At 56.2% G+C, this 44853-nt stretch carries 37 protein-coding genes and 1 tRNA gene; 19 read left to right on the forward strand and 19 right to left on the reverse strand.

Features of this window, described 5'->3' with window-relative positions; genetic code table 11:
• The first annotated feature begins 763 nt into the window (after positions 1-763).
• Both GOW93_RS20700 and GOW93_RS10210 read left to right on the forward strand, forming a co-directional pair.
• Complete coding sequence (locus GOW93_RS20700) at positions 764-1111, forward strand: hypothetical protein (RefSeq protein ID WP_170501891.1); 348 nt, start codon at positions 764-766, stop codon at positions 1109-1111.
• Between the two features lie 1503 nt (positions 1112-2614).
• Positions 2615-3016, forward strand: coding sequence for a hypothetical protein (locus tag GOW93_RS10210; protein WP_170383722.1), 402 nt, complete (start codon positions 2615-2617; stop codon positions 3014-3016).
• Positions 3017-3134: 118 nt separating this feature from the next.
• Here the strand turns inward: GOW93_RS10210 and GOW93_RS10215 are convergent, their stop codons facing one another.
• The 4 genes from GOW93_RS10215 to GOW93_RS10230 all read right to left on the reverse strand — a co-directional run bounded on the left by GOW93_RS10215 (position 3135) and on the right by GOW93_RS10230 (position 8561).
• Entirely contained in the window at positions 3135-4391 is a 1257-nt protein-coding gene (locus GOW93_RS10215; protein WP_170383724.1) for a hypothetical protein, read from the reverse strand.
• A gap of 186 nt (positions 4392-4577) precedes the next feature.
• Positions 4578-4955: a hypothetical protein gene (locus GOW93_RS10220; RefSeq protein WP_170383726.1), complete on the reverse strand. Its 378-nt coding sequence runs from the start codon at positions 4953-4955 to the stop codon at positions 4578-4580.
• A 750-nt stretch (positions 4956-5705) separates the two neighbouring features.
• The gene (locus tag GOW93_RS10225) at positions 5706-5918 is read right to left on the reverse strand and encodes a hypothetical protein (protein WP_170383728.1); all 213 of its coding nucleotides are present in this window, start codon (positions 5916-5918) and stop codon (positions 5706-5708) included.
• Positions 5919-6278: 360 nt separating this feature from the next.
• Positions 6279-8561, reverse strand: coding sequence for an adenosylcobalamin-dependent ribonucleoside-diphosphate reductase (locus tag GOW93_RS10230; protein WP_170383730.1), 2283 nt, complete (start codon positions 8559-8561; stop codon positions 6279-6281).
• Positions 8562-8690: 129 nt separating this feature from the next.
• On the opposite strand from GOW93_RS10230, the gene GOW93_RS10235 reads away from it, so the two are divergent.
• Positions 8691-9122, forward strand: a complete 432-nt coding sequence (locus GOW93_RS10235) for a DUF1489 family protein (RefSeq protein WP_170383732.1) — start codon at positions 8691-8693, stop codon at positions 9120-9122.
• Here the strand turns inward: GOW93_RS10235 and hisG are convergent.
• From hisG to hisS, 3 genes are read right to left on the reverse strand one after another with little or no spacing between them, the layout of a single operon-like run.
• Positions 9119-9808 carry an ATP phosphoribosyltransferase gene (gene hisG, locus GOW93_RS10240; protein WP_170383734.1) on the reverse strand — a complete coding sequence of 230 codons (690 nt, stop codon included), beginning with the start codon at positions 9806-9808 and terminating at the stop codon, positions 9119-9121. The two genes, GOW93_RS10235 and hisG, sit on opposite strands and share 4 nt — an antisense overlap.
• Positions 9805-10893: an ATP phosphoribosyltransferase regulatory subunit gene (locus GOW93_RS10245; protein WP_170383736.1), complete on the reverse strand. Its 1089-nt coding sequence runs from the start codon at positions 10891-10893 to the stop codon at positions 9805-9807. The genes hisG and GOW93_RS10245 overlap by 4 nt, the downstream gene beginning before the upstream one ends.
• A 3-nt stretch (positions 10894-10896) precedes the next feature.
• A complete protein-coding gene (gene hisS / locus GOW93_RS10250; protein ID WP_170383738.1) occupies positions 10897-12450 on the reverse strand; it encodes a histidine--tRNA ligase in 1554 nt (517 codons plus the stop codon).
• A 129-nt stretch (positions 12451-12579) separates the two neighbouring features.
• On the opposite strand from hisS, the gene GOW93_RS10255 reads away from it, so the two are divergent.
• Positions 12580-12774, forward strand: coding sequence for a SlyX family protein (locus tag GOW93_RS10255; protein WP_170383740.1), 195 nt, complete (start codon positions 12580-12582; stop codon positions 12772-12774).
• 4 nt (positions 12775-12778) lie between these two features.
• Here GOW93_RS10255 and GOW93_RS10260 read toward each other — a convergent pair whose 3' ends face one another.
• From GOW93_RS10260 to dnaE, 3 genes are all read right to left on the reverse strand, one after another.
• Positions 12779-13090 (reverse strand): hypothetical protein, encoded by a 312-nt coding sequence (locus tag GOW93_RS10260; protein WP_368039657.1) that lies wholly within the window; start codon positions 13088-13090, stop codon positions 12779-12781.
• A 62-nt stretch (positions 13091-13152) separates the two neighbouring features.
• Entirely contained in the window at positions 13153-13374 is a 222-nt protein-coding gene (locus GOW93_RS10265) for a YMGG-like glycine zipper-containing protein (protein WP_170383744.1), read from the reverse strand.
• Positions 13375-13459: 85 nt separating this feature from the next.
• Complete coding sequence (dnaE, locus tag GOW93_RS10270; protein ID WP_170383746.1) at positions 13460-16960, reverse strand: DNA polymerase III subunit alpha; 3501 nt, start codon at positions 16958-16960, stop codon at positions 13460-13462.
• A gap of 344 nt (positions 16961-17304) precedes the next feature.
• Between dnaE and xdhA the strand changes: the two genes are divergently transcribed.
• The 9 genes from xdhA to GOW93_RS10315 all read left to right on the forward strand — a co-directional run bounded on the left by xdhA (position 17305) and on the right by GOW93_RS10315 (position 29024).
• The gene (gene xdhA, locus GOW93_RS10275) at positions 17305-18666 is read left to right on the forward strand and encodes a xanthine dehydrogenase small subunit (RefSeq protein ID WP_170383748.1); all 1362 of its coding nucleotides are present in this window, start codon (positions 17305-17307) and stop codon (positions 18664-18666) included.
• Positions 18663-21077, forward strand: a complete 2415-nt coding sequence (gene xdhB / locus GOW93_RS10280; protein WP_170383750.1) for a xanthine dehydrogenase molybdopterin binding subunit — start codon at positions 18663-18665, stop codon at positions 21075-21077. Before xdhA ends, xdhB begins: the two co-directional genes overlap by 4 nt.
• Positions 21077-22012, forward strand: coding sequence for a xanthine dehydrogenase accessory protein XdhC (gene xdhC, locus GOW93_RS10285; protein WP_170383751.1), 936 nt, complete (start codon positions 21077-21079; stop codon positions 22010-22012). Before xdhB ends, xdhC begins: the two co-directional genes overlap by 1 nt.
• Positions 22009-23526, forward strand: a complete 1518-nt coding sequence (locus GOW93_RS10290) for an ABC transporter ATP-binding protein (protein WP_170383753.1) — start codon at positions 22009-22011, stop codon at positions 23524-23526. Before xdhC ends, GOW93_RS10290 begins: the two co-directional genes overlap by 4 nt.
• 63 nt (positions 23527-23589) lie before the next feature.
• Positions 23590-24672, forward strand: a complete 1083-nt coding sequence (locus GOW93_RS10295; protein ID WP_170383755.1) for an ABC transporter permease — start codon at positions 23590-23592, stop codon at positions 24670-24672.
• Between the two features lies 1 nt (position 24673).
• Entirely contained in the window at positions 24674-25594 is a 921-nt protein-coding gene (locus GOW93_RS10300; RefSeq protein WP_170383757.1) for an ABC transporter permease, read from the forward strand.
• 35 nt (positions 25595-25629) lie between these two features.
• Positions 25630-26703 carry a BMP family ABC transporter substrate-binding protein gene (locus GOW93_RS10305; protein WP_170383759.1) on the forward strand — a complete coding sequence of 358 codons (1074 nt, stop codon included), beginning with the start codon at positions 25630-25632 and terminating at the stop codon, positions 26701-26703.
• Between the two features lie 297 nt (positions 26704-27000).
• Complete coding sequence (locus tag GOW93_RS10310; RefSeq protein ID WP_170383761.1) at positions 27001-27720, forward strand: hypothetical protein; 720 nt, start codon at positions 27001-27003, stop codon at positions 27718-27720.
• On the forward strand, positions 27717-29024 hold the full coding sequence (locus tag GOW93_RS10315) for a carbohydrate porin (protein WP_170383763.1): 1308 nt from the start codon (positions 27717-27719) through the stop codon (positions 29022-29024). Before GOW93_RS10310 ends, GOW93_RS10315 begins: the two co-directional genes overlap by 4 nt.
• 247 nt (positions 29025-29271) lie before the next feature.
• Here the strand turns inward: GOW93_RS10315 and GOW93_RS10320 are convergent, their stop codons facing one another.
• Both GOW93_RS10320 and GOW93_RS10325 read right to left on the reverse strand, forming a co-directional pair.
• Complete coding sequence (locus GOW93_RS10320; protein ID WP_170383765.1) at positions 29272-30504, reverse strand: HlyD family secretion protein; 1233 nt, start codon at positions 30502-30504, stop codon at positions 29272-29274.
• A gap of 3 nt (positions 30505-30507) precedes the next feature.
• Positions 30508-30888, reverse strand: coding sequence for a hypothetical protein (locus GOW93_RS10325; protein WP_170383812.1), 381 nt, complete (start codon positions 30886-30888; stop codon positions 30508-30510).
• A 163-nt stretch (positions 30889-31051) separates the two neighbouring features.
• On the opposite strand from GOW93_RS10325, the gene GOW93_RS10330 reads away from it, so the two are divergent.
• The 4 genes from GOW93_RS10330 (at position 31052) to GOW93_RS10345 (ending at position 33916) form a co-directional block, all read left to right on the forward strand.
• On the forward strand, positions 31052-32125 hold the full coding sequence (locus tag GOW93_RS10330) for an NAD(P)/FAD-dependent oxidoreductase (RefSeq protein ID WP_170383767.1): 1074 nt from the start codon (positions 31052-31054) through the stop codon (positions 32123-32125).
• Entirely contained in the window at positions 32122-32775 is a 654-nt protein-coding gene (locus tag GOW93_RS10335) for a DUF938 domain-containing protein (RefSeq protein ID WP_170383769.1), read from the forward strand. The genes GOW93_RS10330 and GOW93_RS10335 overlap by 4 nt, the downstream gene beginning before the upstream one ends.
• Positions 32776-32844: 69 nt before the next feature.
• The gene (locus GOW93_RS10340; RefSeq protein ID WP_170383771.1) at positions 32845-33180 is read left to right on the forward strand and encodes a carboxymuconolactone decarboxylase family protein; all 336 of its coding nucleotides are present in this window, start codon (positions 32845-32847) and stop codon (positions 33178-33180) included.
• A gap of 199 nt (positions 33181-33379) precedes the next feature.
• On the forward strand, positions 33380-33916 hold the full coding sequence (locus GOW93_RS10345) for a hypothetical protein (protein WP_170383773.1): 537 nt from the start codon (positions 33380-33382) through the stop codon (positions 33914-33916).
• An 82-nt stretch (positions 33917-33998) separates the two neighbouring features.
• Here GOW93_RS10345 and GOW93_RS10350 read toward each other — a convergent pair whose 3' ends face one another.
• From GOW93_RS10350 to GOW93_RS10365, 4 genes are all read right to left on the reverse strand, one after another.
• On the reverse strand, positions 33999-36506 hold the full coding sequence (locus tag GOW93_RS10350) for a GcvT family protein (RefSeq protein WP_170383775.1): 2508 nt from the start codon (positions 36504-36506) through the stop codon (positions 33999-34001).
• Positions 36507-36726: 220 nt separating this feature from the next.
• Positions 36727-38124: an FAD-binding oxidoreductase gene (locus GOW93_RS10355; protein ID WP_170383777.1), complete on the reverse strand. Its 1398-nt coding sequence runs from the start codon at positions 38122-38124 to the stop codon at positions 36727-36729.
• A 12-nt stretch (positions 38125-38136) separates the two neighbouring features.
• Positions 38137-39930 (reverse strand): gamma-glutamyltransferase, encoded by a 1794-nt coding sequence (ggt, locus tag GOW93_RS10360; protein WP_170383779.1) that lies wholly within the window; start codon positions 39928-39930, stop codon positions 38137-38139.
• A 38-nt stretch (positions 39931-39968) separates the two neighbouring features.
• Positions 39969-40955, reverse strand: coding sequence for a 2-hydroxyacid dehydrogenase (locus GOW93_RS10365; protein WP_170383814.1), 987 nt, complete (start codon positions 40953-40955; stop codon positions 39969-39971).
• A gap of 195 nt (positions 40956-41150) precedes the next feature.
• Here GOW93_RS10365 and GOW93_RS10370 point away from each other — a divergent pair, with 195 nt between their 5' ends.
• A complete protein-coding gene (locus tag GOW93_RS10370) occupies positions 41151-41615 on the forward strand; it encodes an SH3 domain-containing protein (RefSeq protein ID WP_170383816.1) in 465 nt (154 codons plus the stop codon).
• A 343-nt stretch (positions 41616-41958) separates the two neighbouring features.
• Positions 41959-42033, forward strand: a tRNA-Gln gene (locus GOW93_RS10375).
• 139 nt (positions 42034-42172) lie between these two features.
• Here the strand turns inward: GOW93_RS10375 and GOW93_RS10380 are convergent.
• From GOW93_RS10380 to GOW93_RS10390, 3 genes are all read right to left on the reverse strand, one after another.
• Entirely contained in the window at positions 42173-42550 is a 378-nt protein-coding gene (locus tag GOW93_RS10380; protein ID WP_170383781.1) for an HNH endonuclease, read from the reverse strand.
• Positions 42547-43941: a primase-helicase family protein gene (locus GOW93_RS10385; protein WP_170383782.1), complete on the reverse strand. Its 1395-nt coding sequence runs from the start codon at positions 43939-43941 to the stop codon at positions 42547-42549. The genes GOW93_RS10380 and GOW93_RS10385 overlap by 4 nt, the downstream gene beginning before the upstream one ends.
• Positions 43942-44198: 257 nt before the next feature.
• Complete coding sequence (locus GOW93_RS10390) at positions 44199-44756, reverse strand: hypothetical protein (protein WP_170383784.1); 558 nt, start codon at positions 44754-44756, stop codon at positions 44199-44201.
• Positions 44757-44853 lie beyond the last annotated feature (97 nt).

The following is a 44853-nucleotide window of genomic DNA, read 5'->3' on the forward strand; positions in this document are numbered from 1 at the left end:
GCCTCCATCAGATGCCTCGGACCCAAGACAAATACCAGTTTTGATTTCCCAGGGAGAAAAAATCATGCGTATCTTCGCAGTGTTCGCCGGGCTTTGTGCATTTTTGATCAGCCCCGCCTTTGTCTCATCTGTCGCCGCGTATAATGGTGTATGTGCGGAAGGCTCATGCAGTTATACCGAATATTGTTCGTCGGGCACGTGCGAGTATCAGTACGAAGTAAATGGCGATGCCGAAATTAACGTTTCTGTTGGCTGCGGCTCGGCCAATAGTTTTCACCCACCAAAGAGCCAGAAGTGTTCATCTCCCGACGTATGGCAAAGCTCTTGCAAAAACCATGACGACGGAAGCTACCTGAAGTGCAGTTGCGGCTCCACGGGCCAAGGATTCATCCTTAATGTGCATCCACATTGCTAGGCTATACATTTCTCCGCATTTTTGCGTTTTACGCTTCTTATCAAGACTAGCCGGCCGTAGTTAGCAAGGTTTATGCTCAGCGGCGATTGTTGTATTGATGATTGGTTATGATGACCGGATCGGGTGCTCAAAGCCCGCTTTCTGATTGCTTTTTTGCTGCCCTTGGTACGCTAGATCAGGTGTCCACGTCCACTTTTGCAACCGTGGCTCTTTAATCGTTTTTGCCTTGGGGACTACCTAGCGAGCGTAGCCTGGCACGGTGTTCCATAACTACGCCAGATGAATGAATCCGGCTTATCTGATAAGTATAAGGAACATGGAGTACGGAGAGGGAGGCTAGATTCTAATATGACCAGACTAAGTCTAAACATTCCGGACATTGTTTTGATTGTCACATTATTTGCAGCACCTGCGATTTCCGGGGAGACAGAAAATGTAACTAAATACTGCGACTTAAACCCCAGTTGCGCCTATGAAATTAACGTTGGCAAACATACGGAGTACATCGTTACCGGATATTGTGGAAAGTCATCCACCGATCACACAATGCCCCATGAAATGTCCTGCTCGACAAAAGAGGTTTGGATCACATGCAATGTGCAATCCGACGCCAGCAAAGGTGCGTGGAACTGCCTGTGCAACGCGGAACAACAACCTGAAGAATACAAACTGAATGTGGGGATTGTTTGCAAGTAATCCATTCAACTTTGTCGCGAACTCTAAAAAAGCATGAATGCGGCTTGGAAACTGCCTCAGGTTAGTCTTCGTGGAAAGGGTTCTCAATGAGGCTTTACTGCGCCGTTATGGCGGTCGTCGCAATGATACAAGGACCAATTGCCTTCGCAGCGGAAATACCGAAGGCTCCTGCCACTACGCATCATGATATCTCCGTCGATGTGGAATGCGGGCCCAGCAAATGCCAAACCGATTTTACCTTGCAGCCGGGATACACGAATGTTCATGTGACCTGCTATGGTCAGGACCCAATTAGTATAGGGGCGCTCATGAGTTGTGGTTCACCAAACGTGGTGGTTTCTTGTGTACCTACGGAAATTGAACTCAAAACTCCAGTGAAAGAATGTGACTGCCAATTTCCTGGCCCTGGGAAGGCTAAGGCACATGTAAGTATGACCAGGTGTCAGCCTTCCTCAAACTGATTAGTTCTTTTTGTCGATGGCCACCCATTTTCTTCCCGGCCAATCAAACCAAACAGCATGCTGGCCAAATGAAAAAGACGGCCTTTTGGTCACCACCCCGGTAGTTGTGATATTGTCTTTCCTGAAACACTAAAGCGAGGGGTGAAACGATGATAAACTTGATCAAGATGATGATTGTGGGCGGCGCCCTTACGCTAACGGCAAGTGCCGTAGTGGGCAAAACCACCGTGGATTTAAAATGCAATACGACAAGCTGCAATTATACGGAAGAAATCGGGCCGTCAGGGACTAAAGATTTTCAAGGTTTTTGCACCGGAGCACAGAACATGAGCCCCAAGAATTCGAGTATGATTTGTCACAAAACAAACGGTACGACATGCACGAAGGCGGAATATAGCTATACCAACCCTCCGCAATGGGGTTGCATCTGCACAAACTGGAACGACAAACATGAAGAGCATCCGTCGATAGATATTACGTGCCCCGCCGCGAACTAAGCGAGATAGTGAAGGCGCGGACGCGCGGAGTGTGCCGGATACGATACGCTCCTGAATCCATCGCCACATATTTCCCAGAACTGTTTCTACGTCGTAAATTTATCTTGGAGGTCTTGCAATGAAGCTCACACTATACAGATTTGCCCGTCACGTTGGCTTCGCGGTTGCGATTGTCCTGATATTTGGCTCAATCTCAGTGCGCGCCGACACGCAGAACCACAACGCAACTTGTGACAGCAAGGATTGCTACGACATTTACGCGGTAAACACGAAAGGTACGAAGTTCGAATTAACCGAAAGCTGCAAGGGAACAAAATCCGCTTATGGGTTTTCCTGCTCCTCACCCAGTGTACCGGTTACTTGCTCGCACACTGAAGTCAACGACGCGACATTTACATGTACATGCAATGCAAAAGAGCAAAAGGTGAAATATAGCGTCCATGCCTCAATGGATTGTCGGTGAAAAGTCTAAACCTAAAAGAAACGCATTTGCTCAAAAAAATAGATGAAAATTCAACGTATTGGAGATGAAAGCGGGTCATAAAATGTTCTATCAACTGAAGATCTTTGGCTTCGTACTGACTGCTTGCTTCCTTGCATCAGGTGCCGTGGCTGAAAAACCGAAACCGCCGGACGAAGAAGCTAGAAAGCGAGTTGGTGAGGCACCAGCCTCCTCGGGAACAACCGTTAAAGACTGCTTACCTGGAAACACCTGTACGAGCGACAAAGCGACGGTGAAGGGAAGCCATACACATACATTCTCGGCATCTTGTGAATCAAACAAGGCACCCAGCGACAGCCAAGTGACTACGCACTTTAGTAACAGCAAAGCCTTTACCTGCGCAAAAGTACCGAACGGTCAGGTCGGCAACTGGGTATACTATAACTTTCAATGCACTAACTGGTACACGAAGGAAGAGCAGGCTTGGTTTACTGTCACCTGTTAAGACGGCAATAAGCGTGTTTCTTTGCGTCTTCCAATCCGCCCACCAGTTCTGGAAACTGTCAATCTGAAAGACTGTAGACTGATTTTCTGATCTCGCCCAAATATCCCCGGCAGAGTTCTTATTGAGTGGTTCCCACGAAAATCGCGGTGTTCTGCGGGATCTGCGTCTGAAGCGTGTTGAGTGCGATAAGATCCTTGACGAGCGTTAAAGAACGGTGGCTGAAATCGTTCGTCTGCGCGCCAAGCTTCTGGGGTAACAATCGATATTTTTCGCCATCGACAACGGTGCTGACAGTGGCTTCACCAGGTCCAACTTCGACATGAAAAATGGGCGCGATCCCACCGTGTCTCGTGCTGATGCTCAGGCGATCCTGATCAACGCCGGAATAGGTCTCGTTTATCAACTGGCCCAGATAAAATACGACCTGACTGGGTGATCGCAGACGATACCCGGTGCCGCTGGCCGTAAAAATTCGCCGCGCGGGATCTGCAGAATCCCCCAAGTACAAAAGCCTGCCAGAGGCGCCTGCATCATCGGATTCCGGCAGACTGACACCAAGATGCGGTTGAAGAACAGCAACGGCTTCCATCAAGGTGCGAAACCGTTCGAATTGGCATAACGCCGTCGGATCGTTCACAAACCTGACGAGCCTTGGCTTTGATGATGCAGCAAATTTTGGACACCGATTTGTCGCTTCAACCGCTATCATTCCGCGGCAAATACCTCTTTGGCTGGCTGGTAGGTCGGCAGCCCGACTTCCACAAATCGCCTGTGCCGAGTTGATAATGCCATTATAGGTCTCTTGCCGAAGTACAATCGTCTGAATCAACAGCATAAAAGTCAGGTGAAGATGCGCTTCGTCTCGGCTTTCCGCTAGTTTTACTAGCAGATCGGATGACACTTGCGTGTGCATCGCTTCTGTGAATTCTGAAGTTTCGAGAGATGAAGCGGTCGCAGAACTGGAAGTTGATGCAGAGGGCGCCAAACCCACACTTAGATCAGCTGTTCCACCATCGATCCCAAAATCATAGTTCAAGCTTGGAGAGCTTTGGAGTTGCGTGCTTTGCTGAAAGTCCCCGGCAACCGTGAAATATGTTGGATAACCCTTTGCTGACCGAACGATGTTGGCAAGAATAGTGCTGGCCTGCCCCTCGGAAATTCCTGAGTTAAAGTTCCGATTGCTCGTCTCGACAACGTTGCCACATGCCGTCGCCATCAGCGCAAGTGCGGTTCCGGTCAGAATTCGTGTGAATGCAGGTAATCGGCTTGGCAGAAACCTCGGCAACAAACGGAGGTTCTTGAGCTTTCGGCGGGCGCAATTTTCAAACGGCTTCCGAGGCTGCGGTCGACTGGTTTTATTCTCGATCCGGCTCATTGAAGTATATCTACAGAAAAAGTTGAAACTCTGATTGCCAACCCAACATTTGGACAGTTTTCCCACATATAGTATGGTTAAACGATGGGATTGAGGCAAGTCAATCTGGAGTCACCAAGGATTGAAACAGGGCTGACAAGGTGTGTCGAAACTTGAACAATGATTGGTGAAGGCGGGATGAGCAAACTATAACGCCAATTCCGCCTGGGCAAAGCCGTGGTTCAGAACAATGGTATGACGTTTTGACACTGCTGGGCAGGCGAAGAGAATGTGGAGGTCCGAACGTTCTCGTGCAAATTTGGTGGAACGCGATATCAGTCCAGCTTTTTTAACTCGGCTGGTTTCGAAAAAATCGGCTCGCCGCGGGTCGTCATCATCGACTTGCTGAACAGCTATGCAAAACGGATCTGCCATTTTGCAAGCGACGCGGACCACTGGAAGCGCCTTCGTGACTGGATCAAGCACTTGCGAAAGGAAGATTGCCAGCTGGGCGTGGTACAACATGTCAGATACGAAAGAAGTGATGCCGACGTTACCAAAGTCATCTTTGACGGCAGGATCCAAATGGCACAAGAACCTTTCGGCGGCTGTTAATATAAACGCTGTCCGCGTGTATCGACGTTATTGTACTGGTCCGAACCTACTGCTTGAATGGCGGGCATTTGATCGAATAGTCTACTTTTGGCCAATTCCCCGATGTATTGCCGCAATGGCAATTCCAGTAACTTCCTTCAAAGGTCGGGGTGTCACAATACATATCCTTTTTGTTTCCTGGAACAAGATTGCAACTGGCCTTTGCCTTTGATTGATCAGCAAGCTTCGTACAAGACATGTGGATATTAACCGCCATGTGGTCGTGCATTTCCTTGGTTGTTGCACATTCAATTTGGCCACAGGCGTATGTCCATGTTTGCGTACCCTGCAATTCTTGACTCTGTGCACTTGCCGATGCGACTTGGAATGTCACGAGCGAGGCAACAAAGAACGATTTCGTTTCCCCCAAATACCGGGTGTAAAAAGTTGTTAATCTTACCATCCGATTTTCTCCTATTCGCATATGCGAACGCCGTTGAAGACTTGCCAACCACGCCGGTTTCAAACAATCAGCTATCTGTAAATCATACTCCATTTTGGTTTTTTTGCACACATTCACCAGACCGCGACTAACAGTTCCGGGCGTATCCTACCTACTGCGCGGCCCTTTTTAATCGTGATGACGCTGAACACGTAAGTGTTGCAGTTGGCAGCTTTTGACATCAGTGACTGGGTGCAGCCAGAAGCAAACCTTCATATCCGAACTGTGCAATTCCAGCTTTACGGATAAAGTAACGAGTTGATGCCAAAGGCGCTTAGCGACCGAGACTCATGCACGGTCCGTTCAACGCAGTCAGCATGTAGAGGAATCGTCTTGATGATCTCATCCGGGTCAGTCGAGCACTCACCCTCGAAAACGCGCGTGCCATCCTCTTGCAGAACACACACTGCGCAATTAGTCAGGGACACGTCTAAGCCAACATAGTTATTCATGGCTGTCTCCCCTTCAGCTCAAGGTTTCCGAGATACGACAATAGCAGCTCTCAATGCCCTTAAAGCCGAATGCTCAGCAGAAACGCCATGTCCGCTTTCTGCGCAACTCGGACATTGACGGCACTCGCGGTAGCCATCGCTTCCTGACGCTTGTCCCCATCAATTCTCGCAAGACTTCTGCGTACACTTCCAATCTCGCACTAAAAAACAAGGCGCCGTTGATCAACGATCCGGCGCCCTGTTTCCCTGTTAACCCTTAGATTTGCGAACTGTAGGCGCCAATGACCTTATTTATGGGCGCCAAAACCGCCGAAATGGGTTCGTATTGCCTGGCGGTTCATGAAGATGTGCTCATAGCACTTATCCACACTTGGAATGGCCACAGCTACGGCAGGTCATGCACCCTTCGATCATCACCATGTCAAACTGGCCGCACGACGGGCACGCCTTGCCGCGAGGCGCATCCATGTTGACCACTTGCGCCTGCGGATCGGACTTCAGCCCCATGCCCTCACCTTCGAGAAAACCGATATTAATCAGGTGCTGCTCAATCACACCGCCAATCGCAGCCAAAATCGAAGGGATATACTTGCCTTGCACCCACGCCCCGCCACGCGGATCGAACACGGCCTTCAGTTCCTCGACAACAAACGACACATCGCCGCCCCGACGGAATACCGCCGAAATCATTCGCGTCAGCGCCAGCGTCCAAGCGTAATGTTCCATGTTCTTCGAATTAATGAACACTTCAAACGGACGGCGGCGGCCACCAATAACGATATCGTTGATGGTCAGATAAATGGCGTGCTCGCTATCGGGCCATTTCAATTTGTAAGTCGAACCTTCAAGCGACTGTGGCCGATCAAGCGGTTCGGACATGTAGACGACCTCACCTCCATCCACCTCATGCGGAGCACTGGCGCTTTCACCGGGTGCTTTATCGTCGCTTTCTGAAACGGTCAGGACTGATCCGGTCACATCATTTGGACGGTACGTGGTACAGCCCTTACAACCCTGATCCCAGGCCTGCATGTAGACGTCCTTGAAAGCATCAAAGCTGATATCTTCAGGGCAATTGATCGTTTTGGAAATCGAACTGTCTATCCATTTTTGGGCTGCCGCCTGCATCTTGACGTGATCAGACGGAGACAAAGTCTGCGCGTTCACGAAATAGTCGGGCAATTCCGCATCCCCGAACTTGTCGCGCCACATTTGCACAGCGTAGTCCACGACCTCTTCTTCAGTTCGCGAACCATCCTTTTGCAGAACTTTGCGGGTATACGCATAGGCGAAGACAGGCTCGATCCCAGAAGAAACATTCCCAGCGTACAGCGAAATCGTCCCCGTCGGCGCGATCGAGGTCAGCAGCGCATTGCGGATGCCATGTTCGCGGATTGCGTCCCGCACATCCTCATCCATCTGCTGCATGGTGCCGCTGGCAAGATACTTCTCGGCGTCGAACAGGGGGAAAGCCCCCTTTTCCTTCGCCAAGTCCACCGACGCCAGATACGCGGCGCGAGCGATCGCATGCAACCAGCGCTCAGTCTGACGCGCCGCCTCGTCCGAGCCATAGCGCAGGCCCAGCATTAGCAAAGCATCCGCCAGACCAGTCACGCCCAGCCCGATGCGGCGTTTGTCCTGCGCTTCGGCCTCTTGTTCCACCAGCGGGAATTTTGACGCGTCGACGACGTTGTCCATCATCCGTACCGATGTGGCGACAAGCTTTTGCAGGGCCTCTTCGTCCAGATGCGCTGCGTCCTCGAACGGGTCAGCCACCAGCCGGGCAAGATTGATCGAGCCCAGCAAGCACGCCCCATAGGGCGGCAATGGCTGCTCACCACAGGGATTGGTCGCAGCAATGGTCTCGACATAGCTCAGGTTGTTGGCCTGATTGATCCGGTCAATGAAAATCACACCTGGTTCGGCATAGTCATAGGTGGCCTGCATGATCTTATTCCACAGATCACGCGCCTGAACGGTGTGATAAACCTTGTCACCGAACACTAGTTCCCACGGTCCGTCTGCTTTGACGGCTTCCATGAAAGGATCCGTCACCAGCACCGACATGTTGAACATGCGCAGGCGGGCCGGGTCGGATTTCGCGGTAATGAATTGTTCGATATCAGGATGATCACAGCGCATGGTCGCCATCATTGCCCCACGACGCGAACCAGCGGACATGATCGTCCGACACATCGCATCCCACACGTCCATAAAGCTCAGCGGGCCAGAGGCGTCCGCCGCTACACCATGCACATCCGCGCCACGCGGACGGATGGTCGAGAAATCATAGCCGATACCCCCACCCTGCTGCATGGTCAGCGCGGCCTCTTTCAACATGTCAAAGATGCCACCCATACTGTCTGGCACGGTGCCCATCACAAAACAGTTGAACAGGGTCACCTGACGCGCTGTCCCCGCCCCTGCGGTGATACGCCCAGCAGGTAGGTATTTGAAATCCTCCAGCGCCTCGTAGAATTCCTCTTCCCAATGCGCAGGGTCTTCCTCGACCCGCGCCAAATCGCGGGCGATACGCCGCCAGCTGTCTTCGACCGTCTGGTCGATGGGCGTGCCATCCGCCTTTTTAAAGCGGTATTTCATGTCCCAGATCTGCTCGGCGATGGGGGCGGCAAAGCGGCTCATTGGTGATTCCCTGTACTGAAAGAGGTATTCAGAGTACCCTAAATCACACGCTCACCACAACACCTTGATGACAATCGCCATCGGGCTACAATATAAAGGTGGGCCTTGGGACGACTCTGTGGGAAAGCTGTGGATAAGTACGTAAACCTCATAAAACTTTCGGTTGGTTCCGAAAGCGTCGACACACTGATCGCGTGGCAGGACAGCCGCAAGCCGCTATACGAAGACGGATGCCCGCGCCATGTCACCCGCATGTGGCCCAAACGCGAGGCCGAGATTCTGAACGGCGGATCAATCTATTGGGTGATCAAAGGCGTGATCCAATGCCGTCAACGTATCCTGCGGCTGGATGAGGTACGTGGCGAAGACGGCATCCGCCGCTGTGCCATCGTGCTGGACCCCGAAGTTCATCGCACCCAGACCGCTCTGAAGCGCCCGTTTCAAGGATGGCGTTATCTGAAACCCGAAGATACACCAGCCGACCTACCCAAAGGCCGAGAGCAGGACGACGCCCTGCCCGACGACCTGAACCGCGCGTTGGCGGAAATCGGGGTGCTTTAACTCAAGCGATCCAACAGTTCAGACAGAACCGCTTTGTCATTCGGCCCGTACTTGGGCACCCGGCTCCGCCACAGTGTGGCCTGTGATTGCAGGATCAACCCGTCCGAAAGAATCTTCAGGTGATTGGCGCGCAGAGTTTCCCCGGTCGAGGTTATATCCGCAATCGCTTCGGCCGTTTCGTTCATCACAGTGCCTTCGGTGGCGCCCTGACTGTCGACCAGCGTGTAGTCGGCCACGCCCGCGTCGGTCAGGAACTCGCGTACCAGCCGGTGATACTTGGTGGCGATCCGCAAACGGTGGCCGTGGGTCTTACGAAAGGCGGCGGCGGCTGCATCCAGATCGTCTAGCGTGTCAACATCCACCCAGCAGGCGGGTGTGGCTATGATCAGATCAGCCTTGCCGAAACCAAGTTGCGAGATCTCTTCAACCTGCTGCTCCCAGCGTGGCAGTTTTTCCTGCACCAGGTCGATACCAGTGACGCCCAGGTGAATGCGCCCAGCGGCCAGCTCGCGCGGGATTTCACCGGCAGAGAGCAGGATCAGGGAAACCCCATCGATTCCTTCGACCTTACCCGCATATTCCCGGTCCGATCCGCTGCGCGACAGGGTGATGCCGCGTTTTTCGAACCACGAGAAGGTCTTTTCCATCAACCGGCCCTTTGAGGGCACGCCCAGTTTCAGGCTCATTGTACGGCCTCCTCGACTTCCAGCATCAGGTCGGGGCGCAGAACGCCGCCCACCGCCGGGATTTCAGCCCCGTTACCCAGTTGCCGTGTCAGCGCGTCGTAGCGCCCGCCAGTGGCAATGGGTGGCAAGTCAGGGCGGCCTTCGGCATAGAAGCCAAACACGAACCCGTCGTAATACTCCATCGAGGTCCGGCCATATGCGGCCTCAAAATCCAGCCGTTCAACATCGACGCCGCGCGCCTGCAGCGCCGCAATTCGCGCCTCGAGCCGGTCCAGCGCCGGGGTGATCTGCGGCAAATCCACCGCCACGTCGCGCAGCTGTTCCAGCGCAAAGGGCATGGTTTCGCGAACGTTCAAAAGGGTCTCCAGACCGGCCAATTCATTGTCAGAGATTGGCGGCGTATCGCGGTCCTCGCGTAAAGCGTCAATCCGAGCCTCGATTTCGGTAGCACGGCGCTTGCCGATCATGGGCACGCCAGCCGCTAACGGGTCTTCGGCATCAAGCAACGCATCACGCCCTTCAGGCCCCGGCTTCCGACCCGCAAAACGATCCAGCAGAACTCGGAACCTACGCGGACGCCACAGGTGGCGCATCAACGCCGATTTGCGCCGGTCCGTGGTGCGCAGGCCTTGAACTGCCGCGGTCAGAATGCCGATATCCCCGGTCGCCGCCCGCAGCGGCAAGCCGCGCAGTTGCAAGGCAAACAGTGAGAACACCTCGGCATCCGCGCCAGAGGGGTCGTCACGGTCAAAAACCTCATAGCCGACCTGAATGTATTCATTGGACCGGTCCGGGTCATGCTCCTGACGGCGGAAAACCTCGCCAGAATAGGTGTAGCGCGCGGGCTCGGCCCCTTCGGTCATGTGCATCTGCACGACAGGCAAGGTGAAGTCCGGGCGCAGCATCTGTTCGCCCCGCAACGCATCCGACGTTACATAGGCGCGGGCACGGATATCTTCGCCATAAAGGTCCAACAGCGTTTCGGCCGGTTGCAGCAGTGGCGTATCGACAACCTGAGCGCCTGCGGCCTCAAACCGGACGCGCATCATCGCGGCGCGGGCTTGTATCTGGGAACGGTTGGCCATGGCTCAGTCCTGACTGTCCAGAATTTCGCGCACCTTGGCGACCAGATCACCGCGCGGCACTTCAAACTGGCTGGGGCGTTCCTTCCATTCCTCAAGCGTGGCGCTTTCGGCGATCTTTGCGCCAAGGATCAGGTCCTTGATCTGCACGATCCCATTGGCCTTTTCGTCGCCGCCCTCAATCACCGCGATGGGCGAGTTCCGCTTATCCGCATATTTAAGCTGATTGCCGAAATTCTTGGGGTTGCCCAGATAAACCTCAGCCCGAACACCAGCATTACGCAGTTCGGCCACCATCGCTTGGTAATCGGCCATCCGATCCCGATCCATGACGGTCACAACCACGGGGCCGGTGGCCTGTGCCGCGATCCGACCCTTTTCGCGCAGAGCGGCCAGCAAGCGGTCCACGCCAATCGACACACCAGTCGCAGGCACTTCCTGTCCGGTAAAGCGCTTGACCAGATCGTCGTAGCGACCACCGCCCGAGACCGAGCCGAACTGCCGCTTGCGGCCCTTCTCGTCGAAAATCTCGAAGGTCAGTTCGGCCTCATATACCGGTCCGGTGTAGTAGCCCAGACCGCGTACAACCGAGGGGTCAAGAGTTATTCTATCGGTATTGTAGCCCTGCCTCTCAAGTAGCTCTGCAATCTGCTCCAGCTCCTGAACACCTTCGAGCCCCACAGCCGAATTCTGCACCAACCGTCGAAGATTTTCAGTCACCGCTGAATTGATGGCATTTGGCGTTCCTGCTTTGCCTGCCTTTATCACATCCTGTTGGAATTCTACAGCATTCGCTAGCATTGCTTTCGTCGTCAGAAACTGAATACAAATCTCCGCCTGATCCTCGCTGAGGCCCACACCGTCGATAAACGCCCCCGAGGCATCCAGACGGCCCTTGGTCAGCAGCTCGCGCACCCCGGCCTCGCCCACCTTGTCAAACTTATCGATGGTGCGCAGGACGTTGTCGCGCGCGGTGGCGTCTTCGCCCAGACCCATCGCCTCAAGCACCCCATTCAGAACCTTCCGGTTATTCACCCGCACCAGATAATCGCCGCGCGGGATTCCCACGGTCTCCAGCGTGTCTGACAGCATCGCGCAAATCTCGGCATCGGCGGCCATCGAGGCCGTACCCACCGTATCTGCATCACACTGATAGAACTGACGATAGCGTCCCGGTCCCGGCTTTTCGTTCCGCCAAACCGGCCCCATCGCATAACGGCGATAGGGCGTCGGCAGGTCATTGCGGTGCTGCGCGTAGACACGGGCCAAAGGCGCGGTCAGGTCATAACGCAGGGCCATCCAGTCGCCCTTGTCATTCTCGTCCACTTCCTGCCACGCAAACACGCCCTCGTTCGGGCGGTCGACGTCGGGCAGGAACTTGCCCAGTGCCTCGACCGTTTCAACCGCGCTGCTCTCCAAGGCATCAAACCCGTACCGATGATAAACATCCGCGATAGCCCGCAGCATCTCGGTGCGCTGCGTGACTTCCTGGCCGAAATAGTCGCGGAACCCTTTGGGCGTAATTGCCTTGGGGCGGGGCTGTTTCTTGGGCTTGGCCATGTGGGGCGTCCTTGGGATTTTCATGTTCCGCGCGCGGTCTATCCCATGGTCCGCATCGGGGCAAGGCGGGGTTTCTCTGGCCACGGCGTCACAGGGTCGCTATGACCAGCGCAGGAACAGGAGCCCACAATGCAGCAGCTGGAAGAACAGATCGCCCATCTGACCCGTACAGTCGAAGAGCTGAACACAGTCGTCACCCGCCAACAGGGTGAGATCGACCGCCTGACCCGCCGCGTCGAGATGCTGTTACAGCGCGAGGCCGAACGGGCACAGGAAGGATCAGGCGGGGTTATCTTCGGAGACGAGCGTCCCCCGCATTATTGATCGATCACTGCCCCAGCGAAGTCTTCACTGCATTGTCGACCACTCCGCCCAAGAGGGCATGCTTGTCCGCAGCACATCCTTCCGACAGCGCGGCTATAAAGGCTTCGCGCAGTTGGGCCTTTTCTTCGTCGGTCGTCGCATGATCTTCAATGTTGATCTGGCGATTGTAGAGCGATAGAGCCGTCATCTTTTCGACTACAGACACGACAAAGGCTTCGTCGCCATCCGCCTCCTCGGCAATCGAGGCGCAAGTATAGTGCATCACGGGCAATGCATCCTGAACCATCTGATCAGCCGCATCATCTGCATTAGCCACACACGGGGCCACAAGGATTGCGGCGCAAACGGACGTTCTGAGACTAAAAAACCGCATCGTACTCACTTCCAGTTATGTCCGATAATTGCCCCGGCGACGCCGCCGATTGCCGCGCCCTTACCGTCTCCGATCAACGCGCCCACGCCAGCACCAATCAAAGCACCCTCGATCGTTTGCTTTTTCTTTTTGTCGTCCTTGTCATCCGCCCATCCGGCCGACGCCAAAGTCAGCGACGTCGCTGTCGCGACGAATAGCGTTCTCAATCCAATAGCTGAAATTGCCATAGCTGTGCCCTCCCGTGACACGCCCCGAAACGGGGCATGCCCTCAGCCTAGCGGTGCAAAAACGCTGTGGCAACAAATGGCTGGCTCAGATTTCCTCTACCGACATCACGCCATCCAGCGATTTAATCGCGCCCTTGATCTGCGGGTTGATCGGAAAATCCTGCCCCAGGTCCATCTCCACATCACCCGGCAAACCCGGGTCCAGCAAACAGATAGAGATCGGTCCCTTGGCCGCCCGTTTGGCTGCACCGGCGGCCTCTTCAAGGACCTTGGCAACCGTTGGTAACACCTCCGGCACATCCACAAAAATCCGCAATCCTGTTGCTCCGGCCTCAGCAACAACCGCGTCCACGGGCCCGACAGAATTCGCAAGCAGCTTGAGTTGATCAGATTCCATTTCGGCTTTGACGGTCAGCGCCACTTGCGACCCACTCTCCAGAAACTCACGCGATTTCTCCAGCGTTTCCGAGAACAACGTGACCTCGTACGCCCCCGACGGGTCGGACAATTGCGCAAAAGCAAAGCGGTTGCCCTTGGCTGACTTCCGCTCCTGCCGCCCGGAAACCACACCGGCCATCTTCGCGATGAAAGGCCCCGAGCGCGCCTGTTCCGTCACCTCGTCTAACGTCATGACTTTCTTGCGTTTCAGCGCGGGCATGTAGTCGTCCAACGGGTGGCCGGACAAATAGAACCCGATTGCCTTGAATTCTTCGCTCAGACGTTCCGCCGGCAACCAGTCGGGTGTGGGCGACAGCCGGGGTTCGGGCAGGTCGTCACCCGCCTCACCAAACAGCGACACTTGGTTCGAATTCTTCTGATCGTGGATGGCCGCGGAATACTGCACCAGCGGATCAAGACTCTCGAAGACCCTGCGGCGATTTTTGTCGAGCTGATCAAACGCCCCAGCACGGGCCAGCATCTCCAATGGGCGTTTACCGACTTTTTTTAGGTCAACCCGACGAGCGAAGTCGAACAGGTTGACGAAAGGTTTATCCCCGCGCCCATCAACCACGAGGTTCATCGCCTCTACACCGACATTTTTCAACGCGCCCAGCGCGTAGACCAGTTCGCCATTCACCACGTCAAACGTCGACAAAGAACGGTTTACGCATGGCGGGACATAGGGCAATTCCAGCCCCTTGCGGACCTCTTCAAAATAGACGGCCAGCTTGTCGGTCAGATGGATATCGCAGTTCATAACGCCAGCCATGAACTCGACCGGGTGGTTCGCCTTCAACCAACCAGTTTGATAGCTGACCACCGCATAGGCGGCGGCGTGGGATTTATTGAACCCGTAGTTGGCGAATTTCTCAAGCAGGTCGAAGACTTCGCTAGCCTTTTTGGCATCCACGCCATTCTCACCCGCGCCCTTTTCAAATTTCGGGCGCTCGGCGTCCATCGCCTCTTTGATCTTTTTACCCATCGCGCGGCGCAACAGGTCAGCGCCGCCAAGGCTGTAGCCAGCCATCACCTGCGCGATCTGCATCACCTGTTCCTGATAGACGATGATGCCCTGCGTTTCCTCAAGGATATGGTCGATCAGCGGGTGAACCGAGGTGATCTCGCGCAGCCCGTTCTTGACCTCGCAATAGGTTGGAATGTTCTCCATCGGACCCGGACGATAGAGTGCCACGAGGGCCACGATATCCTCGATACAGGTCGGTTTCATGCGCTTGAGCGCATCCATCATGCCCGAGGATTCAACCTGGAACACCGCAACGGTCTTGGCCGCCGAATAGAGCTTATACGTCGCCTCATCATCCAATGGGATCGCGTTGATCTGGTTCTCGGCCCCCTCGGCAGGTTCATAGAGTTCCGTGCCATCCGCCGCGATATGCAGGGGTCGCCCGGACTTAAAGATGATGTCCATCGCGTTCTGGATCACCGTCAGCGTTTTCAGACCGAGAAAGTCGAACTTCACCAGCCCGGCCTGTTCCACCCATTTCATGTTGAACTGGGTCGCCGGCATGTCGGACCTGGGGTCCTGATAGAGCGGCACAAGCGCGTCCAAGGGACGGTCCCCGATCACCACACCCGCCGCGTGGGTCGAAGCGTTCCGCAACAACCCCTCGACCTGCTGGCCGTAAGTGAGCAACCGATCGACGACTTCTTCGCTCCGCGCCTCTTCCCGCAGGCGGGGTTCGTCTTTCAGCGCCTTTTCGATAGAAACAGGTTTTACGCCCTCGACCGGGATCATCTTGGACAAGCGATCCACCTGCCCGTAAGGCATCTGCAGAACCCGCCCGATATCGCGCACGGCAGCTTTCGACAACAAGGCACCGAAGGTGATGATCTGCCCGACTTTGTCGCGCCCATATTTCTGCTGCACGTAGCGGATCACCTCTTCTCGGCGATCCATGCAGAAGTCGATATCGAAGTCGGGCATCGAGACCCGCTCGGGGTTCAGGAACCGTTCGAACAGCAGCGAATAGCGTAGCGGATCAAGGTCGGTAATCGTCAGCGCATAAGCCACTAGCGAACCCGCACCCGAGCCCCGCCCTGGCCCCACCGGGATGTCTTCGTCCTTCGCCCACTGGATGAAATCGGCGACGATCAGGAAGTAGCCGGGGAACCCCATACCTTCGATGATATCGAGTTCGAAATCCAACCGTTCCTGATATTCCTCGGGCGTCACCGCATGGGGGATCACAGCCAAACGTTTTTGCAGGCCCTCATTGGCGATGCGGCGCAGCTCCGCAACTTCGTCATCGGCAAATTTCGGCAGTATCGGATCACGGCGATAGGCCATGAAAGCGCAGCGCTTGGCGATCTCGACTGTGTTCTCGATAGCCTCAGGCAGGTCCGCGAACAGGGTCGCCATCTCTTGCTGCGACTTGAAGTAATGCTGCGCGGTCAGGCGGCGGCGGCCCTCCTGCTGGTCGACATAGGCGCCCTCGGCGATACAAATCAGCGCGTCGTGAGCCTCATACATATCTGATGTGGGGAAATAGACGTCATTGGTGGCGACCAGCGGCAGGTTCTTGACATAGGCCATCTCGACATGGCCGCGTTCGGTCAGGCGTTCCGCCTCAGGCTGGCCGCCTTCGCCGGGATGGCGTTGCAGTTCGACGTAGAGGCGGTCTGGGAACATCCCAGCCAACCGATCTACCAGAGCCTCCGCCGCCGGGCGTTGCCCCTGCTGCAAAAGCATCCCAACCGGCCCATCCGGCCCGCCGGTCAGGCAGATCAGGCCGTCCGATCGGTCCGCGAGTTCTTCCAGTGTGACCTGCGGTAGCTGCCCACCTTTATCGACGTAAAGGCAGGAACTCAGCTTCATCAGGTTCTCGTACCCCTCTTCGGACTGCGCCAGCAAAACAAGCGGCGCGGGTATTTTGGGCTTTTCCCCCGGTTGCGCCTTCACATAGGTCAGGTCGACCTGACAGCCCATAATCGGCTGCACCCCTGCCCCGCTGGCAGTCACGGAAAACTCCAAGGCCGAGAACATGCTGTTGGTGTCGGTAACGGCGACGGCGGGCATCTCCATCTTCTCGCACAGCGCTGGCAATTTTTTCAGCCGCACGGCACCTTCCAGCAGAGAATACTCGGTGTGAACGCGGAGGTGAATGAATCGAGGGGAACTGCTCATACCGCCTACGCTATCCCACCCAGCTGCGCTGCAAAAGCGGGAACCGACGCTTTTGGATGCTTAAAATATCGACTTGGATTATTCGGCTTTTTTAGAAGGTGCTTCGGGAGCGTTTACAGCACCCCGCAGGAAAACACTTTAATTTCAGAAGCATGGTCGCTACACAATTACTGCATATTCGCGCAGATCAGGGGTAATGATACATCATATAGGCAGTTTTTCTTGCCAGAGAAGCCGTCGTGTTTCTAACATCTGAAAGCAAGCTATCCGCCCGCTACTCTTTCTACGTCGCATCGAAGGAGGGCACCGAAGGGCGCAACCGGGTAAGGCGACGGGTTTCTCGTATGAAAATCACGTTTCTTCTGAACGGAGAGACCGTGGAACTGGCGGATGTCGATCCGACAGCAACCCTGCTGGATTGGTTGCGCGAGGATCGCGGTCTGACCGGCACCAAGGAAGGCTGCAACGAAGGCGATTGCGGTGCCTGCACTGTCATGGTGACGGATGAGGGCGGTGCCAAGGCGCTGAACTCCTGCATCCTGTTTCTGCCGCAGTTGCATGGTAAAGCTGTGCGCACTGTCGAAGGTGCCAGCGGCCCGAATGGCGAGGCCCACCCAGTGCAACAGACGATGGTGGACCTCCATGGTTCGCAATGCGGATTCTGCACCCCCGGATTCATCATGTCGATGGTGGCCAGCCATGCCAATGGTGCAACCGACCACGACACGCAGCTTGCGGGCAATCTGTGCCGCTGCACTGGCTATGCGCCGATCATCCGCGCCGCGAAAGCGGCCGAAGAGCAACCCGTACCTGTGTGGGTCAAAGACAAACCAATCGCGACACCAGCCGCATCACCCATGCTGCCCGGCTCGTCCGATGAGTTGGCGGTGGTTTACGCAGAGAACCCGAATGCAACTCTGGTTGCCGGGGCGACCGACGTTGGCCTGTGGGTCACCAAGCAACTGCGCGATCTGGATCCGGTTATCTTCCTCAATCGCTGCGAAGATCTGAAACAAATCACGATTACCGATGAAGAAATCCGTTTTGGCGCCATGGTCGACATGAACCGTATGGGCGAGGCGCTGGCCGACCACCACCCATCCTATGCCGAGATGATCCGCCGCTACGCCAGCGTTCAGGTGCGTCATGCGGCCACCGTCGGCGGCAACATCGCAAACGGTTCACCTATCGGAGACAACCCGCCAGCCCTGATTGCTCTGGGCGCGACCCTACATCTACGCAAAGGCGATGAGCGGCGCTCGATCCCGTTGGAGGAGTTCTTCCTCGACTACGGGAAACAAGACCGCGCCCCCGGCGAATTTGTCGAGGCCGTCAGCTTCCCGCGTCAGGTCGATCGGTTGAAGACGTACAAACTCAGCAAGCGGTTCGATCAAGATATCTCGGCCGTTTGTGGCTGTTTCAATATCACCGTTACGAACGGCAATGTCACACAAGCACGGATCGCGTTTGGGGGCATGGCTGGCACTCCGAAACGGGCCACCCATGTCGAGGCCGCTCTGATCGGAAAGCTATGGACGCGCGAAACCATTGACGCCGCGCTACCTGCCTTTGGCAAGGACTATTCACCACTCACGGACATGCGCGCTTCGGCCACCTATCGTCTGGAAACCGCCAAGGCGATGCTTGAGAGGTATTACCTTGAGGATCAGGGCGAAGTGACCAATGTGCTGGAGGTGTCGGCATGAGCGTGACCAAGCCCCTTCCCCATGACGCAGCACCGTTGCATGTGTCCGGTTCGGCCCGTTACGTGGATGACATCCCCACGCCAAAGGGCAGCTTGCACTTAGCCTTTGGCCTGAGCCCAATTGCCAAGGGCAAGATCGCAGCAATGGACCTGTCGGCAGTAAAGGCCGCCGAGGGTGTCGTAATGGTCATGACCGCTGAGGATTTACCCTTTGCCAATGACGTCTCGCCCTCGATCCATGATGAACCGTTGCTTTCGGACGGCACCGTTCACTATATCGGTCAGCCGGTGTTCCTGGTCGTCGCCAGCAGCCATCTGGCCGCGCGCAAGGCCGCCCGTTTGGGCAAGGTAGACTATACTGAGGAAACACCGATCCTGACCATTGAGGAGGCACTGGCCGCTGATAGCCGGTTTGAGGACGGTCCCCGCATCTATGCCAAGGGTGACGCGGATGCGGCCATCGCAAGCGCGGCCCATGTGATCGAAGGGTCCTTTGAACTCGGCGGGCAGGAGCATTTTTATTTGGAAGGTCAGGCTGCTTTGGCCGTGCCGAATGAGGGTAGGGATATGCTGGTCTATAGCTCAACCCAGCACCCAACCGAGATCCAGCACAAGGTAGCTGATGCTCTGGGTGTTCCCATGCACACGGTCCGGGTTGAGACCCGCCGTATGGGTGGCGGCTTTGGCGGCAAAGAAAGCCAAGGCAATGCTTTGGCCGTTGCTTGCGCCATCGCTGCGCGTGCGACCGGCAAGGCCTGCAAGATGCGCTATGACCGTGACGATGACATGATCATCACCGGCAAGCGCCATGCGTTCCGGATTTCGTACAAAGCCGGGTTTGATGAGGACGGGCACGTTCAAGGCGTGTCCTTCCACCAATACGCCATCTGCGGTTGGGCGCAGGACCTATCCCTACCCGTCGCGGACCGCGCGATGCTGCATTCGGATAACGCTTATCTGTTGCCGAACGCTCGGATCGAAAGCCACCGGCTGAAGACTAACACCCAATCCGCCACCGCCTATCGCGGCTTCGGAGGACCGCAGGGCATGGTCGGGATTGAAAGGGTCATGGACCACGCCGCCCATGAACTTGGGCTGGACCCGGTCGAGCTGCGCCGCCGGAACTATTACGAGCCCGCCCATACGCCAACCATGGAACCTGAGCATCTGGCAAAGCGCCCATTGGTACGTGTCGATCCACGTGAGGATCTAACGAGCCTGGGCGCTGTCGAGCAGGTAGAGACGGCACCGCTTGTCCGTCCGGTGCCGGCAGGCGGCAACACAACGCCTTATGGTATGGAAGTCACCGATTTCGAATTGCATGGCATGACCGAAGCCCTGCTGAAGTCCAGCGACTATGCCACGCGCAAAGTCGCGATCGAGAAATGGAACGCCGAAAACAGCGTGATCAAAAAGGGCATCGCTTTTTCACCAGTCAAGTTCGGCATTTCTTTCACGCTGACGCACCTGAACCAGGCCGGGGCACTGGTGCATGTGTATCAGGATGGCTCGGTCCACCTGAACCATGGCGGTACCGAAATGGGTCAGGGTCTTTTTCAGAAGGTTGCGCAGGTGGCCGCGTCGCGCTTTGGCATCCCGCTGGAGATGGTCAAGATCACTGCCACCGATACGGCCAAGGTTCCCAACACGTCGGCCACGGCGGCGTCCTCGGGCAGTGACTTGAATGGTATGGCGGTGAAAGCTGCCTGTGATACGATCCGCACCCGGATGGCAGACTATTTGGCCGAACGGCACCAGGCTGATCCATCGACGGTCGTCTTCTCGGATGGCCACGTATCGGTTGGCGACGAACGCTATACCTTTGCAGAAGCTGCGGCACTGACCTATCAAGGCCGGGTCAGTCTGTCGGCGACCGGATACTACAAAACGCCGAGAATCGAATGGGACCGGATCAAAGGCCGCGGTCGTCCGTTCTTCTACTTCGCTTATGGCGCATCAATAACCGAGGTTGCTGTCGATACTCTGACCGGCGAGAACCGCATCCTGCGCACGGATATCTTGCATGACGCGGGCGCATCTCTGAACCCGGCGCTGGACATCGGACAAGTCGAAGGCGGTTACGTACAAGGCGCGGGCTGGCTGACGACCGAAGAACTGGTCTGGGACGGCAAGGGCAATCTGCGGACCCACGCGCCCTCGACCTACAAGATTCCGGCCTGCTCGGACCGGCCTGATATCTTCAACGTCGCGCTTTGGGATGGTGAGAACCGCGAAGACACGATCTATCGCTCAAAAGCGGTGGGTGAACCGCCCTTTATGCTTGGCATATCGGCATGGCTGGCGCTGTCCAATGCGGTGGCGGCCTGCGGTGACAGCTACCCTGCATTGGATGCGCCTGCAACTGCCGAGGAAATCTGGCGCGGCGTCCAAAGGATGAAGGGAGGCATCTGATGGGATTTGATCGAGAGGCTTTGAGGGAGGCGGTCAAAACCCACGGGAAAGTCACTCGGGTGGTCATCGCTGCCATCAGGGGATCATCCCCGCGCGAAGTCGGCGCCGCCATGCTGGTTTGGGAGAACGGGCAAAGCGGCACGATCGGAGGCGGCACGCTGGAATACCAAGCGACAGAGGCTGCACGATCCCAAACCGCGCCAGCCAAGCTGACGCAACATGCGCTTGGGCCAGATATGGGGCAGTGCTGCGGCGGCGCGGTTTCACTGCTGAGTGAGGTTTATGACCTAGAGGCCGTTGATGCGCTGGATAATATAGTTATCGCGCGGTCTCCGGCATGCAAAGACATGCCCCTGTCGGTTAAACGCCTGCAGGCAGCGGCACGAGGTCAGGGCATCGCGCCGGAACCGCAACTGGTGGACGGTTGGATGGTGGAACCGGTGCATAAACCCACCCGTAATTTGTGGATCTGGGGCGCAGGCCATGTCGGCCGTGCGTTGGTGGATGTTTTGTCCCCGCTGCCCGATTTTGCAATCACCTGGGTCGATACCGGGCCGGAACGGTTTCCGGATGCGTTTCCAGCCGGAGTAACTTCGGTGCCAACCACAAAACCAACTGAACTGGTCCGTCATGCGCCAAGCGATGCCGAGCATCTAGTGCTGACTTATTCACACACTATGGATTTAGAGCTGTGCAACCGGCTGCTTTCGCATGATTTTCGCTTTGCTGGCCTGATCGGCTCGGCTACGAAATGGGCGCGATTCCGATCGCGGCTAGCGACCCTTGGGCATTCGCCCGAACGGATCAGCCGGATCACCTGTCCAATCGGCGAACCCGGTTTGGGCAAACACCCGCAGATGATCGCCGTTGGCGTCGCCGCGCAGCTCTTGCGCCCGGCCCGACAGAGTGAATTGAAGAAGGACCTGAGCGCGTGACCACTCCACTTTTAAGCTTGCAAGGGCTGACCAAGGCCTATCCCGGCGTCGTGGCCAATGATCAGGTGTCCTTTGACATCGGTGAGGGCGAGGTTCACGCCCTGCTGGGCGAAAACGGCGCGGGAAAATCCACGCTGGTGAAAATGATCTACGGTCTGGTGAAGCCCGACAGCGGCACCATGCTGCTGCGTGGCCAGCCCTTTGCGCCCCCCGAACCCCGTGCGGCACGGGCCGACGGGATCGCAATGGTGTTCCAGCATTTCTCGCTATTCGACGCGTTGAACGTGGCCGAGAATATAGCGCTGGGAATGGAGAACCCTCCGCCGATGAGCGATCTGGCCTCGCGTATCCGCGAAGTTTCAGAGACGTATGGCCTGCCGCTGGACCCCTTCCGCACGGTTGGCGACCTGTCCGCCGGTGAACGTCAACGGGTCGAGATCATTCGCTGTCTGTTGCAGGACCCCAAGCTGTTGATCATGGACGAGCCGACCTCGGTTCTGACACCGCAAGAAGTCGATATCCTGTTTGAAACGCTAAATAAATTACGGTCCGAGGGGACCTCGATCCTGTATATCTCGCACAAACTGGAAGAAATCCGAACCCTGTGTGACCACGCCACGATCCTGCGGCTTGGCAAGAATGTGGGTGAATGTGTTCCATCCGAGACCTCAGCACGCGACATGGCCGAGATGATGGTCGGTTCGACCCTACAGACGCCGGAGCGTTCGGGCCGTGAGTTCGGTGAGGTCGCACTGGATGTTAGCGGGTTGTCGGTACCGTCGCCGTCGGAATTTGGAACCGCCTTGAAAAACGTCCACATGACGGTGCGAAAAGGCGAAGTATTGGGTATCGGCGGAGTCGCTGGTAACGGCCAAGACGAATTGCTCGGGGTTTTGTCGGGTGAAATCCCGACTGCTGCCGACGCGATCAAGTTCAACGGACAGCAGATCGGCAAACTCGGCCCAACCGCGCGGCGAAAGCTGGGTGTGTTAACAGCACCAGAGGAACGTCTTGGCCATGCGGCTGCTCCGGACATGAGCCTGACCGAGAACGCCCTGCTTACCGGATCAGTGCGCGAAGGGTTGGAAAACAATGGCTTCCTGAAATGGGCTGAGACAAAAGGCTTTGCTGAAAAGATCATCAGTGCTTTTGACGTCCGCACGCCAGGGCCAGAGAACGCAGCCCGTTCGCTGTCGGGCGGCAACCTGCAGAAGTTCGTGATCGGTCGCGAAGTGCTGCAAAACCCTGACGTGCTGGTGGTGAACCAGCCAACATGGGGCGTGGATGCTGCGGCTGCGGCCTCGATCCGGCAGGCTATTCTGGATCTGGCCGCCAAGGGAACGGCGGTGATCTGCATTTCGCAGGATCTGGACGAGTTGATGGAAATATCGGACAGCTTTGCCGCGTTGAACGAAGGTCGCCTGAGTGCTCCGCGTCCTACCACCGGCCTGACGGTTGATGAAATCGGCCTGATGATGGGTGGCGCGCACGGAATGGAGGTGGCGCATGTGTGATCTGTGGTGCCGCCTTCGGCGAGAGTATTTGGAAAAAGATGAAAAACGCTGGGGGATGAGGGGATGATTGTGTTGGAGAAACGGCCTCAGCCGTCCAAGGCGTGGACTTATGCCACCCCATTGGTCGCGGTTCTGGCAACGATGTTTTTTGGTGGCGTGTTGTTCGCCATTCTGGGCAAAAACCCGATTCAGGCCATCGGCACCATTTTTTGGGAGCCCCTGTTTGGCGAATTTGCCTTTTACTACCGTCCGCAACTGCTAGTGAAGAGTGCGCCGTTGGTGTTGATCGCGATTGGCCTGTCGCTCGGTTTCCGTGCAGGTATCTGGAATATCGGGGCCGAGGGCCAATACATCATGGGGGCCATTTTCGGCGCAGGCGCTGGTCTGGCCTTTTACCCTTTGGATGCGTGGTTCATTTTCCCGATCATGGTGATTGCGGGCGCGCTTGGTGGCTGGCTCTGGGCAAGTATACCGGCCTTTCTGAAGGTCCGCTTTGGCACCAATGAAATCCTCGTCTCGCTGATGCTGGTTTATGTGGCCGAGCAGATGCTGGCCTCGGTCTCGCTGGGGCTGCTGAAAAACCCCGAAGGGTTCGGCTTTCCCGGCTCACGCAACCTGCAATCCTATGACAGCGCACATAATGCTGAGCTGATTGCTGGGTCGGGGATGCATTGGGGTGTTGTCACGGCTCTGATCGCCGTAATCTTTGCCTATGTTCTGCTGAACCGGCACATGCTTGGTTTCCACATTCGTTTGACGGGTGAGGCACCCCGCGCGGCGAAATTCGCCGGTGTGAACCCTGCCCGTCTTATCCTGTTCTGCCTGGGTCTGTCCGGCGCTCTGGCAGGTCTTGCGGGGATGTTCGAAGTCTCGGGCCCGTCGGGCGTGGTCAGCATCGACTTTAACGTGGGCTATGGCTTTACCGCGATCATCGTGGCCTTTCTGGGCCGTCTGCATCCGGTGGGTATCCTGCTAGCCGGTGGCCTGATGGCGCTGACCTATATTGGCGGTGAAATCGCTCAGTCTCAGCTGGGTCTGCCTGCCGCCGCCATTCAGGTGTTCCAGGGGATGCTCCTATTCTTCCTGCTGGCTTTCGATCTTCTGACAAACTACCGCATCCGTGCGGCCCGTAGCGAGGTAGCGTGATATGGACCTTGGTGAGATTAACCCCGTCCTTTTGGTCGCCTCGCTGATGGTGGCGGCAACCCCCCTGCTGCTGGCCGCGATCGGAGAGCTGGTCGTCGAGAAAGCAGGCGTCCTGAACCTTGGCGTCGAGGGTATGATGATCGTCGGCGCGATCAGTGGCTTTGCAATCTCGGTCGAGACCGGCTCGCCTTGGTTGGGCTTTATAGCGGCCGCTATAGGCGGAGCCGTCTTGTCACTGCTGTTCGTACTGCTAACGCAAGTTGCGCTGGCCAATCAGGTGGCAAGTGGCCTGGCCCTGACCCTCTTTGGCTTGGGCTTTAGCGCCCTTCTGGGTCAAAGCTATGTCGGGATCAAACCGCCCAGTATGGGTGACATTCATATCCCGTTGATCAGCGATATTCCGGTGATCGGTCCAATCCTGTTCCAGCATGACCCGATCCTCTATGTCGGCATCGCGCTGACGGCAGCGGTCTGGGCCGTTCTTAAATACACCCGCGTCGGCCTGATCTTGCGCGCAGTGGGCGAAAACCACGATGCCGCTCACGCCTTGGGCTACAAGGTCATCAAGATCCGCGTCCTGGCGATTCTGTTTGGAGGCGCGTGCGCGGGCCTTGGCGGCGCCTATATCAGCCTGATCCGCGTCCCACAGTGGACTGAGGGCATGACCGCCGGTGTCGGCTGGATTGCCTTGGCACTGGTGGTCTTCGCCAGTTGGAAGCCATGGCGCGCCTTGCTGGGGGCCTATTTGTTCGGCGGAATCACGGTGTTGCAGCTTAATTTGCAGGCAGCGGGCGTTGCCATTCCAGTCGAGTATCTGGCAATGTCGCCCTATATCATCACGATCCTTGTGCTTGTGATCCTTTCGGCCGACAAGAGCAGCGCACCTGCCTCACTGGGCCGTATTTTCCACGCCTCGCACTAGACGAGGCCAATTGAACCAACTTGGGGAGTAACTCGATGAAATTCACAACACTTTTGACAAGCGCCGCCATGGCGCTGGGTCTGGCGACAGGTGCCATGGCCGAAGACAAGACCAAGGTCGGCTTTGTCTATGTCGGCCCCGTGGGCGACGGCGGCTGGACCTATGAGCACAACAAGGGCCGGCTGGCGGTCGAAGAAAAATTCGGCGACAAGGTGGAAACCGTGTTCGTTGAATCGGTCCCCGAAGGCCCCGACGCAGAGCGCGTGATGACTCAGATGGCGCTGGAGGGCGCAGATCTGATCTTCACCACTTCGTTTGGTTACATGGACCCGACCATCAACGTGGCCAAAAAGTTCCCGAACGTGAAATTCGAGCACGCCACCGGCTATAAGACCGCGCCGAACGTATCGGTCTACTCGGCGCGCTTCTATGAAGGTCGCGCAGTTCAGGGCCACATCGCAGGGAAAATGACCGAGTCGAACATCATCGGCTATATCGGCTCCTACCCGATTCCCGAAGTGATCCGGGGTATCAACTCGGCCTATATTCACGCCAAGAAAGTGAACCCGGATGTCGAGTTCAAGATCATCTGGGCCTACACATGGTTTGATCCTGCAAAAGAAGCCGACGCCGCCAGCGTTCTGATTGAACAAGGCGCGGACGTGATCCTGCAGCACACCGACTCGACCGCACCGCAGGCCGCCGCACAAGAGGCTGGCAATGTGATCACCTTCGGTCAGGCTTCGGACATGAGCGAGTACGCACCGCATCCGCGTGTGTCATCGATCATCGACAACTGGGCACCCTACTACATCGCGCGGACCCAGGCCGTCATGGACGGTTCGTGGGAAACCGTGAACACCTGGGACGGAATTGCCGAGGGCATGGTTGAAATCGGCGAAATCTCGGACGCTGTTCCTGCCGACGTCAAGGAAGAAGCGCTGGCGCTGAAGGCCGCGATGGCAGCGGGTGAATATCACCCCTTCACCGGACCGCTGAAAAAGCAGGACGGCAGCGACTGGCTGGCTGAAGGCGAGACCGCCGATGACGGAACGCTGGCAGGCATGAACTTCTATGTTGAAGGGCTGGAAGGCGAAATTCCGCAGTAAGACCTGCTCTGGAAATCATCAGAGAGGCCCGCATGTTCTTGCGGGCCTTTTTGTTCTCGTTTGAACGTTGATTCTTGAACCGTCGCTGCCATGAGAACTGTATGCTGCGACGCCAAGAATGTCTGGTTCGAGCCCATACCTGACGAACTCAATAGTGTACGAGCGAAATTATCCGGGTGGGTTCAAACGACTGGCTCAATCTTCGCTCTCAGAACCTATTGATCGATATCAAGCCTCTCTGCATTCAAAAATGCTAATGTTTGCTGGTCTTAGTGATGGCAAAGGGAGGAGAAAGATATGTTTTTCAACTATCCAAGTCGCCTGTTTGAACCACTTGTCAAGCCTGTTATGGCAGTAGTTCTTTTTATCTCAACATTCGCGAGTTACGCCAGCGCCGAACAAGCTTTGGAAGATTTCACCATCAAAGACATTCGTGGAATGCGGTATTGTGAATTTCTTTTGGTCTACGATGATCGGGTGGTGATCTATAACACAACAGGGTCGAGTGATTGTTCAGAAGACAAATGGGAGTCTCTAGATGTCACTGTTCTCGCCAAGGAGAATGACGCTAAGAATGCTCAACTAAACGGTCCAAAGTTTTGGGCGATGGACGCACAAACCCTTGAATTGGGCGACAAGAAGTCATTTGGCGGAATAGATGCTAGGTACGCAGCCACCCTGCCGATATCAGCTCTCGGAGCTGGAGAAGGGTCTGACCCCTATGTTGGTTTCACGAGTTCCAAGAAGCAGACCATGGTCTTCGAAGCCGGTAAGCCAATGTATGAGTTGGTCGACGACAAGGGCAATACCTATGTCTTGAACGCATATGGGGCAAAGGTGCGGGATGGCGATCCCGGAAATCTCGCTGATCAATTGACTCCTGCGGAGGGTTGGAGTTTCGAGATCATTACTCCCGACAAGAGCGTTATCGTCGAAGCAAGTACTGATGCACCTGTTCAGATGGTCGGTGACGATCTTCACCAGTACTACACTTTGTTTGACAAAAGCTCACAATGAATGCCGCGGCTGCATTGCGCGCGCTGTCACTATTAACAACCTGCGCACTTGGATTTGTTCTTCTTAGTTGCTGGAGCAGTTCTTCCATTGCGCAAGGAGCATCAAATAGTCAACCCAACACTCTGTCAGGGTACGGACCTTCGGCGGGTCTGGAAACTGGTGACAGTGTAACTGAAGACCTGGCAATCGATGATCAGCGAGTTGATGGGGTTCTTAACTTCCCAAGAGTGGAAGAGTTCTTTTCTCCTTGGTTTGCTTGGAAAAAACGAATTAACGATGAATACGGCCTAAAACTACAATTCAGCTATCAGTCCCTACGCCAAGAGTTAAACAGGACGCTTGGGGAAAAGGATGCAGCCGCAGCGCGCCTTCAATTGCAGGGGTCTTGGGAACTTGCTGGAAGAAGAACGAATAATCCGGGCCTGCTGACTTTTCGACTAGAAGAACGAACAACGTTGGGGACAACAATTCCACCAACGAGTTTGGCGTCACAGTATGGAGGCTTGACTCCTTCGGGAGGGTTCAGTGATTTTGGATTTGCACTCACTGAATTGGCTTGGCGTCAATCTCTGTTGAACGGACAGTTTCGGTTTGTTTTCGGAAAAATAAGCGCCTTATCTTGGTACAATGGACATGCTCTTTCATCGAGCTTACGTGGTTTCCAAAACCTTGCGTTGCAGAGCAGCCTGACCAAGCCATCACCGGGCCGGGGGATAGGCGGTGGAGTTGCATACGAGTTTACTCCTCGCTTCGGTGTGGTCGCTGGCATTCACGACGCAAATGCTAAGACAGCAGGAAACCCGTTCGATACAATAAAGGAAGGCGAGTTCTACAAATCCATTGAGTTTCGCTACTGGCCTACCACTCGTGACAGACGTCGGTGGGATGTGGTCCGTTTTCAACTCTGGCATCAAGACGCATTGGTGGCGAAAGGCGTACCGGAATCCAAAGGCGTCACATTCCTTGCTAGCCGCCTATACGACGACAAGTGGTTCCCGTTTTTCATTGCAGGGCATTCCGACGGCAACGGATCAATCATGAAAACGGATGTGACTGCCGGATTGGGTATCGCTTTCGATACCAAACACCGTGCGGCAAGTGATGTGCTTGGCATAGGAGTAAGCTGGGGTGACCCTTCAGACCCAGCTTTGCGGGAGCAAATCACGACAGAAGCTTTTTACCGCCTGACCTTGGTTCAGAATTTTGTCATCACTCCGTCAATTCAATGGGTCAAGAATCCGGCGGCAACAACTGAACTTGACGACGCCCTGACAGCAAGCATCAGGTTTAGAGTTACGTTCTAGCGTCCTGAATGATTGCACCCATTGGTAATTTGCTGAAATGGCAGCGTCCGCTCTGTCCGCATAGCTGCCGTCACCGACAACTAGTGCTGCAACCGCGACGAACATCCACTGTGTGGTCAGTCTTTCCAGCGACCCGACAGCATCAGCCAGCAAACAACACTACGGGCGTTTTGATACTCAGTTGCCGGCGGATCAATTCATCAACCGATTGACCCACCGTAGTAGCCAAAGCTTTGGGGCGTTGACTTCAATGCCCCGTCAAAACCAGCGTATTCACCGGCATCAGGATCAGACGCAGACGCAGACCTGCGGCATGAACAACGCCGATCGTGTCGATCACATGCAGAACCGCGCTCTGCCAAAAGCCAAGATCTTCATGCTCCAACCGTTCATGATTGTCGGTATAGACATTGGCCAAACAGTTGCTGCCCGGCGGGATGTCATCAGCCATGTTCTTATATAGCGGTTCCATGTACACCAGTATCGAGCCCGGATTGGTATTGGTCTGCACGTCCCGCAACTCGTCCGAAGGACGGATTTGGCCAGAGGGGATCACATCCTGCACCTCGACCACGACCATCGGAATCACGGTGAAAGGTTTGGTCATGCAGCCCAACTCTCCTATCATGCCGGGTTTGATGACTTGAGCTGACATTTGGTTAAATGCAGCCTGGAACCGGTTATGACCGGAATGCGACGGCACCAGAATACCCGCAGGGCGCAGCAGAGGGCTGACATAGTCACCGACCTGAAGGCCGAACTGTTCAACCCGACCTGTCACTCCGGCACTGATCACGGTCTTTTCCAGTTCGGTCAGCGCCGCGTCCAATTGCGCATTGGCGCTGGCCAACTGGGCGGGGATCAATTCCTCGATCTGCTGCACGACCGCGGCACGTTGGGACTCGGCAGCCCGCAATTGAGCCTCACGTTCAGCGACAAGATTTTCCAATCTGTCGATCTCGGCTAAACGTACAGCGCTGGAACCTTCGTCACGCAAAGTGGTGTTGCGCTCCAGATCTTCCAGAGACTGATCCAGCGCGGCGCGGGCCCCTGCTATGCCCGCCTCAGCTTCGGCCAGGTCGGTCTGGGCCACCTTGAGAGACGCCTGAACTTGCGCGATTCCGGCATGTGCAGCTTCGACCATGGCGGTTTGGGTAAAATCTTCGATCCGGAAGATTGGCTGCCCGGCCACGACCTGCTGATTATTAGAGACATAAACCTCGGACACACGCCCGCCCAGCTGCGGCAGGATCGTCACGGTGCGGAAGTAAGAGGCTGCCGTTTTGCTGGCGGGATGAAAATAAAACAACGTAGTGATCACGGTCAGCGCCAGAATGGCGCAGGTGGTCAGCCCCCAGCGCAGCTCGTACCACATGGTGAACAGCGTGATTTCATGCCCGATCCGCTTACCCTGCACATAGCGCCGAAATAGATAATCAGGCAGCACCGTCACCAGTGCGCACATCAATGTCTCAAGCATATCTTACTGCTCCTGCTGCGCGGTGGGTTCGGTGGTCTGGGTCGGGGCGGGATCTTCCGGGGGCTGATTGCCCAAAGATCGGATCGCATCTGCAATGGCTCTCAGCGGCGCGCCAACATCTGGAAACTGGAATCCGGCCACCAGAATGGCGGCAACCCAGAACAACCCGTTATGGGTGAACAGCGCCAGCAGGGCCAGAATACCGACCAACTGAAACTGGGGATGGTTGGATTCATGCGCGATTTTTTCAGGGATCGAATGCAGGGTGAAATATCCCACCCCGATAAGAATGATCACCAAAACGGTAAAAACAAACATGAACGTTAAAAGAAAATCACTGCCGTCCGCCTGGGTCACGTAGGACGGAATATGCCCCGTGGCCATCGGGTGTAGATCTGCGGTACTCACCCTACCCTCCTGTTTATACTTGTTCCTCTTTGGATGGGTTGATGCCTAAATTCAAGCCTGCTTAAAGTTGCAGAGAAAATTTGGACGCGTTCACTGGACTTGAATTCAAGACACAGAGCGCCCGGTCATATGAGGCTATATGATTGATTTCCTTATCATAGGCGGAGGCATCGCCGGTCTGAGCGCCGGGGCGCGCCTGTCACAACACGGGCGCGTGACCCTGATTGAGGCGGAGGACGCCCTCGGCTACCACACGTCGGGCCGATCGGCCGCCATGTTTGAGGAAAGCTATGGTCCACCCTCGGTGGTTGCACTGAACAAGGCCAGCGCGGCGTACCTGCGCGACCAAAATGGCGGATATCTTACACCACGGGGTATATTACTGGTCGGTCACAAGGATCAGCGCCCCGACTTTGAACTCGATGCCGCGATGCTGAACATGCAGGTTTTGCCTACGGAAGAGGCCTTGGCCCGCGTCCCGATTCTGGACGCCAACAAGGTTGCTCATGCGGCCATCAGTACCTCTGCCTTCGATATCGATACTGACCGGTTGATGCAGGATTTCGCCCGGATCATTCGCACAAATGGGGGCGAGATTGTGACCAAGGCCAGGGTCACCTCCATCCGCAAGGACAGCTACTGGGTTGTCGACGCCGGTCAAGTTTTCGAAGCCCGAAATCTGGTCAATGCCGCAGGGGCCTGGGTGGATGAGATCGCGGTAATGGCTGGAATTTCACCAATCGGTATCACGCCCAAACGCAGGTCGATGGCGCGCCTTCCTGCACCGGGTGGACATGACGTCAGCGACTGGCCGATGTTGTTTGGCGTCGGCGAGGCGTGGTACGCCAAGCCAGATGCGGGCAAATGGATCGTGTCCCCGTCCGAGGCTGACCCGGTGCCGCCGCAGGATGCTTATGCAGATGACATGGTGCTGGCCAAGGGTCTGGCCCGCTACGAAGAGATGGTCACCGAGCCCGTCACCCGAGTTGAAACGAACTGGGCCGGGCTGCGCAGCTTTGTGTCTGACGGGACATTGGTGCTTGGCCCCGATCCGGCCGATCCCACTTTTATCTGGTCTGCAGGTCAGGGTGGGTACGGGTTTCAGACATCGCCTGCCGCGTCACAGTTGGTTGCAGACCTCACAACAGGCGCGACACCCGAACTGGACGCCGAAACCATAGCCGCCCTCAGGCTGGAAAGGTTACGCCGATGAGCAAGAGAACCCTCCCTTCAAACGCCAGCGTCGCCACCGAGGGTCACGACGGACGGCTGATTGCCCCCGCCGCCACCCGAAATGCCGAGGCGCTGTGCGACCTGCTGCAGCATTGGGCTCCGAAAACCGGGCAGGCACTGGAGATCGCCAGCGGCACTGGCCAGCATGTCAGCGCCTTTGCCCGCGCCCTTCCTGATCTTCACTGGCAACCAACTGAAGTTGACCCCGAGCGCCGCGCCAGCATCAACGCCTACACCGCTGATCTGCCCAACGTCTCAGCTTCGGTTGCGTTGGACGCTACAGCCCAGGGATGGCATGAAGGCTTTGCGGGTCAGAACCTGATCATATTGATAAACCTGATGCATCTGATCAGCTGGCCAGAGGCACAAACGCTGATATCCGAAGTCGCGAGGGCATTGACCCTTCAGGGACGATTTATCCTCTACGGCCCTTTCAAACGGTCTGGCCAACTGACAAGCGACGGCGATCAGAGGTTCCATGACGCGCTGGTTCAACAAGACCCCGAAATTGGCTACAAAGATGATAGGGACATCTCCAGTTGGATGGCCGCCCAGAACCTAACCATTCTTGAAATCGTCGAATTGCCCGCGAATAATCTGGCCTTTGTCGTGGAAAAATCTGACACCTGATCAAGATCAAGGATCGGATTAACGCACTACATCACATTCCACTTAGCGAATACTAAATGGAATGATGACATGAGTTGGCAGGACAAGATCAAAGACACGCGCAAAGGTCTGCGCAACCTCAATGGCGCTATACCTGACGCCACCCGCGCTTTCGGAGCGCTGGGTGCGGCCGTCAAACAAGGCGGAACACTGGATTACAAAACTAAGGAGTTTGTCGCGTTGGGCATGTCCATTGCCATCCGCTGTGAACCCTGCATCACCTTGCATACCGAAGCCTTGATCAAAGCAGGCACATCCCGAGAAGAGTTCTCGGACGTGTTGGCCATGGCCATTCAGATGGGTGGTGGCCCATCGATGATGTATGCTGCTAAAGCGTTGGAGTGTTTTGACGAACTGAACCCCTAATAAGGCTTGGGAAACACGGGTTATCCTAGGGCGGCTACATCAAGTCCCGCCCTTTTCCGTACTCCTGTTAAACTTTTGATTTCACGCACTTGCCAATCTCAAGCCAACTTAGCCGAACGCATCAACGAGTTTGATTTCGGTGCGCGATGGTGACTTTTTCGCGCTTTCTTGCTAGGATGCGCAAAGAGGTGTGGCCGCGATGAAAGTCATACTAGCTATACTGTTAGCGCTGTATCCCGCACAGCTACTGGCCCAGGACGATCCGATCAGGGGCAGATTTCATTGTGACGTTCTGGCCAATCGATTTGTACCCGCCGACAAGGACCAGACGATTTCCAAGGTTGAGCTTCCTGAAGGTTACGCGCCCGGCACGACTCTGATCGTTGACTATACGCATGACCCCGCAAACGGCCTGACGATCTATCTCGGGGAGCCGAACCGAGCGAATGTTTTGATCGAGGAGCCATTTCCCGAATCCAGTTTCAAAGGAATATCAAAGATTACCCGCAAGGCAGAATACCGTTCGACCTTTAGCGAGGTATCTCTTGGTAAGTTTTCGGTGAACTACAAAGGCGCCGACCAATTGAACATAAAAAGAACTTGCAGCGCCGGATGGTCAGGCCACTACGTTCAGACCTATGTCAGCGGACGTTTCTCTCAGGTTGTTTCGCTAAATTGCCGCCCCTTGGTAAACGCGACCGAGGACTTACTGGCGCGATTGAAGCTGTACAACTAGGTAACACTGGCATGTTTTGACTGGCGGGAAACCCGCCTGCCCCCAAGAAAAAGGCCCCGGTTTTCGCCGGGGCCTTTGCGGGTTAACCGTCCTTGCGGATGACCTCGTTCTTCGGATCGTAGGGGCTGTCGCAGGTCACGACCGCGTCCCACAGCTTGTCCTGAATTTTGACTTGCAGCTTGGTGCCTTCGACGGCCAGCTCGGGTTTTACGTAACCCATGCCGATGGATTTCTCGAACGCGACCGAGTAACCGCCCGAGGTTAGACGACCCACGCGCTCACCTTCCGGCGTATACAGCGCCTCACGGCCCCACGGATCGGCATCGTCCGGTCCGTCGATCAGCAGGGTGCAGCACTTCACGCGCACGCCGGTCTCTTCCAGTTTGGCCTTGCCGTAGAAATCCTTGGACAGGTCGACAAAGCGCGGCAGGTCAGCTTCCAGCGGGGTCGCATCGCGGCCCAGCTCGGTGCCGAAGGCGCGATAAGATTTCTCCTGACGCAGCCAGTTCTGAGCGCGCGCGCCGACCAGCTTCATACCGTGCTTTTCACCGGCTTTTTCCAGCAGGTCGAACAGGTAGTTCTGCATCTCGATCGGGTGGTGCAGTTCCCAGCCCAACTCACCAGTATAAGCCACGCGGATCGCGTTGACCGGGCACATACCAAGTTCGATCTGACGGGCCGACAACCATGGGAAGCGCTTGTTGGACAGAGCGGTTTCCGGATCGGCGTCTTTGATGACCTCTTTCAGAACATCACGTGACTTGGGTCCGGCGATGGCAAAGACGCCCCACTGGGTGGTCACGTCCTGGATCTCGATGTAACCGAACTCCTCCATCTTGTCCTCGGCCGCCTTGCGCAGGTAGTCGGCGTCATACTCGGTCCACGCACCGGCAGAGACGATGTAGTAGTTGTTCTCGCCGTTGCGGACGATGGTGTATTCGGTGCGGGTGGTCCCGTGCGACGTCAGCGCGTAGGTCAGGTTGATACGACCGACTTTGGGCAGCTTGTTGCAGGTGAACCAATCCAGGAACTGGGTCGCACCGGGGCCTTTGACGACATGCTTGGTGAAGGCCGACGCGTCGATCAGGCCAACGCCTTCGCGGATCGCTTTGGCTTCTTCAACGGCATATTGCCACCAGCCACCACGGCGGAAGGAACGGCTTTCCTTGTCGAAGCTGTCCGGCGCATCGACGGGGCCGAAATAGTTCGGACGTTCCCAACCGTTCACCCAGCCGAACTGTGCGCCACGGGCTTTCTGACGTTCATACGCCGGAACGGTGCGCAGCGGACGGCAAGCTTCCCGTTCTTCGTCGGGGTGGTGCAGGATGTAGACGTGCTCATAGCACTCTTCGTTCTTGCGCGCCGCGAACTCGGTGGTCATCCAGTTGGACGAGTAACGCTTGGGGTCCAGCGAGGCCATATCGATCTCAGCTTCGCCATCGACCATCATCTGCGCCAGATAATAGCCGGTGCCGCCTGCGGCGGTGATACCGAACGAGAAACCCTCGGCCAGCCACATGTTGCGCAGACCCGGAGCCGGACCGACCAACGGGTTGCCGTCGGGGGTATAGCAGATCGGGCCGTTGAAATCGTCCTTCAGGCCGGACTCGGCACAGGATGGCACGCGCTCGGCCATCGCCATGTACTGATCGGCGATCCGGTCCAGATCCAGCGGGAACAGGTCAGCGCGGAAGCTGTCCGGCACGCCATGTTCGAACTGCGCGGGCGCGCCATGCTCGTAGATGCCCAGAATCCAGCCGCCGCGTTCCTCGCGAGCGTAAGATTCGTTGTCCGCGTCGCGCACAACGGGGTGTTCCGGGTTACCTGCTTCACGCCATTTGACCAGCTCGGGGTCTTTGTCCATGACGATGAAGGTGTGCTCCACCGGGATCGCAGGCATCTTGATGCCTAGCATCTTGGCGGTGCGCTGCGCGTGGTTGCCCGATGCGGTAACGACATGCTCGGCGGTGATCACCACCTGCTCATCCGACGGAACAAGGTTGCCGCCCTTTTCGACCATCTTGGTGCAGGTGACTTCCCAATGGGTGCCGTTCCAGTGGAAGGCATCAGCCTGCATCTTGCGCACGATATCGACACCGCGCTGGCGGGCACCCTTTGCCATCGCCTGGGTCACATCGGCGGGGTTAATATAGCCGTCTTCGGTGTGATAGATCGCGCCTTTCAGGTCCGAGGTCTCGATCAGTGGCCAGCGTTCCTTGATCTGCTCAGGCGTCAGCCATTCGTAGGCGACATCGCAAGTCTCAGCGGTGGACGCGTAGAGCATGTATTCATCCATACGCTCTTGCGTTTGCGCCATGCGCAAATTGCCGACGACCGCGAAGCCCGCATTCAGACCGGTTTCTTCTTCAAGTGTCTTGTAGAAGTCGACCGAATACTTATGGATGTGGGTCGTCGCGTAGGACATGTTGAACAGCGGCAGCAGACCCGCCGCATGCCAGGTGGACCCGGACGTCAGCTCGTCCCGTTCGATCAGCATCACATCATCCCAGCCCGCCTTGGCCAGATGATAGGCGATCGAGGTCCCGACGGCGCCACCGCCGACGACCAGTGCTTTGACTTGGGTTTTCATATGCCCGCTCTCCGGATTGAGTCTGTTTGGCATGGTTTATGCCCAAGCCCGCAGAAATCCGCCAAGTCCATCCGACGCAAAAAAGCGCAAAACCGACGTAAGGCATGCCATTCTGGGCGTTTGTTCAACTGGCATCTGTCTTAATTGAGTATTTCTGAAAAGATGAAGGGAAAATGCGGCTTCATCTTTGGCACAAATTCTTCCTTCGAAGGATTGCAGTTCAGAGGATCTTTCCGGGGTTCATGATATTGTCCGGATCCAGCGCGGCTTTGATGGCCGCCATATATCGGGTCGCAGCACCAAGTTCCTTTTCGAGGTATGGCCGCTTGCCCTGCCCGATACCATGCTCACCCGTACAGGTTCCCTCCATCGAGATTGCCATGTCATTCAACCACCCTACAAACCCGTCGGCACAGGCGACTTCGTCTGCATCCTCCATGTCGATCAGCAGCAAAGTGTGGAAATTTCCGTCGCCGACGTGCCCGACGACAGGCGCAATCAGGCCTAGCTTTTCTGCCTTTAACTGCGTTGCAGTGACACATTCCGCCAGACGCGAGATCGGAACGCAGACATCTGTGGAAATTCCCCGCGTGCCGGGGCGTAGTTGAAGGCAGGCCCAATACATATCATGCCGGGCCTGCCATAATTTGTTGCGTTCTTCGATGGTAGAGGTCGCGGCAAAGTCTGAACCTCCAAACTCGTCTGCAATTTGGCCAAAAGTCTCGGCCTGTTCGACAGCACCAGTTTCCGAGCCGTGGAATTCCAGAAGCAACAGTGGCGTTTCCGGTAAGTTAAGACCGGAGTACGCATTGGCGGCCTTTACCGACAACTCGTCCAGAAGCTCGATCCGGGCTACGGGCACACCGTACTGAATCGTCATCATAACCGCCTGACAGGCTGCATCGACTGACGGAAAGGAACACCGGGCGGAGGTGATCGCCTCGGGGATACCCTGCAGACGCAATGTGAGTTCGGTGATGATTCCCAACGTGCCTTCCGCCCCAACCAGAAGGCGGGTCAGGTCGTACCCGGCAGACGATTTTCGCGCCCGATGACCGGTGCGGATGATCTGACCATCCGGCATCACCGCCTCAAGGCTGAGGATATTGTCTTTCATCGTGCCGTAGCGCACCGCATTGGTGCCCGAGGCCCGCGTTGCCGCCATCCCTCCAAGCGAGGCATTGGCACCCGGATCAATGGGAAAGAACAAGCCCTGATCGCGCAGATGGGTGTTGAGGTCTTCGCGTGTCACGCCGGGTTGAACGATGCAATCCAGATCGCCGGCATGGACAGCCAGCACTTTGTTCATTTGCGTCAGGTCCACCGAGATGCCACCGGCAGGGGCGTTGACATGCCCCTCTAACGAGGTGCCGGTGCCAAAGGCAATTACGGGCACCTTATGCTGAGCGCAGGTTTTGACGATCTCGGACACTTCTTCGGTTGAATGAGGGTATACAACTGCGTCCGGCGCCTGATTGATGATCCAGGTGGTGGTATGACCGTGCTGCTCGCGGGTCGCCTGACCAGTTTGCAGGCGATCGCCGAACTTCTGCTTGAGGATACCGATAGCCGTTTCAATTCCGGCCTCGTTTCGCGGTAACGCAGCTGCCTGCACCATCTTGATACCCTCTTATTCGCCCAGCGCGATGCCTTCACGGCGCGGATCAGCACCACCGATCAGAACGTCGCCGATCTCAATCGCGTGCAGACCCGAGGTCAGGTCACGTGCGTTCACCTCAAAACCCAGTTCGATCAGAGCATCCGAGAACCCCTCGGCCGCTGTGCCCTGTTCGACGTCATATGTACCGAAGCGATTGACCAGATGCGGCAATGACAGCGCCTGCTGCACGTCCATATCCCAATCTGCCCAAGCAACGATCGATTTGGCGACATATCCAATGATGCGGCTGCCTCCGGGCGAGCCGATGGCCAGCACCGGTGCACCGTCCTGCATCACGATCGTCGGGCTCATTGAGGAACGCGGTCGCTTACCCGGCTCCAGCCGGTTGGCAATCGGAACGCCGTCACTGTGGGTTTTGAACGAGAAATCCGTAAGCTCGTTATTCAGCAGAAATCCATTGGTCATCAACCGCGAACCGAAGCCGTTTTCGATCGTCGTGGTCATGGACAGCACATTGCCATACTGATCCACGATCGAGATATGCGAGGTCGAGGGCAGTTCCAGCGAAACATCATCCGCCCAGTTCAAAGCGTGATCAAATTCCGGGTTGCCCGGCGCAACTTTGGTCAATGCGCCGTTACCATCCAGTAACTGACCACGCTCGGACAGGTAGCCCGAATCGAGCAGGCCCTGCGTGGGCATGGGGACAAAATCGTGATCGGCCATGTACCGCCCCCGATCGGCAAAGGCCAGGCGTGAGGCATCACCGATCAAACGCCAGGCATTTGCATCCTCTGGCCCCATCGCCGCCAGATCAAAGCCATCCAGCATGCCTAGAATCTGCCCGACAGTCAGCGCGCCAGACGATGGTGGCCCCATGCCGCAGACCTCATAGACGCGGTAGGCTGCACAGACCGGCTCACGCTCGATCACCTGATAGAGCGCCAGATCAACACCGGACAAAACACCGGGGTTCCCCGGCGCGTTCCGTACAGTGCCTACGATACCAGCGGCGATCTCACCACCATAGAACCCGGCAGACCCTTCACTGGCCAGAACACGCAATGTTTCGGCATAGTCAGGATTCATAAGTCGCTGCCCCTGCTGCAACGGCTCACCGCCGGGCAAAAAATACTCGGCCGTCACCGGAAAGCGCGACAGGCGTTCGGCGTCTGCTGCGACCAGAGTGGCCAGACGTGGAGAAACAAGAAACCCCTCGTCCGCAAGTGCAATTCCATCCTCGAACAGGCTCGGCCAAGGGCTACGGCCCCAGCGACGGTGCGCCTCTTCCAGCAGCGCCGGCGTACCGGGCGTGCCGACCGAAAGACCGCCGACCACTGCATCAAAGAATTTCAAAGGCTCGCCGTTTTCATCCTGAAACAGCCGGTGGTTCGCCTCAAGTGGCGCCGTCTCGCGCCCATCGAGCGTGGTCAACTTGCCGGTTGCGGCGTCATACCAGACCAGAAATGCCCCACCACCAAGGCCAGATGACTGCGGTTCAACCAGCCCCAGCACAACCTGCACTGCAACCATCGCATCCGCAGCCGAGCCTCCGGCCCGCAGCACCTTGGCCCCGGCCTCGACGGCCAGAGGGTTGGCCGCTGCAACCATCCAGTTTTCAGAAGTGACCGGCTGCCCGGCCATCTTTGCCTCAAGCGAGGTGATCACTTCTTCAGTCAGGCCCTGCACCTGCACGTCCGTGGCGCCTTCGGGGGCAACCGCATCCGCAGTTTCCTGTGCGAATACTGCGCCGCCAAAGGTCAGGGCCGTCACAAAAACTCCCGAAATCAGATTTCGTTTCATCGTATCCTCCTGAAAACTGGTCTTGCGACCCGGATGCGTCACAACATGGATGGCACAACTTGATCCGGCGGGCGGTGCCCGTCTTCAAAGGTCTTGATGTTGATAATGACTTTTTCGCCCATCTCGATCCGCCCTTCCAGCGTGGCCGAACCCATATGGGGCAGCAGCACAACGTTGGGCAGTTGCCGCAAACGTGGATTCACCTGGGTGCCGTGTTCATAAACGTCCAGCCCCGCACCCGCGATTTCACCCGACCGGATGAGACGCGTAAGGGCATTTTCGTCGATCACTTCACCCCGAGAGGTATTGATGACCACGGCGGACGGTTTCAGCAATTTAAGCCGCCGGGCGTTCATAAGATGGAAGGTCGATGGGGTCGACGGACAATGGATCGAAATCACGTCCATGCGCGCCACCATCTGGTCAAGGCTTTCCCAGTAAGTCGCGTCCAGTTCCTGCTCGATCTCGGGACGTAGCCTACGACGATTGTGGTAGTGCACCTGCATCCCGAACACACTGGCGCGGCGCGCCACAGCCTGACCGATCCGGCCCATTCCCAGAATACCCAGTCGACGCCCACCAATTCGCCCGCCTAGCAGCGCAGTTGGCGCCCAGCCTGTCCAATCGCCTTGCTGCATCAGGCTCAAACCTTCCGGAACACGCCGCGTTACGGCAAGGATCAGAGCCATTGTCATATCGGCGGTGTCATCGGTCAAAACGCCGGGCGTGTTCGACACCAGAATGCCCCGCTGCCTTGCCGTCGAGACATCAATATTATCGACCCCGGCACCATAGTTGGCAATTAGACGCAGGTTTTCACCTGCCTGCCCCAGCAGCCCACCATCAATCGTATCGGTCACCGTCGGTACAAGCACATCCGCGGTTTGAACCGCTGCGATGAGTTCTTCTCGTGACATTGGGGAATCATCGTCGCGCAGTTGCACATCGAACAATTCGCACAGTCTGGTTTCCACGGCCTCGGGCAACCGTCGCGTAACGACAACACTCAGACGTTCTCTTGGCACCTTCGTCCTCCCATCGCTTTGCAAAACTTCGCGCGCCATGGCATCGTGGCGCAGGATAAGACGGGGCACAAGAACCCCTATTGCATTCAGACGACCTTTTTTCGAAACCAGATCAACGGGCATAAGAGCAGGCAGTCAGTGAGTGGTTTTCTAACGGTTAAACGCCGCCTTTTGGTGGTTTCGTCCGTATTTCTTATGGTGCTGGGCAGTCTGGCTGCCAGCGCGCAAGACAAGCGTGGCCCGGTGACCAACCTGCCCTTGCCGCGTTATGTCTCGATGAAGGCCGCCGAGGGTAACGTCCGTCGAGGTCCGTCTCTGACGCATCGAATCGACTGGGTCTTCAAACGGCGCGGTATGCCGCTGCAAATCACGGCCGAATACGGTAATTGGCGCAAGGTTCAGGACCGTGACGGTGCCGGAGGATGGGTACACTACGCATTGTTATCGGGTGTTCGTACCGTGCTGATCGAATCCGAGTTGCTGCCCGTTTACACCAATCCCGATTCCAACTCGCAGATCGCCGCGCAATTCGAATCCGGAGTTGTGGCACGATTGGGCAGTTGCAGCGTGGACTGGTGCCACATCTCGGCTGGCGGCTATCGCGGCTGGGCTCAGAAGTCGAACCTTTGGGGCGTTGATCCGTCAGAAATCCGCGAGTAGCCAGTTCCCTTCACGTCTTCTGCCCTTCGCCATAATTCTCGATGAGTTCAGGGATTGCCATCGACGCCCCGATAACTATTTTTCTGTTTCAATATTAATGAGTTGAAGAAATTGATCCCCACCCGCTCTTATCATACTGGAGCCACCCCATAGCACCCAGATTTAAGTGAGCGTTAGAACAGTCAGCGAGCAATTTTCCGTAAGACGCTACTCTAACAGACGCAATTTAATACAAGCTCCAAACACCGCAAAGCGTCCGAAAATAAAATTTACTCCAAGCCGTTTTTTTCGCCGAAAAGCTCTTGAACCCTCCAACCAACAATCGTAGATAGCGCCTCACCGTTGGGGTGTAGCCAAGTGGTAAGGCAGCGGTTTTTGGTACCGTGTATCGTAGGTTCGAATCCTACCACCCCAGCCAGATCATCAGAACATGGAATAGCGACAGGCTCTTGGGGCTAAATCCTCCGAGAAATGCCCCCGTTTATGCCCCAGTGGTTTCGGGTGTTACGGGTGTTGAGGGTGGGCCCTCAGAGGTCGTTGAAGGCCCATGCCACAGGTCATAGCAGGTCGTAGTCGCCCCCGTTCGCCCAGAAGTCCCAATCGTCGCGCTTGTTATCCGCCGCAGACCCCTCGATCAGGTGCTCAGGACGGACGCAGCGCTCGTTATGACAGCGATGACGAACCACCGTCGCCTCATCGATCACCGCCCGGTTAACCACGCAGTAAACGAACCGCGCAGAGGCCACTTGGCGGTGCTTGAACCGTGTTTTCGGGCGTCCCCGCGTCGATGCCACCCAGCACCCGTTCTCATCCTCTGTGGTTTGCGATAGGACGGAGTTGGCCCTCGAAAGGGCCTCCTCGTAGTGATTGTCCATGATGTCCTGAAGCCATATCTCGCAGTCGTCTCTCAAGAAGAAGTGTTGACCATCCATCATATGATCTCCACTTCGGCGAACCGGGTGTCATCAGCAAGGTGATCACTGATGCTCACGGGCTCAAAGTCAGGACCGTGGATTTTGCCCCTGTCGATCCAGTAACCAGGCTTGACCCAGATTGCGCGGGCATAATCCTTCCCGTCCCACTTGGCCTTGGTCTTCTGCCAGCCGAGCTCATCCATGAGGTGCTTGGTTTGGTTGATGTTTCCCTTGAGGTGCGCCTGGACGAACTTAACCACTCCCGCTTCAGGCAAGGCGACGAGCCCACTGGCACTCAGTTCTTCCTCCAACCGATCTAAGATAGTGTCTCGGCTGGTCTGGCGCAGGCGTTCCATGGTCGGGGTCTGATGGTCAGCGATGTTCAGGCTCTTGGCGCTGAATCCTTCCGACAGCTCTCTCCGCATCAAGGCATTATAGACACGGGCCACATTAGCCGGGTCATCAAGGAACTGATGAACCTGACCGACGAGGTTCGAAAACTCATTGGCGCGAGAGCCCCCTGATCGTCCGTCGTGGTTTACGTCCATTACGAGGTAACGCCGCTCACCCTCACCAATCCATGACGGCCAGATGTTCGAGGTGAACAAGAAGCAGCACGACTGCTTGGCGCGCTCAGCTTCGATCCCTTTCCGCTCAATCAGAACATAAGGGTCTGTGATAAAAGTCTTGATCGCGTTTTCCTGCGGCGATCCCGGCTTGATCTGGGTTTCCTCACACACCACAAGTTTGCTTGTCAGAACCGTGGCGTTGAACTGCTGCGTTAGCTTGCTGACGTTATTTGGTACGACGGTATTCTGAGTGCCGAAGAGTTCGGTCAGAATGCGAGCAGTGGTGCTTTTCCCAGTACCTCGTCCTCGCGAATACAGAAACGGAGCCCAAGCAGGCTTTTCGCCCTCGTTCCGCAGACTCCATGTCAGCCAGTTCATGAACTGCTCACGGTCGTGCTCGAGCTGAAAGAACTCATCGAAGAATTGCCCGACGACGCCAAGCTCAGCTGAATTGATCTTGAGTTGGCGATATTCAGGTTCGACCCATGTATTGGCTGCGACCGCACCCCGTGACCGTATCAGTCGATTAGAGTTTCCGGCCTCACAGATTGCCGTTCCGTTCCAGACCTGAAATGACCGGTGGACGTCAGTGTGCTGCGCTTCAATCAGAAACTTGAATAGACCCTTGACCAATTCTTTGCTCAGTGGAACGTCAGGATGCTCGTCTCGTACCCGGTTCAGGATCATCCGCTCCACGTCATTGCGCGACAGTGGAACACTCAGATTTTCCACGTCGAAGAACTTGTTGTCTCTCCGCACGATCTGATCGCCATAGACCTTGGCTAGACGTTGAACTTGCTCGGTTACCTCCGCTCCAGTAGCTGGATTATTATTGATTTCCATTGATGGTTATCTCCCATCATTGATGCTCCCGGCTTAGCCACGCACCCCGTATCAGGAGACGGCTGATTAGACCGTTTATGAGGGGCTGGCACCAGGTGCATAATCGCGTTCTTCTCTTCTATAGAGTGCCCTGGAAGAATCTGCGGCCTGAAAACGGCCTGAAACCCCTTATTTTTATGACAAAAACGGCCATCAGAGGGTTGCGGCCTGTTTTTGGCCCATTTTGCCCGAATTTGCCGATTAAAATTGGGGAAATACTAGACTTCACCGGGGTCCTTTTTATGGTCCACGGCCAGCATCAGAACATGGGATGCATAAAAGAAATTCTCCTCCTGACCAACAAGGCCGGAATGCCATTTGAACCCATGAATGAGGTTCGTTCTCAGGCAATAAGCAATATGCAGTAATGCGGCAATCCGTTGGGTATAGTCGTCAGGATCGTCTCCGAATACCTGTTCAATACGGTTCAAGGAGTTGCCGGCTTGTCGCGTAAGCTCTTCTAAGTGAGTCGAAATTTGGGCTCCATCAATGTGCCTGTCGCTGAAATATTTGTATGCCTGCCGGAACCTCTTTGACGTAGTGAAATCGTGCAACCCTTTCGCGGCAGCGTCTTCGATGCGTTCATAGTTTGATACTTCATTCGGCATCAATGCTCGCGCGATCTGCTCTCGCAGGCGGTCGTCGGCTGGTTGGATGATCTGGTGCTCGAAGAAACTCCAAATCAAAACATAGTGGGCTATGGCGCTCTTGAGACTGCCACTTACCCCTTGGCAATCTGGTCGATGGGAGCTGAGCCATTGGTCAAATACACTCATTCCATCCTCCATTATGAGCAACTCCGTCCTATCGCAAACCACTGAGAACGGCGGTGAGAAAGTCGACCACGGTAGCGGCGGGATGACCCTGCTGCGG

Source organism: Ruegeria atlantica, from assembly GCF_013032455.1.
GTDB classification, from domain to species: Bacteria; Pseudomonadota; Alphaproteobacteria; order Rhodobacterales; family Rhodobacteraceae; genus Ruegeria; species Ruegeria atlantica_B.

Bases quoted from the DNA above. Each gene is read 5' to 3' on its own strand.
- GOW93_RS10225 (WP_170383728.1), bottom strand. From the start codon at position 5,918: ATGAATAACTATGTTGGCTTAGACGTGTCCCTGACTAATTGCGCAGTG.
- GOW93_RS10350 (WP_170383775.1), bottom strand. From the start codon at position 36,506: ATGAAAACCCAAGTCAAAGCACTGGTCGTCGGCGGTGGCGCCGTCGGG.
- dnaE (WP_170383746.1), bottom strand. From the start codon at position 16,960: ATGAGCAGTTCCCCTCGATTCATTCACCTCCGCGTTCACACCGAGTAT.
- GOW93_RS10335 (WP_170383769.1), top strand. From the start codon at position 32,122: ATGAGCAAGAGAACCCTCCCTTCAAACGCCAGCGTCGCCACCGAGGGT.
- ggt (WP_170383779.1), bottom strand. From the start codon at position 39,930: ATGAAACGAAATCTGATTTCGGGAGTTTTTGTGACGGCCCTGACCTTT.
- GOW93_RS10385 (WP_170383782.1), bottom strand. From the start codon at position 43,941: ATGGAAATCAATAATAATCCAGCTACTGGAGCGGAGGTAACCGAGCAA.
- GOW93_RS10255 (WP_170383740.1), top strand. From the start codon at position 12,580: ATGCAGCAGCTGGAAGAACAGATCGCCCATCTGACCCGTACAGTCGAA.
- GOW93_RS10315 (WP_170383763.1), top strand. From the start codon at position 27,717: ATGAATGCCGCGGCTGCATTGCGCGCGCTGTCACTATTAACAACCTGC.
- GOW93_RS10300 (WP_170383757.1), top strand. From the start codon at position 24,674: ATGGACCTTGGTGAGATTAACCCCGTCCTTTTGGTCGCCTCGCTGATG.
- hisS (WP_170383738.1), bottom strand. From the start codon at position 12,450: ATGGCCAAGCCCAAGAAACAGCCCCGCCCCAAGGCAATTACGCCCAAA.
- xdhB (WP_170383750.1), top strand. From the start codon at position 18,663: ATGAGCGTGACCAAGCCCCTTCCCCATGACGCAGCACCGTTGCATGTG.
- GOW93_RS10210 (WP_170383722.1), top strand. From the start codon at position 2,615: ATGTTCTATCAACTGAAGATCTTTGGCTTCGTACTGACTGCTTGCTTC.
- GOW93_RS10380 (WP_170383781.1), bottom strand. From the start codon at position 42,550: ATGATGGATGGTCAACACTTCTTCTTGAGAGACGACTGCGAGATATGG.
- GOW93_RS10215 (WP_170383724.1), bottom strand. From the start codon at position 4,391: ATGAGCCGGATCGAGAATAAAACCAGTCGACCGCAGCCTCGGAAGCCG.
- GOW93_RS10245 (WP_170383736.1), bottom strand. From the start codon at position 10,893: ATGGCCAACCGTTCCCAGATACAAGCCCGCGCCGCGATGATGCGCGTC.
- GOW93_RS10295 (WP_170383755.1), top strand. From the start codon at position 23,590: ATGATTGTGTTGGAGAAACGGCCTCAGCCGTCCAAGGCGTGGACTTAT.
- GOW93_RS10390 (WP_170383784.1), bottom strand. From the start codon at position 44,756: ATGAGTGTATTTGACCAATGGCTCAGCTCCCATCGACCAGATTGCCAA.
- GOW93_RS10305 (WP_170383759.1), top strand. From the start codon at position 25,630: ATGAAATTCACAACACTTTTGACAAGCGCCGCCATGGCGCTGGGTCTG.
- GOW93_RS10325 (WP_170383812.1), bottom strand. From the start codon at position 30,888: ATGGCCACGGGGCATATTCCGTCCTACGTGACCCAGGCGGACGGCAGT.
- GOW93_RS10370 (WP_170383816.1), top strand. From the start codon at position 41,151: ATGGTGCTGGGCAGTCTGGCTGCCAGCGCGCAAGACAAGCGTGGCCCG.
- xdhA (WP_170383748.1), top strand. From the start codon at position 17,305: ATGAAAATCACGTTTCTTCTGAACGGAGAGACCGTGGAACTGGCGGAT.
- GOW93_RS10230 (WP_170383730.1), bottom strand. From the start codon at position 8,561: ATGAGCCGCTTTGCCGCCCCCATCGCCGAGCAGATCTGGGACATGAAA.
- GOW93_RS10330 (WP_170383767.1), top strand. From the start codon at position 31,052: ATGATTGATTTCCTTATCATAGGCGGAGGCATCGCCGGTCTGAGCGCC.
- GOW93_RS10340 (WP_170383771.1), top strand. From the start codon at position 32,845: ATGAGTTGGCAGGACAAGATCAAAGACACGCGCAAAGGTCTGCGCAAC.
- GOW93_RS10265 (WP_170383744.1), bottom strand. From the start codon at position 13,374: ATGGCAATTTCAGCTATTGGATTGAGAACGCTATTCGTCGCGACAGCG.
- GOW93_RS20700 (WP_170501891.1), top strand. From the start codon at position 764: ATGACCAGACTAAGTCTAAACATTCCGGACATTGTTTTGATTGTCACA.
- GOW93_RS10310 (WP_170383761.1), top strand. From the start codon at position 27,001: ATGTTTTTCAACTATCCAAGTCGCCTGTTTGAACCACTTGTCAAGCCT.
- hisG (WP_170383734.1), bottom strand. From the start codon at position 9,808: ATGAGCCTGAAACTGGGCGTGCCCTCAAAGGGCCGGTTGATGGAAAAG.
- GOW93_RS10345 (WP_170383773.1), top strand. From the start codon at position 33,380: ATGAAAGTCATACTAGCTATACTGTTAGCGCTGTATCCCGCACAGCTA.
- GOW93_RS10320 (WP_170383765.1), bottom strand. From the start codon at position 30,504: ATGCTTGAGACATTGATGTGCGCACTGGTGACGGTGCTGCCTGATTAT.
- xdhC (WP_170383751.1), top strand. From the start codon at position 21,077: ATGGGATTTGATCGAGAGGCTTTGAGGGAGGCGGTCAAAACCCACGGG.
- GOW93_RS10355 (WP_170383777.1), bottom strand. From the start codon at position 38,124: ATGGTGCAGGCAGCTGCGTTACCGCGAAACGAGGCCGGAATTGAAACG.